This is a genomic window from Listeria sp. LM90SB2 (genome assembly GCF_028867355.1).
GTDB classification, from domain to species: Bacteria; Bacillota; Bacilli; order Lactobacillales; family Listeriaceae; genus Listeria; species Listeria monocytogenes_B.
This window is the reverse complement of the sequence record NZ_CP046449.1, coordinates 1,208,922-1,266,592: the sequence shown is the minus strand read 5'-3', so window position 1 is coordinate 1,266,592 and position 57,671 is coordinate 1,208,922. Positions and strand designations below refer to the sequence as shown.

Genomic DNA, 57,671 nt, shown 5'->3' with positions numbered 1-57,671 from the left:
TAATGAAATCGTGATTTTCTGTAATCCCTAAGTCATTCAATGCTTTAAAATTAGACACATTGGACACAGTTGGATAGAAAAATCGATATGCCTCAACAGCTCGATTTAAAAATCCTTCTTTTCTAATTGCCTCTACTTTACTCTCAGGTAGCATTTTTTTCATGTAAAAAACCTCCTTCAATTAGCTTTTTTTAGAACACTTAACTAATACCCTTGTTTTTGAATGTTCAAGCGTAAAGTAAAAAACTCTCCTTAGGATAAGGAGAGTTTTGTCAAGAAATGTTATCAGCAGTTATGAGATTTATCTTTTTTTCTTTTATCTCGATGTAGCCATTGGGTACTAAGAAACACCAGTAAAACTCCTAATCCAAAGATCAAATTTGCCGGCTGGCTACCTGTTTTAGGCAGGGATTTTGGAACCTCAATTGGTGGTTGGGCACCATTCATTGGTTGAATATCTCCATTGGGATTTCTCGCTGGTACATCTGGGTCTAGATTTACTTCATCTGTATTAGCACGATATACATATTTTATAGTTTGATCCTGATCTGTAAATTTACCAGTTGCATTAGCGGGCTTTTCCACTAGCGTGTAGCCTTTAATTTCCTTAGCTGTAGTTGCGTAGGAATCATTAATGTTTCCGTTTAATACCTCGCTTATGGCCAGCTCTTTCCCTGTTTCATCTACATATTTTACAGTAATATAAGATGATGTCTGTATACTGTTTTTTTTATAGTGATAAATCACCGTTTGTGCTTCTGTCGTGAATTTTCCGCTAGCATTAGTTGGTACTTTTACTAGCGAATAGTCTTTTATTTCTTTTGGATTAGTTGTATATGCTTCATCGACAATTCCACTTAGTACCTCACTCGGTGCTAGCTCATTGTTGTTTTCATCCAAGTGTTTAACAGTGATATTTGCTGTTATTGGGTTGTTTTGTAATTGATACACATAGGTAACCGTTTGAGGATTTTCGTTAAAAATCCCGCTAGCGTTAATAGGGCTCTTAATTAAGGTATAGCCATCTATTGTTTTAGCCACTGTTGTGTATGTTTCACCAATTTCACCAGTTAATACTTCCGTTTCACTAATTTTAGCTCCTAATTCGTCCTGGTAGTTCACCGTAACTTCTTTTGCTAAAATTGGATCTGCTTTAATCGCGCGATACACATAGGTCACTGTTTGTGCATTTTCGCTAAACTTTCCTTCTGCATTGCTCGGAGTTTCAATTAATTCGTATCTTGTAAAAGTCTTCGCTGTTGTAACATAATTTTCATCAACATTACCTGATAATGTTTCGGTTGGTGCTAGTTCTATTCCATCTTCATCGGTATATTGTACCGTGATGTCTTTAGCTGGAACGGGATTTTTCGAATAGATATATGTCACAGTCTGTTCTTCTAAACTAAATTCTCCTTGTGCATTTGTTGGAATTTCAGTTAGTGTATAACCTAAAATTTCTTTTTCACTTGAACTATATTCTTCACCGACATTTCCAGTTAATATGCTATTTTCTGCAAGTTTATTCCCTGATTTGTCTTCATATTTCACAGTTATATTTGCACCTTGTACAGCATCAATATAAACAGTCACTTCTTTTGGATTAGCTTTAATTCCATCCATATTCTCTACGTTTAATATTACTGTGTATTTTCCTACTTTCTTGAGATTCACCATTATTTCAAAATCGCTTTTAATGGATAAATCATCCGTTGTTTGCGCTTGAATATCCTTTAAAAACTCTGCTTCTGTTTTTTTTGTCCCTTGCGGATAATGAATTTCGGAATCTGCATTAATTACTGGTGTAGTTGATTTTTTAAATGGTTGTGTTACTTTTCCTGAAAAAGTTCCATCTATACCAGTCACATTAATTAGCTCAGAAAACTTAAAACTAACCTCTGTTAAATTTTTAATTCTTTCAGACGACCAAGTTATTTTTTCATTTGCGTAAGTTCCAAAATTTGATATTGGGCTTGGATCGGTTAACTTTCCAAAATTACTAATCTCATTATTAATAATTAAATCGGAATCATCCACTACAATTGCTTTATCTAAAGTAACTGTTTGATTTAATGCACTAATTCTCGATAGTTTTGGCATCTTTGTTTTAAGGTTACTTGGTAAAACACTGACGGAGTTTAAATCAATATTTAAAGTAGTCATTTGTGGGAAATCATCAAGCATATTTATATTGGTAATTTGGTTTTTGTTTAAATTTAAAGTTGCTAGTATAGGCATGCCTTTAAATTTCTCTATACTATCATTTGTTATTTTGTTAGTATTTAGATTCACGTCTTTTACTGAAACTAAATTATTTAGTTCAATCTGATTGATGCTATTACGTTCCAATCGAACTGCTCTTACTTTTGGAAGGTTAGCAAGTTCAACTTTCGTTAAACTTGCCACCTGGCTAAAGTAAACATTTTGCATAATGGGATAACCTAAATTAACTAATTCTGGATTATTTTTGGCAATTACTGTTGTTAACGCAGATAATTCTTTATAATCAGAAGTTTTTACATCTACCAATTGGGGTTGGTCTTGAACATTTATCAATTTTATAGCCAAATTTTGCTGTATATTTAGTGTCATCAAATTGGGTAGATTTTCTACATCCGTTTTGTCTAATACAACTTCTTCTAGTTGGTTTTTTGACAGGTCTAACGTTTTTAAATTAGGCAGATTTTGGATGTTATCGAATACAGTATCTGTTAATTCATTTTCTCCTAATGGCAGATCTTCAATGGCCAAATCAGTAACTTTTAGCTCATTAATACTGTTCCTCTCAAGGTTTACTTTTCTTACCTTAGGGAGATTGACTAATTCAACTTTCGTTAAACTTGCTACTTGGCTAAAGTAGACATTTCGGATAGTGTATTGGCCTAAATTGACTAATTCTGGATTGTTTTTGGCAATTACCGTTGTTAACTTGCGTAATCCTGTATAACCGGATGTCTTTACATCTACCAATTGGGGTTGATCTTGGATATCGATATTGTTTTTGGCAATTACCGTTGTTAACTTGCGTAATCCTGTATAACCGGATGTCTTTACATCTACCAATTGGGGTTGATCTTGGATATCGATAGTATTAAGATCAGGATTATTTTCAATATCAATGGTTGTTAGTTTCGGGAGTTGATTTTGCGCATTTAAGATAAGACTGCTAATTTGATTGTTTTTTACCGATAGGCTTACTAAATTAGGTAATTGATCTATTGGAGAAATGTCTGTTACTTGATTATTATTCAAGCTTATACTTGTCACATTGACTAGCAAATCGATTCCTGTTAATACGCTGATTCCTTTATTATAACCATTGAGAGATTTGATTTTATTCAGGTCTGCTTGTGTTACTAGCTGAGTTGTATTCTCTGACCCCGTTGCTTCTTTAGCAACTACTTTAGCTAAAGCACTGTCAGGAAATACACTATCATAGGTGTCCCCTGTTTCAAGAATTGTCTTAGTGTATTTTAGGGAATTAGTTAATCCCTTAGTTATTTTTGAGGGTTTATTTATTTCTTCTTTTTGTTCATTTTCTTTGGCTTCGGTGATAAATGGATACGTAGTTAATGATTGAAAGAACATTATCCCGACTACAATGATAGAACTTATCTTTCTTTTCATGATTAGTCTCCTTAGATGTAATTATTATCTTAAAGAATGAGTTTATTCTGTATTTAATGTATGTGGCATTATATCGCCTCAATAAGTACTAATTATAGCAGTCCCAAGCTTACAATTTGAATATAGTATAGAAATTTTTTCATTTCTTGGTATCATCGTTCACATATCGTTCATATCTTTTTAGGGATTAGTGCTAATTTTAGACTCTCTAATATATTTAAATTTATTGCTTGAAATTCTCAAAAAAACTACTCTCAAGTCATACAATAGAACACCTAATAAGGGATGAGTTTACATAAAAATTATTATTAAAGTAAAGGATCAATCATCTCAATAATCTGCTTGTCCTAATTTTTGACTATTTTATAAAGTAGTTCTTCGTTTTCAATGAGATTCGTAATTACTTGAACTAGTTTTAATAAAATTTGCCACAAAAACAACGGAATAAAAATGGGAAATGCAAGATAAAAAAATCTCTAAAACATTCACCTTTTAATTACAAAGGGTTTCAAATGTTTTAGAGATTTTTTATTTTACTGTTTAACGTTTTAAGAGCATCTGCCAATAGGATCTAATGCTTTAAAATATCGTCAATTATATTATACAGGTTCTTCACCTCTTGCTAATACTATACGAATAAATAGATAAGGATTTTTTAGAAAAAGGATTAATTATCCCAACTAATATTATTGCCTTCATTTTCAATTATTTGATAAAGTAGTTCTTCATTTTCGATGAGATTCGTAATTACTTGAACAAGTTTTTCTGCTCGTGCCTCAGTTTCAGGTGATAGCGTGTAATACGCCACATACATTCCCGCTTCCGGATCAGAGCCCATTCCTTCTAAGACATCTGGAGCATATTTAGGTAAATAGTAGTTGAAAAATGCTTCCCAATTGTAACCATGCATATAAGCTTCTTCGTTAATCTCATTCATTTTCTTAGCAATTGCTACTACTTTCTCCGAGCTGTTGTAAAAGCACACGGAAAGATTGTTTTCGATTTTTACTATTGACACGTAATTTTCCATCAAGTGTTAGCTCCTTTCGTTATAACTTAGTTGTTTTTTCATTTTAAACTCTAACAAAATTCAGCTCTATTGTAAAAGATATATCCGTTAAAAGTACATTTAACCTCATTCCATACCAATTTCATGTAATTCGCTTGTTCCTAGCTTCATAAGTAGAACTTCTAATGATTCTACTGGAAAAGGGTGTTCTTGTACAACTATGCTTATTTTCAAATGCTCATTATCAACAGGATCTAATTCTCCTAAAAACCAAAATCTATTTTCAGGTTCAAACCAGTATAACCACTCTTCAAATAGCCAATCTTCACTATGCAATATTTTTGATTTTGAAAAAGAATCCGTAAAATATTTTGGCAAAATAGAAAGCCATCTATCTACATTTGGCCATTCAGGAAATGTATTTTCATTGATTATCAATAATATATCAATTGCCTTTTTACTAATGCCAATAGCAGAATCCTTACTGCAAGTCACTATATAGTTTACAATGATTCCTTCTTGTTTTTTCATAAAAGCATCGGATAACATTCTCTTTTTTTCATTTTCCAAATTTAATTTTAAGGTGTTTAAAAAAGTCATAATTGCCTCCTATGATGTTAGAATTATTTTTTTATTTAATCTAGCTCTTTTTTCAGTAATATATGGTAGTCGATACCTATAATTGCTTCTATCGTTTTCAAAAGAACAACCTCTAAACGGAGATTCTCATTATAATCAAAACCTAAATTCACCACAAATGCACTAGACCCTAATTACATCATCTTTTGTTCCTTTTACCTATTTTCAGAAGTTGTCATTTACGGGGCAAGGTAATCCATTTTAATTGGACTTGCTTTTGATATTGACGTAAAGTATATAATTACTGTGCAATCAGCTACCACACTCCTATGGAGACTGGTGAAACATGTCTAACACTTAGGAGAGGTCAACCTGATATTAATAACATTAAAATATTATAATAATCTAAGCTCTAATTTGCATCAACATAATCAAACTAAAATAGATGCTTTTTTCACATTAAAAATGGATGGAAATAGCACAAATTTTGTCACAAATGTCATGAAAAATACGGAATAAAACAGATATTATAAGATATAAAAAAATCTCTAAAACATCCATCCAACCTTTAATATCAAGGTTTTTCAACGTTTTAGAGATTTCTTTAATATAGCTATTTACGTCCTGAGAGGGATTCGAACCCCCGACCGACGGCTTAGAAGGCCGTTGCTCTATCCAGCTGAGCTATCAGGACAAATGGCACTGTTTTTTCAACAGCCAAATACCATTTTATGTTTAAATCGCTTGTTTGTCAATGGTTTTCTTTAAGTTATTGCATTTTTTCTTTTTCGGGTGTCTTTTGACCTAGTTATGCTTCGTTAATGGGAAGGTTTGGGTTAGGTCCGTTAGTTCGTTGTCGTCCCGGTCCATGAATCGAACTTGAATGCCTTCTGGTGTTGAATCGATAAGAGCGTATGTTTTGACACGGATGCGTCCTCTTGGTAAGGAAATGCTTCCTGGGTTTAAAATGATGGTGTCGTCTAGCATGTCTACTCCTAGTTCATGCGAGTGACCAAAAAAGGCAAAATCTGCGTTTAATTCACGTGCGCGATATCGTAAATTCATGAGTGTCATTTTGATGTTATAGAGATGTCCGTGTGTGGTGAAAATGCGGTAGCCGTCTACTTCTCCCACCCAATCATTTGGAAAACCGCCGCCAAAGTCACAGTTGCCTCGAACAGTATGAAATCCCTGAATCGCAGGATCGTCAGCTTCTAATTCAGAATCCCCACAATGGATCATCGCATCGACTGTATTTTCGTATTTTTCTTTAAGATGGATTAAGCAGTCACGTTCTGAGTGGCTGTCGCTAACTACTAATAATTTCATTTTGTTTCCTCCCCCGTGATACTGTTACTTATTTTCTCACTTTTTGGTTACTTTTTCTACTACTTCTGCTAAATCTTTTTCTAGTTGTTTAATGGCATTAGCACGGTGGCTGATTTCATTCTTTTTCTCCGCTGGAATTTCTGCCATTGTTAGACCGAATTCTGGTAAGAAAAATAGTGGATCATAGCCAAAGCCATTTGTGCCGCATAGTTGTTCTGCGATAACGCCCTCTACTTCACCGGTATAAAAAGATGTTTTCTCAGAAGGTGTGGCTACAGCAAGTGTACAGTGGAAACGAGCCGTTCTTTTGTCCGGTTCAACACCTTCTAAGTTTTTAAGTAGTTTTTCGTTATTTTTGGCATCATCGTGAGCGATACCTGCATAACGTGCGGAATAGACGCCAGGAGCTCCGTCAAGCGCGTCTACGATTAAACCAGAATCATCAGCAATGACGGTTTGATTTAACACGCTAGCGACCGTTTCTGCTTTAAGAGCGGCATTTTCGGCAAAGGTTGTTCCAGTTTCTTCTATTTCACCAATTTCTGGAAAATCAGCAAGGGTTGCTACTTCGATATTAAATTTCGCAAAGATTTTTTCGAATTCTTTTGCTTTTCCTTTGTTTGCGGTAGCGATAATAATTTTACTCATTTTTTATTCTCCTTTAATCCGCGCTGTGACTTTGTCTCCGAGTGTTTCTTTTTGGATTTCGATTAATTCGCTAATTCCTTTTTTACCTAAGGCAATTAGTTCAGCCAGTTCTGTTTCCGAGAATGTAGCTTCTTCGCCAGTTCCTTGGAGTTCTACAAAGGCGCCGCTACCTGTCATGATAATATTCATATCTACTTGCGCTGCGCTGTCTTCTACGTAGTTAAGGTCAAGTACTGTTCCACCCTCTTCTAAAACACCTACGCTAGTTGCTGCTAGGAAATCTTTGACAGGAAATTTAGCAAATGGTACAGCTTCGTCTAGTTTGGCGATTGCCATGACCATCGCGATAAATGCGCCGGTGATAGAAGCCGTACGAGTACCTCCATCTGCTTGGATAACGTCGCAATCGAGCCAAATTGTTCTTTCACCAAGGGCATCTAAATCAACAACAGCACGGAGCGCACGTCCGATTAAACGCTGAATTTCCATTGTTCTGCCAGTAACTTTACCTTTTGAAGATTCACGGATATTTCGGGTGTTTGTTGCTCGTGGTAACATCGAGTATTCTGCAGAAATCCAGCCGCGGCCTTCTCCTCGCATAAATGGTGGCACTTTTGTTTCTACACTTGCAGAACAGATAACTTTTGTATTTCCTGATGCAATTAGCACAGAACCTTCTGGATGCATTAAATAATCTGGTGTTACTTCAATATTTCGTAATGCATTACTTTCTCTTCCATCAACTCTCATTATTGGCACCTCTTATTTTCCTAATTTAATATGTTCTACAGTCATATCTGGCATATTTAACCAGTCTTTTGCAATATCTTTGAAAATTTGTGTCGAGCCCGTAGTGAAAAAACGGTGCTCAATTTCTTCGTCTGTAGCATCTAATAAATTATGGTAATCCAGTAACGCGCTAACTTCACTAGCAGTTTCTTCTCCGGAGTTAATAACAGCAACGCCGTCTCCCATAAAATTCTCAATAATTGGTTTTAAAAGTGGGTAATGCGTACAACCCAAAATCACCGTATCAATCTTGGTACTCTTCAGTGGTAAGAGTGATTCGGCTACTACTTTTTTTGCAATGGCGCTTTTATACTCGCCAGATTCTACAACGGATACAAATTTCGGACATGCCAGTGAATCTACTTCTACTCGGCGGTTTAGTCCTTTGAGCGCTGTTGGGTAAGCCATGCTTTCGACTGTACCAAGTGTTCCTAATACGCCAATTTTGTTGTTTCTTGTTGCTTTGAGAGCTGCTCTTGAACCTGGTTGGATTACACCAATCACAGGAATATCCAATTTTTCACGAATATCATATAATGCTGCTGCTGTTGCGGTATTACATGCAATAACGAGCATTTTGATGCCACGGTCTACTAGAAAATTGGTCATTTCCCAAGTAAACTTAGCTACTTCTTCTTTATCGCGTGGTCCATAAGGGCAACGTGCGGTATCACCTAAATAATATACTTGTTCATGGGGTAGCTGTTTTAGCACTTCTCGCACTACTGTCAAACCGCCTACTCCCGAATCAATAAAGCCAATAGCTTGTTTCACAGTCTCGCCTCAATTTCTTTATTAATTTCCAATTTTTTTATCTATACCTTCCATTTTCTTATTTTTTGAGCTTTTTCGCAAGTCTTTTTTGAGAAAAAAGCTTTTTTGTGGAAATTTATTTATTGTGCTTTCCATTTTAGGGTGATTTTGGTTATAATGGTGTATGAAAGTGGGGTATCCGAAATGACAGAAAATGAACAGAATAAAAACGAGGAAAAAGCTCTCGTTCCAAGTTTTGGTTTAGATTTACTACGCGATTATTTAATTCCTGAACTACTTGGAGATGAAGCACCTCACATTATGTACTGGGCGGGGAAAGACTTGGCACGTAAATTCCCACTAGCGTCTCTAGAAGAAGTAGCAGAATTTTTTGAAGAAGCCTCTTGGGGTAATTTTAGCATTTTGAAAGAAAAGAAAGATGAAATGCGTTTACTTTTAGAAGGTGAAACAGTTGCTGCTCGTTTCCGTACACAAGAAGAGCCTACATTTAAACTAGAAGCTGGCTTTATTGCAGAACAATTGCAATCACAGAAGAAGCTGTATACAGAAAGCTACGATGAAATTGATAAACGTAAAAAACAAGTAACCATTATCGTTAAATGGGATCGTAAAGAAACGATTGATAACGAAGAACGCTATTAAAACAATAAGCTTGTAGTAACAAAGAGAAATCCTCTTTGATGCTACAAGCTTATTTTTATTTATCGAGTTCAAATTGGTCATGTAAAACTTGGGCTGCTTCGACCATTTTGCGCGCTGGTACGACAGTGGAAACTTTGATTTCTGATGTGCTAATCATTTTTATTGGAATATTATTTTCTGTTAAAGCTTCAAACATCTGTGCAGCTACACCTGGATTACTTACCATTCCAGAGCCAACAATGGACACCTTCGCTAAATCTTGTTCGGATTCTAGTTTTTCAATTTGAAGTAATTCTTTGCTTTCTTCTAAAACTGCTAGTGTGGCTAAGAGTGCGCTTGTTTTGATAGTGAAGGATAGATTACCGTGACCTAGTCCAGTAATTCCTTGGATAATAATATCTACATCAATATTATTTTCTGCTAATTTTGTAAAGACTTTAGAAACTCGCATTGCTTCTTTTTGTTTCCAGTGGATAGTTACACGGGTGATTTGGTCTTCAAAAGCAATTCCACGGACTACTTTGGTATTTTCCATTGTTAAATCCTCCTCAATCATTGTTCCTGGTACTTGTTCGTGGCTCGCTCTGACTTCAAGCGGAATTCGGAAATTTTTGGCATATTCAACGGAGCGTGGATGTAAAACACCGGCACCGAGATTAGCTAATTCTAACATTTCATCATAGGTGATTTGTTCTAACTTTTGGGCTTTTTTCACGTAGCGTGGATCTGTCGTAAATACACCGACTACATCCGTACAAATCGCGCATTTTACGGCATTTAGAGCAGAAGCGATGGCGACGGCGGTTGTGTCTGATCCACCTCGTCCTAATGTAGTAATTTCACCATCTGTCGTGAAACCTTGAAAACCTGCTACAACAACAATTTGTCCCGCATCAAGCGCAGATTCAATACGAGCGCTATCAATATCGGCAATTCTAGCATTACTATGTACGGCTTCTGTTTCAATTCCCGCTTGCCATCCTGTATAGGATATAGCATCGTGCCCTTTTTCTTTTAATGTCATCGCAAGTAAAGCAATTGTGATTTGCTCACCAGTAGAAAGAAGCATATCCATTTCGCGTTTATCTGGTGCCTCGCTAATTTCTTCTGCCATCGCGACTAATTTGTCGGTTGATTTCCCCATTGCGGAAACGACGACGATGACTTTATTTCCTTGTTTTTTTTCATAAATGGCTTGATCTGCTGTTTTCCCGATTTTATCCACCGTGCTCACTGATGTTCCGCCAAATTTTAATACGACTAGTCCCAATCTCGTTCCCTCCTGCCTTGTTAGTTCTTTTTTATCAATGTTTATATTTTAGCGCATTTATGTGTTGAAGGGAAGTTTATTATATGTAAAAGCTATTTAATCTGACATGTTAGTAACAATTTTTATGCAATAAAACGCCAATAACATCAAAGTTATTGGCGTTTAAAATCGTGTTTAAAATCATTTTTGCTCGGTATTTTTTGCTTTTTCATTGAATGCTGTGATGTGTTTATGCACTTCTTCTGCAACATTCAAAGGGACACCGGCTTCTTTAATTTCTTCTACCGATGCTTCTTTTAATTTTTTCATGGAGCCGAAGTGTTTAAGTAATTTTTTCTTGCGACCGGGTCCTACTCCTGGGATGCCGTCAAGAATGGATTGGAAGCCTGTTTTGCTGCGTAGTTGGCGGTGGAATGTAATAGCGAAACGGTGGACTTCATCTTGCATTCGTTGTAATAGGTAGAATTCTTGGCTGTTTCGTTCGAGTGGGACTATTTCAAGTGGGTCACCGAATAATAGTTGGCTAGTACGGTGTTTGTCGTCTTTTGCAAGTCCTGCTACTGGAATATCTAAGCCTAGCTCATTCGTTAGGACATCTTTGGCACTATCAATTTGCCCTTTACCACCATCAATTAAGATTAAATCCGGCATTGGTAGTTCTTCTTTAAGTACTCTCCAGTAACGACGTCGAATAACTTCGCGCATTGTTGCGTAATCATCAGGTCCTTCTACGGTTTTGATTTTGTATTTACGGTAATCATTTTTACTTGGTTTGCCATCGAGGAATGTGACCATCGCGGAAACTGGGTCTGTACCGTGAATATTCGAGTTATCGAAAGCTTCGACGCGTGACGGTGTTGGGATTCCCATTGCTTCTCCAAGCCGTTCAACTGCTCCGACTGTGCGTTCTTCATTACGTTCAAGTAGCATAAATTTTTCGTTTAAGGCAATTTTCGCATTTTTGTATGCAAGTTTTACGAGATCTTTCTTATTTCCGCGTTGTGGTACGATGATTTTTGTGTCGGGAACGACCGCTTGAACAGCTTCGCTATCGACATCATCTGGTAAATAAATTTCTTTAGGCGGAATATGATTGGCTTTTTGGTAAAATTGACCAATAAATGTGAGGAAATCTTCATCTGCATCATTATAAAATGGAAACTGGGAGACATCGCGCTCAATTAGTTTCCCTTGACGAATGAAGAATACTTGGACGCACATCCAGCCTTTATCAATGGCATAACCAAAGACATCACGGTCAACGAAATCGTTCATCGTCATTTTTTGTTTTTCCATTGTTGTTTCGATTGCGTTGATTTGGTCGCGGAATTCACCCGCTTTTTCGAATTCCATATTTTCAGCTGCTTCTTGCATTTTCTTCATTAAATCATTTTTGACAGTTTTATAGCCGCCATTTAGGAATGTGACTATCTCGTCTTGCATTTCTTTATACTTACTTGCTTCCACGTCAAATACACACGGGGCAAGGCATTGTCCGAGGTGATAGTACAAACACACTTTATTTGGTAGCGTACTGCATTTACGTAATGGATACAGTCGATCTAAAATACGTTTTACTTCATTAGCAGCATACACATTTGGATATGGACCAAAATATTTCCCTTTGTCTTTTTTTACTTGACGGGTAATAATTAGGCGTGGATGTCGTTCGTTCGTGATTTTAATAAACGGATAAGTTTTATCATCTTTTAGGCGAATATTAAAACGAGGATCATGTTTTTTGATCAAATTGATTTCTAGTAGCAAGGCTTCTACGTTGGATGATGTTACGATATATTCAAAGTCCACAATTTCTTGAACTAAGCGTTGCGTTTTACTATCGTGTGTTCCTGAAAAATAGGATCGAACACGATTTTTTAAAATTTTTGCTTTCCCAACATAAATAATGGTTCCTTGTCTATCTTTCATCAAATAACAACCAGGTTGGTCCGGCAGAAGCGCTAGTTTATTTTGGATATGTTCAGAAGACATTTTATCAACTCCAGTTACACATTTAAAAAGAAGCTTAGAATGTTTGTTCTAAGCTTCTTTCATTTTAGCATAATTTTAAACGTATTTGTTGATGACTTCATCCAGTTCTTCTTTTGGACGGTAGCCGATAATTGTTTCTACTACTTCGCCGTCTTTTTTGATAAGAAGTGTTGGAATACTCATCACACCAAAGCTTCCTGGTGTTTCTGGGTTTTCATCTACGTCCATTTTGACGATTTTAAGTGCTTCGCCGCGTTCTTCTTGTATTTCTTCTAAAACTGGAGCCACCATGCGGCAAGGACCACACCATGTTGCCCAGAAATCTGTTAATACTAAGCCTTCGCTAGTTTCTTGTTCAAATGTTGCATCTGTAATTTCTTTTACCATGATTTAATTCACTCCTTATGACTTTCGTACACACAGTATAGCACCTAGACCTATTTGGAGCCATGTTTTTGCTCAGTTGTTTACTTGAACTCAACAATCGTTACGCCATTTCCGCCTTCTGCTGCTGCGCCAAAACGGATTGATTTGACCATGCGGTGGTTTTTCAGATATTCTGTGACCCCGGTTCTAAGGGCACCAGTTCCTTTACCGTGTATAATGGCAACTTGAGGATATCCTGCGAGTAGTGCTTCATCTAGATATTTGTCGACTTTTTGTAGCGCGTCTTCATATCGTTCGCCGCGTAAATCGAGTTCGCTTTTAGCTGGAGAACCACTACTATGAACAGATGTGATGATACGTTGTTTTTTTGGTTTTTCTGGTTGAATGTATTCTAAGTCGACAGTTTTGATTTTCATTTTGATGATGCCGATTTGGACGTTCCATTCTTTATCGCTAATTTTATTTAAAAGTGTGCCTTTTTGGCCAAGGGAGAGGACACGAACATTGTCGCCTTCTTGGAATACATGTGGTTTTTGTTTTGGCGCTTGTGGGATGGTTTTGTTTATTGTTTTTGGTTTAGCATTCCCAAGTCTTGTTTTGGCATCGATAAGTTCATGTTCTTTGATTCCTGCTGCTCCGTTTAATTGCATGGTGCGCAATTCGTGGATGATTTCTTCGGCCTCGGCTTCGGCTTTTTCCACAATAGTTGCTGCTTTTTCACTCGCTTGTTCGATTAATTTATCTTTTTGTTGATAGTAGTTGCTGATTTCTTTTTGTAAATCTTTTAAAAGGTTACCAGCCCCGCGAGCTAATTCACGTGCTTCCTCATACTCGGTTTCCGCTAAGTTCCGTTTTTCTTCTAGACTAGAAATCATATCATTTAAATCGGCGCTTTCAGTATCAACAAGACTCCTTGCTTCAGTGATAATATTTTCGCTTAATCCTAAGCGGCGTGAAATATCAAAAGCATTACTTCGACCGGGTACACCGATTAATAATTTATAAGTTGGGCTAAGTGTTTCGACATTGAACTCAACAGATGCATTGGTTGCGTGAACGCGATTATATCCATATGCTTTTAGTTCCGGATAATGGGTCGTCGCAACAACACTTGCACCTTTTGCATGGCTTGCATCAAGAATGGCGATTGCTAAAGCCGCACCTTCTTGTGGGTCTGTTCCCGCTCCGAGTTCATCGTACAAAATAAGCGATTTCTGATTAACATTTCCCAAAATGGAAACAATATTCGTCATGTGAGATGAGAACGTACTTAAACTTTGTTCGATGGATTGTTCGTCACCAATATCGGCAAATACATGCTCAAAAACAGCGATAGTAGAATCTTCTTGCGCGGGAATTTGAAGTCCAGATTGTGCCATGAGTGTTAGTAATCCCAATGTTTTCAGGGTAATTGTTTTACCACCTGTATTTGGACCGGTGATAACGATGGTAGTGAAATCTTCGCCTAAATAAATATCATTCGCTACAACTTTCGCAGCGTCTAAAAGCGGGTGGCGTGCGGCGATTAAATGGACGACACCAGCATCACTCAAATGCGGTGTTACAGCTTTCATCGCTTTTCCGAAACGTGCTTTGGCGAAAATAAAATCAAAGCGCCCGAGGATGAAAGTATTATGATGAATTTCATTAATCCAAGCAGCTAGTGAAGCAGAAATTTCAGCAAGAATGCGTTCTATTTCTTGTTTTTCCTTTGCTTGAAGTGCTTTTCGTTCGTTGTTTAAATCCACTACACTTTGTGGCTCGATGAAAAGCGTTTGACCGGAAGCAGACTGGTCATGAACGATACCACCATAATGACCTTTGTATTCTTGTTTAACTGGGATAACATAACGATCATTTCGAATCGTAATAACCGCATCGCTTAACATTTTAGAGGCATTACGATCGCGCAAATAAGATTCTAGTTTTTCACGTACGCGGTCTTCGGTACGGCGGAGTGTTCGGCGAATCGTACTAAGCGCTTCACTCGCAGTATCTAACACTTTCCCGCTTTCATCTACTGAAATCGCAATATCCTCTTCTACTTCTTTTAGTACTAAAAGTTCATCCGAAAGGGCGCCGAGTAAAGGCAATTCGACACCGATTTCCAGTAAATCGTTCATAAAATTCTTCATTTGACGGCTAACACGCAAGTTACTACCTATTTGGTAAATTTCTAGCCCGTTTAAATCGCCACCAATCTCTAAACGTTTCAAATGTGCAAAAACATCTGTTAGACCAGTAATTGGCGCACTTCCCCGTAAACGAATAATCTTGGCTCCTTCTTCTGTTTCAAGTTGCGTTTTTTGAACTACTTGAAAATCAGTTGCTGGAGCGAGTTCCAAAATCGCTTGCTCCCCCAGTGACGAAGAAGCAAATTCGGTGAGTTGTTTTTTTATTTTATCAAATTCTAAAATGGCTTCTACTTTTTTTTCCATTAGTCATCCTTCTTTTTAAAAGTTATTTATTCTGTAAAAAATGTTTAAATTCAGCTGCTGTTTTCGTATTTAGAATGGCCGATTTGTCGAGCCAGGCTTTTGTAGCAGCTCGAACGCCAATAGACATGAAATCAAGGTGCTTCGTGTCGTGCGCATCTGTGTTAATCGCAATCGGTACCCCGGCAGCGTGTGCCATTTCTAAATGCTCACGGTTTAAATCAAGACGTTGCGGATTGGCATTTAATTCTAGGGCAGTTCCTGTATTTTTCGCTAACTGGATTAGTTCTTTCATATTAACATGATATGGCTTTCTTTTCACGACAATTCTACCTGTCGGATGCGCAATCAGACGCACATATGGATTTTCACAGGCCGTTTTTAATCGCTTCATAATTTCTTCTTCTGATTGTTGGAAACTGGAATGGATGGATGCGATAACAAAATCCAACTGCTTCAAAGTCTCATCATCAAAATCAAGCGACCCATCTGCCAGAATATCCATTTCAACGCCGGAATAAACATCAATTTCCGGATAATTAGCTGCTATTTTTTTAATTTCTGCTTGCTGCTCCAATAATCTTTTTTCGTCCAGACCATTAGCTACTCGCAAAAATTTCCCGTGATCTGTAATAACCATGTATTCATATCCTTTTGCGATACATGCTTCAATCATTTCTGGAATCGCGTAGGCTCCGTCCGACCAAGTTGTATGCATGTGCAAGTCCCCGCGAATATCGCTTAACTCAAGGAATTTTGTATCTTTCGTCACGCGCTCAATTTCTGTACCATCTCGGCGAACTTCAGGTGGGAGAAACGGAATCTTAAAATGCTCGAAAAATGCTTTTTCCGATTCAAAGTGACGAACACTTCCATCTTCTTGCTCGACTCCATACTCACTTATTTTTTCATTGGATTGTTTAGCTAATTGGCGCATTTTGATGTTGTGATCTTTAGAACCCGTAAAATGGTGTAGTGTCGTTGCAAAAGCTTTCTTTTCTACTAAACGGAAATCCACGGAAATGGTAATATTATCTTCTAATACAGCTGATACTTTTGTTTCACCAGCTCCAATAACGTCCGTAATTAATGGAAATGCCAGTAATGCTTTTTGAACTTCTTCTGGTTTTTCCGTCGCAATAACATAATCTAAATCTTTCACCGTTTCCCGCAATCTGCGTAGACTTCCAGCTTGAGCAAAAGTTTCGATTGGAGCAATATCCGCAAGATAAGCTTCTACTTTTTGAATGATTGGTAAAACATCATTTAGCGGATATCTATCAGGGCGCTCACCCATTTCGCGCACTGCTTCGGCCATTTTTTCAGCAGACTTTTTACCAAAACCTTTCAATGCTTCGATATGACCATTTTCTGCTTCTTGGAGTAATGTATCTTTATCCACCACACCAAGCTCATGATAAAGACGCGATAATTTCTTGCCTCCTAGCCCTGGCACATCTAAAAGTGGAACAAGACCAGCTGGTACTTCTTTTTTAAGCGCCTCAAGTTCTGGACATTCTCCGCTATCTAAATAACGTTGGATAATTTCGCCCGTTGTTTTTCCGATGCCACTAATCTTCGTAAAATCATCAATTTCAGATAAACTTCTACTATCTAATTCAATTGCTTGTGCAGCTTTGCGGAAAGCAGATATTTTAAAGCTATTTTCTCCTTTTAATTCCATATAAGTGGCAATTTCTTCGAGTAAACGAATAATTTCTTTTTTATTAGTAGCCATCTTTATTCCTCCCTGTAAAATCATTAAAAAATACCAGAGAAATCCTATCCAAAATTGGCTAAGAGTATACATCTGGTATCGAATGTTTCTTTTATTTTGGCAGAATGTCTGTCATCCAGTCATAAAATTGTTCGGATAAAATTGGCGTGTTTTCAAGCATCCACTGGGCAACCGTTGAGCTATCAATAAGGTTTTCAGACCAATTCGCCGGGTAAATTGCCATGATGAACAAGACAACAAAAATAATTAAGTAGGACTTAACAACACCAAAAACAGCTGCTAACAATCCATTAATTTGGCGCAGGACTGGAATCTTAGTCAAGCCGCCAACAAGTGATGCAAGCATATGAACGACAATGATTGCGACAATAAAAATAATCGCAAATCCAAGTACGTTATAATAGGCCGTTTCTGTTCGTAATTCTTGTAAAATAATGGATAATCCATCTGCAGTATCACTACCTGGATAAGGTATAAACGTTAAATGTGGCGCTAAATCTTCGTAATACGTATACGAGATAAAAAATGCCAAAATATAACCTAATAATAAGATAAGTTGTTTGATAAGGCCTGTTCTAAATCCTGCGAAAAAGCCGCAAACAAGTAAAATTAAAATAATCGCATTTAAAATCATTAATCTCTTCCTTTAATTCGAGCCAGTTCTTGCTCTAACTCTAGATATTTTTGTTCTAGTTTTAAGTAATCGTGTGTCGCATTCACAGCTGTCAGTACAGCAAGCCTACCACTATCTAGTGCATGATTTTGGGAGCCGATTTCGTGCATTTTTTCATCGACCTCGCGAGCTACTTTACGTAAGTGGTCTGTTGTTTCTACGCCAACAATCGTATATTCTCTACCGTAAATTGTTGTCACTACTTTATTTCTCTCATTTGCCACGTATATTCCTCCTCGCCCAAATTCATTTAGGCCGCTACTTGTCATAATCTTATCACGAAAAAGCAGGAAAGAAAAGAGTCAACCACCCGTTTAGCCGATATTCAGTCTTTCGTCGTAGTATGTTACAATAGAACTTTGAAAGGATGATGCCTTATCGCAAATACAGTTATCTTAGTCGATCAACCAACACTTGAAAAAATGAAACAAACATATCTCCCATTTTCTAATCCAAAGCTACCACCAGGAGCTGTTTTCGCTGCAAAAAAACCCGGTGTTTCCATCACTGGCTACAAGTCGCGCAAAGTGATGTTCCAAGGAGTAAACGGAGAAGTAGAAGCAAAAAAATGGGTGGCGACTCTTCCAGAATCAAAAACAAAAGCACCTTCCGTCTCTAAAGGAATTCTTCCGGCAAACTTCGCATCAAAAAATGTCATTGGTTCAGATGAAGTTGGCACTGGTGATTTTTTTGGACCGATTACGGTTTGTGCCGCATATGTGGACGCCGAAATGATGCCCCTGTTAAAAGAGCTAGGTGTAAAGGACTCGAAAGCAATGAAAGATCCAGAAATTTGTCGTATTGCTGAGAAAATCATGCCACTTGTTCCGCACAGTGTGCTGCTTTGCCCTAATCCTAAATACAACGAACTCCAAAAAAGAGGCATGAACCAAGGACAAATGAAAGCTTTACTACATAACCGCGCGATTGAAAACGTCTTGAAAAAGCTCGCACCTGTCAAACCAGAAGCGATTTTAATTGATCAATTTGCTGAAAAAAATACGTATTATCGCTATTTAGCAAAAGAACCAAGCATTATTCGAGAAGATGTGTTTTTTGCGACAAAAGCAGAAGGATTACATCTTTCCGTCGCTGCTGCTTCGATTATTGCTCGTTATAAATTTGTGCAAGCTTTTGATGCGATGTCAAAAGAAGTTGGCATCCCACTTCCAAAAGGCGCAGGACCTCATGTGGATGCTGTTGCAGCGGAAATCATCGAACGATTTGGTCTGGAAACATTAACGAAATATACAAAACAGCATTTCGCTAATACAGAGAAAGCATTAAAAATGGTTAAAAAGTAAAAAAACATCTCGTCAATAAATGGCGAGATGTTTTTATTTATATAGAAGGAATTTGCCAATCAATTGGTTTTACACCATTTTGTTCTAAAAATTGATTCGTCTTAGAAAAATGTTTGCATCCCATAAAACCGCGCGATGCTGAGAGTGGACTGGGATGTACGGATGTAAACGCAGTATGTTTCGGATTTGTTAACAATTGCAACTTTTCTTTCGCATTGTTTCCCCATAGTAAAAAGACTACGGGCTCTTCTTTTTGGTTAATGATTTCAATAATGCGGTTTGTTAGTATTTCCCAGCCTTGTCCTCGGTGTGAGTTGGCTTGACCGGCGCGAACAGTTAGAACCGTATTTAATAGTAGCACTCCTTGATCTGCCCACCGTATCAAATAACCATTGTTTGGAATCTCACAATTCAAGTCGTTATGTAATTCCAAATAAATATTCTGCAGTGATGGTGGAATCTGCACTCCTTGTTGAACGGAAAATGAGAGCCCGTGTGCTTGACCTGGTCCATGATATGGGTCTTGACCGAGTATTACCACTTTGACATCCTTACAAGCGGTATATTTTAACGCATTGAAAATGTCGTACATATCCGGAAATACTTTTTTCGTTTGGTATTCTTTTTTTAGGAACTGGCGAAGGGTTAAATAATACGGTTGGTTAAACTCATCTTTTAGTAACTCATCCCAGTCATTTCCGAGTTTTATCATGATTTTTTCCTCCTTCATTCATCTAACTATATCTTAGCAAAATAGTCTTTGGAAGCAAACTAAAAACCGCATCCCCTTTTTTAAAGGAATGCGGTTTATTATGTTATTTTTTCGGTGGTACGTTTTCTTGATGGTCGCCTTTTCTTGTAATAAATGGCCACCAGTTGCCACGTCCGAATAGTTTAACCATTACTGGAACGAAGAGTGGTAAAATAACGACGGCATAGAGTACTAAGCCGATTAAAACGACCGTCGCAATTTCGAGTAAGGAAAGCACGCCAGCTGGCATCATTGCGGCGAATGTTCCACCGAGGATAATGACCGCTGAGAAGATAACGCCACCCATATTTTTCATGGCTTTTATCATTCTATCGCGTACAGAAAGTCCGTTGTATTCGTTAAATCTTGACATCAAGAAGATCGAATAATCGATACCGAGCGCGACGAGTACTACAAATCCGAAGAACGGTGTTGCCCACGTTAGACCACTGTATCCAAGAATTCGCATGAAGATAATTTCTGCGAATCCAAGTGCAGCAAAGTACGTTAATACGAGTGATGCAATCAGATAAATTGGCATTACTAGAGAACGCAAGACGATAACAAGTGTCACGAAAACACTCGCTAGAACGATTACAAGAACCAAATGATAGTCAGCTGTTGACATATCTCTCGTATCGTAATTGGCGCTCGTCATTCCACCTATACCAATTTTCGCATTTTCCAGTTTTGTTCCTTTCATGCTAGCTGAGAGTTGTTCATTAATGTCATCAATTGAATCCATCGCTTCATTGGAATATGGATTTTTCGTCAAAATTACATTAATCGTTGCCAGTTTTCCATCAGAAGAGATGTATTGATCTAATACTTTTTGGAAATCAGCATTTTTTAGTAGGGCATCCGGTACATAAATTCCGGAACTTGCGTAAGGAACTTTTGACCAATCATCGATAAGTCCATTCGCTGTGTTTAGCCCACTTTCTACTTTACCTAGGCCGTCTGCGCCAGAAGTTAAGCCATCTGTTAATTGCCCCATTTGACCGCTAATGCCTGCAAAGCCATCTTTTAGGGCACCTTGTCCAGCAGCGATTTGCGTTAGTGCATTAGAGATTTCCGGCATTTTGGAAACAACTTGTCCTTGACCATCTGCGGCTTGATTGAGACCTTTTTCTAATTGATCAAGTCCTGTTTCGATTTGACCAAGTCCTGTACTAAAAGCGCTAAGTCCATCAGAGACTTGTTTGGACTGCTCGTTTAATTGATTCATCGCTGTTGCGAGTTGTTGAATACCTTGATTTAGTTCTTTCATTTTTGCTTGAAGTGCTGCCATTTGTTGTCCAGCAGAGGTTTTCAGTTCGTTACCAGCTGTTTCTAAGCCTTGAATATCTGCGGCTAGTTTTTGGAAACGAGGGTCATTTCTCACTTCTGGATGCGCTGCTGCGAACGCTTGGAAAGAAGCACCAATTTTTTTGAATTGCTCTTCAAGTTTGGAAGTATCAATTGCTTGAGAGCTAGGGTCTTCAAAGCCTTTTAGTTGGTCAGCTACGTTTTGTAGGTTTTTCTGAATTTCTACGTATCCTGCTTGGATTTGCGCTTCTCCATTTTGTAACGTAGCTAGTTGTGATTTGGCTTCTGCTACGCCTTGTTTTAAATCACCAGCACCAGTTGCTCCGCTTTCAATGCCTGTTTGGATTTGTGCGAGTGCTGTTTGTAGTTGGTTAATTCCTTCTTGTGTTGCGACAGTGCCTTTTTGTAAATCGCTCACTCCTGCAACAGCTTTATCCAAGGCGGGCTCGGATTTTTTGAGTTCTGAACTTGCTGAATCTAGTCCTTTTTTCACTTCCCCTACGCCATCAGTTGCTTGACCAACACCGTCATTTACTTGTCCGGCTTGGTTTTTAATGTAAATGTCATCTACCCGTTTTCCGGCTGGACGTGAGGCACTCATAACCATATCGATGCCTTTTAAATGAGATAAATCATCGGAAATTTTTTCAATTTGCGCGATGTAATCTGTAGTTCGCATATTATCGTCATTTTCGATAAAAATTTGTGTTGGCGCTACTTGGCCTGCTCCGAAACTGTCCGATACGATTTCAAAACCTTTTTTGGAAGGATATTTGTCACTAATTTCGTCTAATGAGTTAAATGATTCTGTTCCTGTATGCAATAAGATTGGCGGCAACGTGATAGCTGCAACGATTAATAAAGCAATCCACGGTCTTGCAAAAGTGAATTTACCAGCAGCGCCCCAAATTTTATTTTCTTTATGGCTAATATTTTTATTTAACGGCCAGAATAAATGGGTTCCGAGTGTGCTCATAAAGAATGGTACGAGCGTGTACAGCGCGGCAAGTAAAACGACAATCCCAACGCCGACTGCTACTGCGGAACGATATAAATCAAATTGTACAAAATATAGCGAAGTAAATGCTACGAGAACAGCTACACCACTATAAATGACTGTTTTTCCTGCTGTACGATACGTTGCATGAACAGCTTCTCGTGGATTGAGACCGGCACCCATTTCTTCTTTAAATCGACTCATTAAGAGAATACAATAGTCTGTCCCAATTCCGAACATAATACAAACCATAAAGATTTGCGTGTATGTAGAGACTGGGAAATTAAAGATATCAATTAAGAATGCTACCGTGCTTTGCGCAACGAGGTAACTAATTCCCACTGTTACAAGTGGAATAAACGGTGCCACTGCTGAGCGGAATACAAGGAATAATACAACTAAAATAAAGACAACGGTGATGCCTTCTGTTTTATGTAAACCGTCTTCAGATCCTTGAACTACATCTTCTTGAATTAGTTTATTACCTGTTAAATACGTATCAACACCTTTTACATCCATTTTCTTATCTAATGCGTTACGTATGCTTTTAACCGAGGCATCCGTATCATCTACGGTTAAACTTGCTACCATTGTTTTACCATCTTTTGATAAGAACTTATCTTTAAGTTCTGGTTGGTTAAAACTAGATAACACGTTTGTTACATGAAGTTCGTCTTTATCTTTTTCGATAGAGTTGAGTGAATCCTGAATATCGTTTAATTCTGTTCCAGTTAACTTATGGTCGGCAGTATAAACAGCGATGTAAGCTGAACCCTTGTCATCTGGATTATGTTTCTTTTGCATTTCCGTTGCTAGTGATGACGGATAGCCATCAGGCAGCTTTAATTCGCCTTTTTCGCGTACAAGATCTGCCATGGGTGGTGCAATAATCATTAGTACGACTGCTGCTGCAAGCCAAAATACTAAAATGGCCCAGCGGAGTTTCATAATCCATTTCATGCCAAATCTCTCCTTTTATTGTCTAGGCTCAACAACCGACTTGGTAATCTTTTGAAATAATTCAAAAAATTGTTCGCTGTCCTTTTCCCCTAGTATTTCGAGCCATTCATTCACGAGTAACTCTAATTGTTTTTCGCATTCTTCGTAAACGTTATTCCCTTTTTCTGAGATAGTTAAAACTACGGCGCGTTTATCTTGTTGGTTTCGTTCTCGTCTAATGTAGCCTTTTTCTTCTAATTTTTTCAGTTTAGGTGTAATAGCGCTCTTATTTACTGCTAAAGTGGCTGCTAGTTCTGTTGCGCTAATACCATCATAGGTAGCAATCTCACGCAAAACAAAAAACTGCTCAATGGAAAGGTCTACAGTACTTGCTGAAATTTCTGAAATAGCTTGATGTATTTGATTCATCGCAAATATGTATGTTTGTTGGTAACTTTTTATCAGTTGTTTTACTTTTTGTCTTTCCAAATAAAGTTCACCCCCTTAACTATTTTTCAGTTTAAGCTTTATTTATTTTTAAGTCAAATGAAAAGAACTTGCCGATAAAAACAAGTTCTTTTCATCATCACTCAACTGATTTCAGTGCTTCAATCATGTCGATTCGTTTTAGTTTAATGTGCATGACAACCATTACAACAGTTGCAAAAACGAGGGTGAGTATGCCGGAAAATAGGTAGCTTGTCCAACTAATTGCCGGACTGAACATCATTTGATCTACCTCTGCTGTGGTGATGATAAACCGGTGCAAGAAGAATCCAAGGACAAATCCAGCCGCAATGCCCATTAAGGTTAAAATAATATTTTCCCGGTAGACATACATAGTCACTTCTTTTGGATAAAACCCGAGTACTTTGATAGTAGAAAGTTCTCGTATCCGTTCTGAAACATTAATATTTGTCAGGTTGTAAAGCACGACAAACGCAAGTAATGCCGCAGACGTAATGAGTACCACGATAACAATATTCAGACTATCCAAAGTTTCATTTAACAATGAACTAACATTATTGGAAAAAGTAACGTTTAAAATGGCTTTACTATCTGTTAATTTTTCCGCAAAATTGCTCTCTACTTTTTCAGAGGTATCTTTTAACATTAATAAGTCTAAATTGTAGGTAGGTTTTTCTTTAAATACTTGTTGATAATATGATTTTGTCATATAAATGTAGTGCATTGCATAGTTTTCAGTAATGGCACTGACTTTTATTTGGAATTTGTCATTCTCAGCGTTTTTGACGGTAATTGTATCGCCTGGTTTTACGTCGAATAATTTAGCTAGTTTTTCCGTAATAATCGCACCATCATCGGTGAGTTTTTCGGTTGTATGACTGGCACGGTCGCGAAGCACAATGTAATCTGGTAATTCATTCAAATTTTTAGGGACAATAATGGATGTAGTTTGAGCTGATTGTCCTGATTTTACGGTCTCAAAATTTGTTTGAGACATAGCTAACTTGCTTTTGATATTGGAGTCATTCATTATTTCATCAAAGGTTTCTTTGGCAGCTGGTGGTGCGCTCATGTCTTGATAAATAGCTGCATCATATTTCATAATTTGGCCATATTGCATTTTGGCGATATCACTAATTGAATTCCGTAATCCAAAACCAGTAAGAATTAATGCGGTACATCCAGCAACTCCTAGAACCGTCATGAGCATTCTTTGTTTGTAACGGAATAAATTTCTCGCAGTCACTTTGCTTGTGAAGTTCATTCGTTTCCAAATAAAACTAATTCGTTCTAAGAAAATCCGTTTGCCAATTTTTGGTGCTTTGGGACGCATTAATGTTGCTGCATTGGCGCGAAGTTCGGCACGACAAGCTACATAAGCAGTAAATGTTGTACAGAATAACGCAACAAATAAGGATAGCAAACTGTAGCTCCAGTAAAAGCCAATATCCACTGGTGGCATTTCATACATCGATTTATAGGCGTTAAAAATGATATTCGGGAAAAACTGGAATCCAATTAATATTCCAAGAACGCTCCCGATTATACTCGCGGTAGAACCATATACGAGGTATTTCAAAATAATGCTACCATTAGAATAACCAAATGCTTTCAACGTTCCAATTTGTGTTCTTTGTTCCTCTACCATCCGCGTCATCGTCGTCAAACAAACGAGCGCAGCGATTAGGAAGAAGAAAATTGGGAATGCGGTTGATAACGAGGTTAAACGATCTGCATTTTCTTTATATTCGCTGTAGCCTGGATTGTCGTTTCGATCAAGGACATAATATTTTGGAAGTTTGAGCGCATCTAGTTTTTCTTGACCGATTTTAACCTCTTTTTCGGCGCTAGCTAGCTTGCCTTCTGCTTTCGCTTTCTCTTTTTCAAACAAAGCGAGATTTTTTTCGTATTCCGCTTGACCTACGTTTAATTTAGCAAGTGCGCTTTGTAGTTCTGTGGAACCTGTTTCTTTTCCATCAGCGAGTTGTTGTTTTGCTTGCGAAATTTTTTCTAAACCTGCTTGATATTTAGCAAGACCTTCTTGGTAGGCAGTTTTTGCTTGTTGAAGTTCTTGTTTTTTTGCAGCTAAAGTTTGTTCGCCTTGTTCTATTTTTTGTTTTTCAGCGTCTAAAGTGGCTCTGGCGGATTGGTATTCATTTTCAGCGTTACCAACTTGCGCAAGTGCCGCGTTTAAGGCTTCCCTAATTTCCGCATCACTAATATTGCCATTTTCATAATCATCTAGTAACTGATTCATCGCATTTTCATATTCAGCGCGCTCTGCACTTGATAAATCAAGTTCTGATGCAAGCATTTGAAATGAATTTGTTAAGCTGTTCCGGTCTAGCTCAAAATCAGTTAAATCTGGTTGTTTTAAAGCATTTTCTAATGTCGACTTAGCACTTCGCAAATAACCATTTGCTGTATTAAGAAGATTATTGGCATCTTCCCAAGCCGCTCTACCTTCTTCTAATTCCATCTCAGCTTGTGAAAGAGCTGTTTCGCCTTGGTCAATCTGTGTTTTTGCGGTATCAAGTTGTTTTTTTGCGCTTCTTAGTTCTGCTTCACCGTTTGCAATCTCTGCTTCGCCATGCTTGATTTTGGCGTCATAGCTTGCTTTGGCAGCATTATATTCAGAAAATCCTTCTTCTAATTGTGCTTTGGCATTTGCAAGTTTAGCTTCATTTTCCTGTAGTTCTGCTTTTCCTTTGTTAATTTCTGCTGTTGCATCGTCTAATTTCTTTTGTTCCTTCGTCTTGATTTTATTTAATCTTTTTTCTGGTTGGTCTGCTAAAGCTTTTTCGACGCTTTTCTTATCTTTTTCTTCGGTGGATACATATTCGTCACTAAAAGCTTGTTTTGCTGCTAAATTGTTAAAAGTAAGATTAGCAATAGTGTATTCTGGTAAATCAAAATCCTGTTCTGGAATCACACCAAAGGCATCTGTTTTTCCTTTTCCAACCGTGCTCGAGCCACGTTCAGATTTCTGGATGTAAGCTGGTGAGCTAACGAAGCCAACTACTTTATAAGTTGATTTTTTTAGCGTGTTAGTTAACTTATTTCCATCACTTTTAACAAAAGTTACTTCGTCGCCGATTTTGACATTTTTATGAACAAGGTCATTGTCATCCAGTGCAATTTCCCCTGATTTTTCTGGTAAACGGCCACTAGCTATCTTGTATTGATTTAAATTATCGCTTTTAGATGTAGAAAATAGTTTCGTTACGATATTTTTATCTTTCATTAAAGTATCTGCTGTATATCCGAGTTCCACTTGTGCGACACCAGATATATCTTCAAGTGCTTCCTTGTCCGTCTCATCTAGTCCATAAGTAGATTGCACGTTAAAATTAGCTAATTCATACTTATTAAAATAATTGTCGGCTGTTAGAAGCATATCGGGTCCAGTTGCTTTAAGTCCGGAGAAAAAAGCAACACCCAACATAATCAGCATAAAAATGGAAATAAAGCGGCTCTTAGAACGCCATATTTCGCGGTAGATATCTTTCCATAAAGCTGAACGTTTCACTGGTTGCTCCTTCCTACCATTCTAAATCATCAATCGACATTGGTTCTGGATTTTCTTTGATGCTGCGAACTTTTGCATTATTAATTTCAATAATTCGATCTGCAATTGGCGTAATCGCTGTGTTATGGGTAATAACAATAACGGTTGTTCCCGTGTTACGGCAAGTTTCTTGTAATAATTTTAAGACTGATTTTCCAGTATCGTAATCAAGTGCCCCGGTTGGCTCATCGCATAAAAGCAGTTTCGGTGCTTTAGCAAGCGCACGTGCTATGGCGACACGCTGTTGTTCCCCGCCAGATAGTTGTGCTGGAAAATTGTCTAATCTGTGACTTAATCCAACTTGAGTTAAAACAGTTTCTGCGTCTAATGCATTTGGCGCAATTTGTGCAGCTAATTCTACGTTCTCTTTAGCAGTCAAATTGGGTACCAAATTGTAAAATTGAAATACAAAGCCGACATCTGTTCGCCGATATTTGGTTAATTGTTTTGCATTATATTGAGCAATATCCTGCCCATCTACCATAATTTTGCCTTCACTTGCACTATCCATTCCACCAAGTATATTAAGTACAGTGGATTTTCCGGCTCCAGAAGGTCCGACTATTACAACAAATTCACCCTTTTTTATCCCGAAAGTGATTTTATCATTTGCCGTGACAACGTTCTCGCCCATTTGATAGTATTTAGATACATCTTTCATTTCTACATAGGTCATTTTTCTCGTCCTTTTTTCTCTGGCATGTGCCATCATTATAACATGTGTTATTTAAGTAAGTGAAGTACTAAAAAAGGAAAGACTTCCACTATTTTATAAAAAACAAAAAAAGAACCAAACTAGTTGAAAATGTTTTCCAGCTAGCCTAGTTCTTCTTCATTTAACGAATAATCGCATGTAGTTTTTCTTGTAATGCTTCTATTACTTTATTGGTTGCTTTTTGTACATCTTCTTCGACTAGTGTTCTTTCGCTATCTAGGAAAGTCAATGTGTATGCGAGCGATTTTTTATTTTCGCCAATACTCTCCCCTTCGAAAATATCAAATAGCTCGATATCGACAAGTAACTTTCCGCCGTGCTCTTGGATTACTTGAGAAATTGTTGCATGGTCGGTATTTTTATCCACAAGCAATGCTAAGTCGCGAGTCATTTCTGGGTAACGTGGGATTGGATGGTACACAACTTTTTCTTTGGTTGCATCTAGTAAAGCAGCTACATTGATTTCAAAGACATATGTTTCTTTTAAATCATAGTTAGCTTCTACCGCTGGGTGAAGTGCTCCAAGATAACCAATTTCTTGTCCTTCTAAAATAAGGCTGGCGGTTCTTCCCGGATGCAGTTCTTCTTTTTCTGTTTGTTTCCAGTGAAGTTCGGATTTGATACCTAATTTGTTCACTAAACCTTCGACAATTCCTTTTAAAACGAAGAAATCTACTGGTTTTGGTGTTTTTTGCCAATCAATCGTATGCCAGTTCCCAGTAATTAGACCTGCCAAATGCTCTTGTTCAATTGGTAAATTGTCCCCTTCTGTTGCGTAGAACACGGTACCCATTTCGTAAAGTGCCACGTCCATATTTTTACGAGCGATGTTATAACTTGCGCTACGAATTAATTGTGGAACGATACTTGTTCTTAAATGGCTATGTTCTTCACTCATTGGCATCGATAATGCAACTGTTTTTTCATCAGAAAGCGCTAGACGAGTTGCATCTTTTTTAGATGTTAAAGAGTAAGTTAATGCTTGGTTAAGTCCTGCTCCTTCTAAATAAGCGCGCATGACACGACGAGCTTTTTGGCTGTCTGATAAGCCGCCTGTTGTGCTTGTCGCAGGAAGTGTTACCGGAATTTCATCGTAACCGTAAATACGAGCTACTTCTTCTAAAATATCTGCTTCAATAGTGATGTCCCAACGTCTTGTCGGCACTTCAATGATTAGAGCATCATTTTTCACTTCTAATACAAAACCTAAACGATCAAAAATTGTTTCGATTTCCGCAAGCGTAATTGCTGTTCCTAAAATGCGGTTAATGCGTGTTAGGCTTGTTTCGATTTTATTTACAGCTTTTTCACGGTTATCTACTTCTACGACACCGCCTACTAGTGTTCCGCCACTTAGTTCAGCGATTAACGCTCCGCCATGTGCAAGTGCTTTTTCTACTTTCCAAGCGTCAGAACCTTTGTCGTAACGGATGCTTGCTTCTGTACGTAGGTATAATTCGCGAGATGCTTTACCGATGGAAGAGCTGCTGAAAATAGCACCTTCTAGCGCTACTGTCGTTGTGTTCTCTGTTACTTCGGAAAATTCTCCACCCATAACGCCAGCGATAGCAATTGGTTCTACGCCATTTGTAATAACTGTATGTCCAGCCTGTAAAGTTCTTTTCTCGCCATCAAGCGTGGTAATCTCTTCTTGTTCTTTTGCAGAACGTACAACGATTTTCTTGCTACCAATTTTATCATAGTCAAAGGAATGCAAAGGTTGTCCGTATAATAAATTGATGTAGTTGGTAACATCGACCACGTTATTATGTGGACGAATGCCAGCTTTCATTAGTTTTGTTTGCAGCCATAGTGGCGATTCTTTGATTTCAATGTTTTCTACCATTTTAATAGCATAGTAAGGTGTTTCGGCTGGATTTTCAACTTCTACAGAAATGAAATCGTCTGCTTTTCCTTTTTCAGATACGTCAGGCTCGGTTGGTTGTGCTGGTTTTTGATGAATAATCGCACCAACCTCGTGAGCTACACCATTCATGCTCAATGCATCTGCGCGGTTTGGTGTGATTGCCATATCCAAAATCGCATCATCTAGTCCAAGTAAAGTGATTGCACTTACACCCGTTTCCACGTGCGCAGGTAATACATAAATTCCTTCTGCGTATGCTTTTGGTACAACTTTGCTTTCAAAGCCAAGTTCAGCCAGGGAGCAAATCATTCCCTCTGACACTTCGCCGCGTAGTTTTGCGCGTTTGATTTTAAGTCCACCTGGAAGTCTTGCGCCAACTTTGGCTACGATTACTTTTTGACCAGCGGCAACGTTTGGAGCTCCGCAAATGATTTGAACAGGTTCTGTTTCGTCTGTTTGAACGAGACATTTATTCAATTTCTCTGCATCGGGGTGGCGTTCGCATGATAAAACTTCGCCGACTACGACATTTTTCAAACTAGCGCTTAATTCTTCTACGCCTTCGATTTCAATACCTGTTCTTGTAATTGCTTCTCCTAGCTCTTCCGCCGTTAACGGGAAGTCTTGGAAAAATTCTTTGACCCAATTATATGAAACTAACATTAGATTTCCCCCGTTTCTGTACTTTGGAATTGCTTCGTAAAGCGTAAATCATTTGTATAAAGGTGGCGAATATCATCCACCGCATATTTCAACATCGCAACCCGTTCAGGTCCTAAGCCGAAAGCAAAACCGCTGTAACGCGTGGAATCAATTCCCGACATTTCAAGCACGTTTGGATGTACCATTCCGCTTCCTAAAATTTCAATCCAACCTGTTCCTTTACAAACGCGGCACCCTTTACCGCCACATTTGAAACAAGAGATATCCATTTCAACGGATGGTTCTGTGAATGGGAAGAAGGATGGACGAAGACGAATTTCACGTTCTTCACCGAACATTGTTTTTGCGAGAACAGTTAATGTTCCTTTTAAGTCAGCAAACGTGATGTTTTCGCCAACAACCAGCCCTTCAATTTGCGTAAATTGGTGGGAGTGAGTTGCATCATCATTGTCGCGGCGGTACACTTTCCCTGGACAGATAACTTTGATTGGTCCTTTAGAGAAGTCATGTTTTTCCATTGTTCTTGCTTGTACAGGTGAAGTTTGGGTACGTAGTAAAGTATTTTCTGTAATATAGAAGCTATCTTGCATATCACGAGCTGGGTGATCTTTTGGTAAATTTAACGCTTCGAAGTTGTAGTAATCTAGTTCTACTTCTGGCCCTTCTGCAATTTCGTAACCCATCCCAATGAACATATCTTCCATTTCTTCAATTACTTGTGTTAGCAAGTGTTTTGTTCCAATACTCGGAGCAGTACCTGGTAATGTAACGTCAATGGTTTCTGATTTTAGTTTTTCATTGATTGCTTCTGTTTCTAAAATTTGTTGTTTGCTTGAAATTGCTTCTGTTAATGCGGTTCTTACTTCATTCGCAAGTGAACCCATTTTTGGTCGTTCTTCTGCGGAAAGTTTCCCCATTTGTTTCATGATTTCGGTCATCGGGCCTTTTTTACCAAGGTATTTTACCCGTAAGTCGTTTAATGTTTTTAAGTCTGATGCTTCGTTAATTTGCGTTTCTGCTTCATTTTTCAGCGTCTGTAACTGTTCTAACATACCGTTCACTCCTTCTTTTTAGACAAAATAAAAAAGCTCTATCCACAAAGGGACGAGACTTCTCGCGGTACCACCCTAATAAGAACAAAAAATTGTTCCCACTCAAAATTCGATAACGGCTTAGTAACCGGACCACCTTCACACATAAAGTGCTTCTCGGGGGGCGACTCCAGAGGTGAAATGTTCACAAATTCGTTTGTAAAGTGGCTTTCAGTCTATGACCACTTCTCCCTATACAGACTCACTATGCTACTTGGCTCTTTCATTGTCTTTAGTTATTTAGATAGTTTCTATTATAGTATGGTTCTAGGAAAGATTCAAGCTAAAAAATAATCTCTCCATATTGGTTGGAGAGATTATTTCTTTTTTAATTAGGTACTTCCACCCATTTATCCGCCCAGCACTGGACTTCAAGCATTACTTCTTGGAGTGCTTTCCCTTTTTCGGTTAATTCATATTCAATGCGTACAGGAGTTTCTGGATAAACTTGTCTTAAGCAAATATCCATTTCCTCAAGTTCCTTCAAACGTTCTGCAAGCACCCGATCACTCATTTGCGGGATCTCAGCGGCGACTTGTTTAAACCTTTTTGGACCAGTCAGTAAGACATTGATGATAAGTCCAGTCCAGCGTTTACCTAGTAATTGGAACGCCGATTCAAACTTCGGACATACTGTATGTGCATCAGTCATAATTCTCACCTCTAACGTTATTGTACCATATCTATCATCAGAAAGTAACTAATAAATATTATGTTGCTTATATTTAGTAAGTTGTGGCCCGATTGACCAAATTCTTCTTCTGTCTTAAACTATATATAAGATAGTTTTATAGAAGGAGGTACTGATATGCCATCCATTCGCTATATTGTTAAAACGGACGTTGCAGAAACTTTCGAAATAATTAAAGCTGGTCAAGTGGGATCGAATATCGTGTTTTCTGAAGTTAGAACTTTTGATTTTGGAGAGCTTGCAACACTTGCTTGCGAAAAGTTTTATTTCCGCTCGTCGAATCGTGCAGCACTTTTTGTTACGATTAATAATTTTCACGGAGAAACAGAAGTAACGATTATCTCCACTGGTAGTTCAAATGGCTTTTTTACTGGAATTGACTGGGGTGCGGCATTTGATTATATGCACAGTGTTGTAGCCGATTTAAAACGCGTTGCTATTCGGGAAGTAGCTATTGAAAAACAAGAAGAAATCTAAAAAAGTGGTGACTAAGTCAAAACAACTTAGCCACCACTTTTTCTTTATTTTCTTAAGCCGTAAAGTAGAATTCCAGCAGCAACTGCGACATTCAATGATTCACTGTCACCATAAATTGGAATATATACTTTTTCAGAAAGACGATCTTGTAATTCAGGAGAAATGCCATTACCTTCATTTCCGACCATCAACGCTAAAGTGTCGCGTTTTGTCATGTCGTTTAATGATTTCGCTTGGTCATCAAGAACTGCGCCAATAACTGGAACGCCCTCTTCTTCTAAATTCGCAATCCAATCAAATAAATCTGCTTGAATAACGGGAATATGGAAATGACTACCTTGCGTACTACGAATTACTTTAGGATTATAAAGATCTGCACTTCCCTTGCCAAGTACGACACAATCATATCCAGCAGCATCAGCCGTACGAATTAACGTACCTACGTTGCCTGGATCTTGCACTGCATCTACTAGCAATAATTTTTTCCCATATAAAAGCATCATATCTGGTTCAGATGTTGCGACTACTGCAAAAACACCTTGCTCTGTCATTGTTTCGCTAATTAAGTGGCTGATTTCTGTACTAATTTCAAATACATCGTAATCGCCTTTTAACCACTCTTCCGGAACAGAAACACCACTTGAAACAAGCAGCTCCAGTACTAAACCATCTTGACGCAATGCTTCTTCCACTAAATGAAAGCCTTCCACCAAATAAGTCCCGGTTTTATCGCGGCCTTTTCTCGTTTGTAGTTTTTTCCATGTTTTGACACGGTCGTTTTTTACTGATTGAATCTGTTCCATAAAAGTTGTCCTCTTTTCTCGAAACTCAACCTAAGCGAATTTCTGTTACTTTTTCTTTATCTAAACGTTTGACTACTTCGGTAATTAGTTTTACTGCATTTTCAAAATCATCACGGTGTAGCATCGAGGAATGAGAATGAATGTAGCGTGTTGCAATGGTAATGGATAGAGACGGGATTCCGTTTCCAGTTAAGTGGATGGAACCTGAGTCTGTACCGCCCATTGGGATTGCTTCAAATTGGTAAGGGATAGATAGTTCATCCGCTACATCTGTGACAAAATCACGAAGTCCGGCATGCGCTACCATAGATGCATCGTAAATGACGATTTGTGGACCCTCACCCATTTTGCTCATTGCTTCTTTGTCTGTAACGCCTGGTGTATCTCCTGCGATACCAACGTCAACGGCAAAACCAATATCTGGTTGAACGAAATGCGCAGCTGTTTTGGCACCACGTAAACCAACTTCTTCTTGAACAGTTCCTACACCGTAAACGATATTTGGATGTTGTTCTTTTTGTAAGTTTTTAAGTACTTCAATCGCAATTGCAAGGCCAATACGGTTATCCCATGCTTTTGCAAGTAAGAATTTTTCGTTTTTCATTACGGTAAAGTCAAAAGCAGGTACAATCATGTCGCCTGGACGAATGCCATAGCTCTCCACTTCAGCTTTATCTACTGCACCGACATCAATAAACATGTCTTTAATATCGAATGATTTTTGGCGTTCTGCTGCTGTCATCACATGTGGTGGTTTAGAACCGATAACACCTGTGATTTCTTCGCCAGAGCGCGTCACGATAGTTACTTTTTGTGCGAGCATTACTTGGGAAACCCAGCCGCCCACAGTTTGAAATTTGATAAAACCTTTATCGTCAATTTGCGTTACCATAAAGCCAACTTCATCTAAATGGCCAGCAATCATAATTTTAGGTCCATCTTCTGCTCCGACTTTTTTTGCAACAGCACTTCCTAAGCCATCTGTTTCAAAACTATCCGCTAGCGGTTCGATGTATTCGCGGAACACATTTCTCACTGCACGTTCGTTACCGGGAATACCTTTTGCATCTGTTAATGCTTTTAACATCTTTAATTGTTCATCCATATAAATAACCCTCCTTATAAACTCCATTTTCATTATAACAGTTTCTTTCTAAAAATCCTTTGAAAACGCAAAAAAAGCCGAGTAATCTATTCAGCTTTTTTTGCAAGGTTATTACCAGATGATGGATTGAACGTTCAGTAAAGGTAAATTAAAGGCAGTTTTCTCTTTGGTATCTGCCTTTGCTAGTTTTGTTTTGTGTAGCTCAGATGTATCGATATCCATATTGATTACTAAACGATTGTTGTCATCTGTTTTTAGTAATGCATCTACTGTTGGCGCATAGTCTTCTAATTGATAGAAGTCTTTAATCGATGTACTTTCAATCCAACCGATGGATTCTCCATTTTGATGGATATGGTACCAAGAAATATTGGAATCTGTTACTTTTACTTCTTGATTAATAGAAACTTGACGGCCAAAGTATTTGGTAGTGCTGACGATAGGTTTCGCACCTTTTGTGCCACCCGGAGCAGACCAAACATAGCAATTATCTTTGACAGCTACTTCTCCAGCAGCCTTAATTGCTTTGTCTGATACACGTTCGCTATAAACGGTATCGTATTTATTTAAATTTGCTTTTTTGATCAGTTCAATTAATTTCGCTGCATACTCTGGATCAGATGAATAGCCTGTTTTTCCAAGGGCAATAGCTGCCTTTTCAAAGTCATATTCTTTGATTAGTCCTCCGTATAAATGAGGGTTCCAAGACGGTCCATTGACAAATAAAAGTGCGTGGTCATTCATTGATTCATACCAACCTGGGTACGCACGGAAAACAGCATCTGTTCCAACCCAAACAACGCCATTATGTTCTTTGGTAGGTAATTTAATAGAAGCTCCTTGATAGGAACCTTTAATTCCGAATAAATTATTGCCATCTTTTGCTAATTTACTTTCGCCCCAATTGGACTCTAGGATTGCTTGCGAAATCGTAATACTAGCTAAAATACCATGTTCTTTTTGCACTTTTTGAGCATGCGGCGCAATCTCATTAATAAACTTCTCTTGCTTGGAAGTCAAGCCGTCCTCTAGACCAGCAGCTTGGGAGTGGATTGGTACTGCAAATAATGTAATTGTAATTCCAAGTCCAATTGTCACCAAATGCTTCTTTGCGAGCTGTAACATAATGATTTATTGCACATCCTTCTTTGATTTATCCTTCCAGCTTTTGAAAAACTGGAAACTAGTGTTCTTTAAAACAACCACTTCATTCTATCAAAACATTCTTGTAATACACATTACTTTTACATTACTTATGTTACAATATACGCTCGTAGCTTTGATATAGCCCTTTCTCAAAGTTCGTATTGATGAAAATAAAAAAGAAAAAGAGCTTAAAAAGGACTTTATGCCTATAAATAAGACAAGTCATTTTGCTCTTTTTCGGTTATTTTTTACTTTTTATCGATTAATTCTTGTTTCACCCAACCAATCGGCTCGGTATCTATTGCAATTTGATACCAAACACCGCTATCGGTCTTTGCTTCACGTAAAAGTTTCAAATCTTCACGTTTATAGTAGTTAATTTCTTCTACTTTTAGCGCGCCGGAAAGTCCATATGGTTTCGTCCAAATTGCGCCAGATACATCTTTTTTCACATTGCCGAAGCCAGTTGATTTTGTATCATAATAGATTTTATCTTCAATTCGGTCGTATAATGCTAAATCATATTTTTCGATAATATTGATTAATTTCTCCGCATAATCTGGGTCAGTTGCATAGCCAGCTGATTGTAATTCTTGCGCGGCTTTTTTATAATCATCTGCAGCAATTACTCCATTATATTTATCTTTATTCCAAGAAGTGCCCTTCAAAAAAAGTTCAGCGTGCGAATCGAGTGACTCATTCCAGTCTTTATATTTTCGGAAATTAGCATTAATTTCAATCCATTTACCATCAACAAATTCTTTCGTTGTCATCGTCACCATTGGTTGTGGCGATTTTCCTTTGACACCAAATAGATTGTTACCTTTTTGCGCTAAACCGCTTTGGCCCCAGTCTGATTCGAGAATGGCTTGAGCGAGTGTAATACTCGTTAAGATACCGTGCTTTTCTTGAATTTCTTGTGCACGTGGCGAAAGTTCATTTAAAAAGTTTTGTTCTTTGGAATGAAATGCTGGATCCGGTTCTGGTGCAGTCATAATTAGGTATTGCTGTCTAACAACTGATGCAATGACACCTACTAGAATTACTAGAAGTAAAATTCCCGCTATTCCAATTAGCCTCTTTTGTTTCTTCTTTTTAGATAATTTCCTATATTTCAGATGTCGTCACGCCTTTCTGTCTACGAATCCCTTGATGGTACTAGAATACGTTACTTTCATTACAATTGCAATCCATCTAGGGGTCTATTTTAGTGAATTTAAGAAATCTTTAACATTTATATGATTCAGCAAAAATATTGATTTATAGCCAATGAATCCGCAAATGATATTAATAATTCTTCGTTTTGTAACATTTGCCATCATTTAGTCATATAAAAATAAAATGATTTATGAAAAATATCATTTACTAAGAAAAAAAGCGTTTTTCTTCTATATATAATAGTAAATCTTATCAAAAAAAGATTACGCAAACTAAGTCGTAATCTTTTTTTGATTATATTAGATAGTTTTTCTTGTAACTAAATGATTTATTTTCCGGGTTAAGTTGAAAAACATTTTACCATATAGTGCAACAAGAATAAGAAAAATAATAAAGATGAATGTAGTAATTCCAATATTGTTTTCCATTTGAAACACGATTAACAATTCAATAAGTAAAAACAAACTCACTATCGCACCAAAAATCGTCCAACGTTTGCGGATATTTTTGTAAAGTTGAATTAGGGAAGTCTCGTCAGTGAAAATAGCTTCCTCTGTTTCTCCAGGAGCTACGGCTTTGCGGAAATACATCCAATTGCCATTTAATACTGGATAGCTAAAAACAGTCTCCCAGCCAGCATCTTCGAAAAGTGTTTTGTAGGCATCTTCGTCTCCTTCATTTTCTTTGAAATCAATCGCATAGCTGTATTTCGCAGGCTCTCCCTGTTTGAAATGATATCTAAAAGATTTATATTTTTGAAAGAACCAACCATTTTGTGCCATTTCATTTAAATAGGCTTCTTCTTTCTCCATATTGTCCACGGTAAAAAACTTAACGACTTTTTTCTCCATTATTAGACCTCCCTTGAGTTTCTATACAATTCTTCGATGCGCGCTTTTTCTAATTGCAAAATATCTGTGCCAATTTCAGTAATTTGATAGATTTTCCGATTACTCTCTTCTTGAATAATTTGGATCAAATTATCTTTGTTCATTTTGGATAAGCTTCCGTAAATAGTCCCGGGACCAAGCTTGATTCGATCATCTGTCATCTTTGCGACGTTTTCGATAATCGCGTAACCGTGCCTTGGTTTGACGAGCGATAGTAATATGTAAAAAGCGGTTTCGGTCATTGGAAGATAGGCTTTCCGTAATTTTTCATTCATAACTATATCGCACCTCGATGTATTTGATGCTTATAATATATCACGGCTCGATATAATTTGCAATACCCCATTTTTTATTTCTTGAAATACCGTTTTTTCTTTGATAATTAGCCATTTTGTTGGATTTTGGGCCATTTTTCTAGCAATTAGTGGTTTTGTTCGTTGGTCAAATAAATCGTCCCAATAAAACATTTTCTTTAACATGTTGAACCGAATTGGGTAATGCGCTGCTTCTAATCGTAGTAATTGTTTAATTTGGCGCTTAATAATTTGGGAGCGGATTTGTTTTTTAGGTAAATCAAGAAAAATAACCACGTCCGCTTGGTTAATGCTCTCGTCCACCCATGCTTCCAAATGAACGCCTTCAATAATCCAGTTTTCTTGTTGAAGAATCTTATTTAATACAGCTATTTTTTCATTGTCGGTTCGTCTTACCTCTGTTTCTTCTCGTTTCCAGACAATGCGATCTGTTTCAAAATAATCGATTTGTTGCCACTCGGAAAGCTTTTTTGCTAGAGTGGTTTTGCCGCTTCCGACGGATCCGATAATACGAATTTTCATAAAAAAACCTCGCTTTAAATTAATTACTATCTTTTTACCCCGCTTTTATTTTATAATTATCTCATTGTGATAAAAGGGAGGGAAATTTTTGATTATATTATTTATTGTATCAGGTTTGTTAGCTGGGATGGTATTACCAGTTCAAACGGCCATCAATACGCGACTTAGTACATATACGAAATCACCGTTTTTAGCTTCGTGGGTTTCTTTTATGGTAGGGACAACTGTTTTACTTATCGTTTGTTTATTTACACAAAAATCATGGCCAATATCTTCAGAAATGATTGCCTCAAATCCTTGGTATATCTGGGTTGGTGGTGGAACATTAGGCGTTATTTTCTTAACGGCCAATATTTTACTTTTACCTCGACTTGGTTCGGCACTTCTTGTGATGATTACGGTTTGTGGACAAATGATTATGGCGATTATTATTGATAACTTTGGTTTATTTCAAGTACCAATGCATGAGATTAATATCGAACGTCTACTTGGCGTTATCTTAATGTTCGGCGGCATTTACTTGATGCAACGCTTTTAAAAGGAGGAGAAAACATGACAAAAAGATCATCCAAATCATTATTACTATTTATGGCAATGGGACTTGTTTCTGGACTACTTTCCCCGATTCAAACGTCGATTAATAGCCAACTTCGGCTCACTGTCGGTTCTCCTTTTGTGGCATCATTTATTTCCTTTTTAGTTGGGACAACGTTACTTACGCTTGTTTGTTTAATTGTCGAGCGTCGTTTGACTTTTCAACTGAAAGGTGTCGGCCGAATTCCTTGGTGGGTTTTCACTGGCGGTGCGCTTGGAGTGCTCTTCGTAACTTCTAACATTTTACTTTTACCATTACTCGGCTCAGCAATGACGGTTGTTTTAGCGCTTTGTGGGCAAATGATTATTGCACTTATTATTGATCATTTTGGTTTTTTCGGGGTTATTCCTCATCCAATTAACCGTTATCGTATGATTGGTGTTTTATTAATGCTTGTTGGTGTATTTTTAATTCAACGTTTTTAAAAAAGGAAAACCTCTCCGGCTTTGATGTCTGGAGAGGTTTTTTATTATTTCTTTTTATTGCGGAAAACGAGTTCGGAATTTTTGTAAAAAATGTCTGTTTCACCAGCGCGGTAATTGACGACTCTGGCAACGGCAAAAAAGTAATCCGATAAACGGTTGACGTATTTTAATACTTCTTCGTTACTTGAAGCAATTTTTAACATACCGACGATTTCGCGTTCAGCTCTTCTTGTTACGGTTCTAGCCATGTGCAGTAATGAGGCTGCTTGCGTTCCACCTGGTAGGATAAATTTTTCTATTTCTGGGGGTTCATCGGCGTAGATGTCAATTCGGTCTTCTAGCCACGCAACAGGCTCACTTGTTAATTTATACGCACGCTTGCCTTCTTCGGTTGCAAGATCCCCTCCTGCATCAAATAATTGCTGTTGAATTTGTTCGAGTTCGGCTTGAATTTCTGGTTCAGCCCCAAGTGTTGTTATCGTGTAGCCAATCAGCGAATTAAGTTCATCCAAAGTTCCATATGCATCGATACGGATATTATCTTTACTTACTTTGCTACCCCCGATAATTCTTGTCATTCCTTTATCGCCGGTTTTTGTGTAGATACGCATATTTTTTCTCCTTTCATGATTTTTTCTAGTTGGTCCATTTGAATATTTGCTTCTAAAAGGGCCGCTAGTTTGTCGTATTCTTGTTCTTTGTGTTCTTTCAGATTAATGATTTCATGCGGATAAACGGATTTGTTTTTACGTGTTAGTAGTTCGTCAAATAGATTTCCTAAGAAAACATCATTGTCGAAAATACCATGAATATATGTGCCGATGATATTTTTGTTGACAGAGATAGCGCCATCTTGGTGGGTTTCTTCGTTTCCGTTCACCGCTTTAATTTCGCAAAATGGACTAGTGCTCTCGCCTCGCTTCGTCTCACCCATATGGATTTCGTAACCTTCAACTGCTTCACCTGAATGCGTCACACCTGTAATTTGAGTAGTGCGTTTTTGGTCGAGAAAAATGGTCTCGGTATCTAGTAAACCAAGTCCGGCTATTTCTAATTGTTTACTCTCCACTTGATTCGGATCGAGCATTTTTTGACCGAGCATTTGGTAGCCACCACAAATCCCGATTACTTTTCCGGCATTTTCCGCAAAATTTTGAATAGCTTTTTTCAGTCCTGATTCTTCGAGAAATGCCATGTCTTCTAGCGTATTTTTACTGCCTGGAATGATGACTAAATCAGGTTTTCCAAAATCAGCTAGATTTCGTATGTAGCGCAAACTTATTTCCGGTTGGATTTCCAAACTATGAAAGTCTGTAAAGTTCGAAATACGTGGTAAACAAATAATCGCGATATCAAGCAGTGCGTTACTATCTGGCGCGTAATTTTTCCCACTTAGAGAAACGCTGTCCTCTTCTTCCAGTTGTAGATTGGCATAAGGAATCACACCGATAACCGGGACGTTTGTGAGTTCCTCAATCATATCAATTCCGGGTTGTAAAAGAGCTGCATCGCCACGGAATTTATTGATAATAACACCTTTGATTCGAGCCCGCTCTTCTTCATTTAACAGCATAATGGTGCCGTATATCGAAGCAAAAACGCCACCTTTGTCAATATCAGCAACTAAGACAACTGGGGCATCGACCATTTTTGCCATGCCCATATTCACGATATCTCGGTCGTTTAAGTTGATTTCGGCTGGGCTTCCAGCACCTTCTAGTACAATAATATCATTTTCATCTGCTAAACTCTGGTAAACTGCCTGGATTTTCGGGATAAGGGTTTGTTTGAAATCGTGGTACGTCACAGCATCCATATTATCTAAAATTGCACCCATAAAAATCACTTGCGACTGCCTGTCATTGGTCGGTTTAAGTAACACGGGATTCATCCGGACATCTGGAAAAACACCAGCTGCTTCTGCTTGAAAAACTTGTGCGCGTCCCATTTCATCTCCTGTCGCCGTTATGAAAGAATTGAGTGACATATTTTGAGATTTAAATGGAACAACTCGCTTTCCTTTATTTTTGAATAGGCGGCATAGGCCTGCAACCAGTACACTTTTCCCGGCATCAGAAGCGGTACCTTGAATCATTATTTGCTTTACCATTAATTAGTCACCTTCCCCGTATGCGCGAAAAAATCGGCTTCTTTTTTGAACAGTGGGTAGCCAGCTTGCTGATGCAATTTGATGAGCCAAGGCTGTACTAATCCCGCTTGTTCGACATTACTTTTCTCTAAGAAAACGTTGCTCGTTTCCCCGTCTGTCAAAACGCTTCCGTCCTTCAGCATATAGACATAATCACAAATTTCATAAATTAAATCGATATCATGACTGGAAATAAGTATTTTCTTTCCTTGGCTTGCAAGACGTTCGATGATTTCCATCATGATTTTTTTGCCAATCGGATCAAGACCAGCAGTTGGTTCATCTAAAAGTAACCAATCTGTATCAAGAACAAGGGCACCCGCAATTGCGACACGTTTTTTTTGACCGTAGCTTAAATACTGGACTGGTTTATGCTGAAAGTCCTTTGCCCCAACAATGTCTAATACTTTCGTCACTCGTGCCTCTACTTCCGTTTCGCTAACACCTAGGTTTCTAAGTGCAAAGGCTACATCATCACGAACATTCGAATAAAAAATTTGTTGGTCGGGATCTTGGAAAACGATGCTTACTTTTTTTCGTAAAGCAAATAATGCTTTTTTCGTATACGCGAGTGGTTTTCCTTCAAAATAAACGGTGCCATCGCTCGGTTTGTTAATTCCAAGTAACTGCATAAAAAGTGTCGATTTACCGGAGCCATTCGCACCAATAAGTCCGATAATATTGCCTTTTTCTAAATCAATTGAAACATCCGTTAAGGCTTGTTTGCCATCTTCGTATTGGAATGAAATATGTTCTGTTTTAAGCAAATTGGCTTCCTCCTAGATATGAAATTCTCCTTGATATAGCTTCACATCAAGTGTTATGACCATTTCATTATATCTTTTCATAACACGATTAAATAAAGTATTTACGAGCATGCCAAATGAACGATAACTATTTTTTATGCCGTGATAACCAAAACGCAGGCTCTGCGCTTTTCGAATTGCCGCCGCTTCCTCTAAGAAAATAAAGATAAAACGGTAAATCAAAATGGTCAGTTCAATCAGTACTTTTGGAATAAAAATTCGCTTCATCACTTTTGTTAATTGTACCACGGGAACGGTCAAGACGAAAAAGTAGGTTGCGGCTAAGCAAGCGATACTCCGGAAAAAGACTTGTGTTACCGTCGTAATAGTCACGTCTGATACACCGAGATACAAACTCCCAATCGAAATCGAAGCGAGAAAACTGCTTGGATCTTTAGAAATCGAAATGAGAATCGAAAGTAAACTAAAAAGTAGAAATGAAAATGGTAAAAGGAGCCATTTCAAATATTGTTTAAAGTGAATTTTAACGACATAGAGCGTCAATGGTACCATGCAGAAGAACAGTATTGCTTGGATGAGCACAGGACCAGTTAACGCGAGTATTAGAATCGCGACATAAAATAATGCTTTTAATGATGGCGAAAAAGCTATCCACCGGTTTTGATAAGCATATTTATCAATGGTTAACATCGTTCTCAGCTTTCCGCTTGCCACGACTTACACCAATGACATACGCGATAATTCCTGTTCCGATACAACCTTGAAGCGTAAATAATAAGCTTTCAATTTCACCACTTTTTGGTTCATAAAGAGGTTCAAACCACGGTTCATAGCTTGGATCGATTTTGGTGATTTCCGCCTCTGCTTCCCCGTCCGAGCCACCGTATTCTCCCGTTTTATTGAAGAAGAATGGACTAACCATTAACAATACAACTAATAGAATTAAAATGACATTGATATTTATTTTTTTCATCGTAATTGTGCCACCTTTTCTGGTAAATTTTTGCTAATAAGATTGTACATGACTACCGTTAGCAATCCTTCTGCAATCGCAATTGGAACTTGTGTCACACAGAAAATCGCCATGAACTTCAGAATGGATGCCATCATGCCGGATGCTGGATCTGGGAAAACGACTCCGAGCTGGACGCTGGTAGTTAAGTAGGTTGCTAAGTCAGCTGTCATCGCACATAAGAAAATCGAAACACTTTTATTACAGTTTAATTTACGAGCGAGTTTGTATACGACAAAACCAACCATTGGACCAATAACCGCCATCGACATTGCGTTTGCCCCAAGTGTTGTAATACCGCCGTGTGCAAGTAGTAACGCTTGGAAAAGCAAGACAATCACACCAAGTACACTGACAACGAGCGGTCCGAACATAACAGTTGCAAGACCTACTCCAGTCGGATGAGAACAAGATCCTGTAACGGACGGAATTTTAAGCGCTGAAAGAACAAAGATAAAGGCTGCGCATAGTGCTAACAGTAATTTGTTGTTTTTATCTAGGGCAATTAATTTACGAATACGAATTAAACCAAGTATAAGGAATGGGATAAAAACAATGAACCAAAAGACAGCCCATTTAACTGGTAAAAAGCCCTCCATAATATGCATTGCGTGTGCGGATTCTGGATTCGTTAAAGTAAAATAAATAACACCGATTAAAACAAATGGTAGAAACTTCCATAATTTTTTCATTTATATTGCTCCCTTCTTTTTTTCACGATAATCGTGGTAAAGTATGACATTTTTTCGTCTGGGTTTATCTCGTTCATGCCGTATGTGATTTTTTCAGTCGCCATGGCAACATCGCTTACTACTACTGCTGCATCAAGTAAATTCAGTTTTTTTAGTAATGTCGTAAGAAGGGGTAAATTGCTTGCAGCTTTCATTAAGACAACTGTGTCAAATAAAGTGAGCGCTTGTTCGATTTTTTCAGCACCTGCTGTTACAGGGATGACAGCGAAACTTTCCTCGTCCATTACGAGTGGTAATTCAATCTTGGAGGCGATATTGGAAAAGGACGAAATACCTGCGAGTGTCACTGTTTCAATCTCTCCTTTTAATAATTCGAGTAAATAGCTATAAGTGCTGTAAACCATTGGATCGCCAAGTGTGATGAAACCAACATCATGCCCGTTTTGAACATCTGCTTTGATTTCTTCGGCGATTTCTTTCCATGCAAGCATTTTTTCTTCTTTGTTGTAACTCATTGGAAAATGGCGTTCTTTAATGATTAATGTATCTTTTAAATAAGGGCTGACGATTTTCTTAGCTAAACTTTCGCCGCCTTTTTTGGGTTGTGGCGTGTAGAGAATTTCTAAATTTCCGAGTCTTTCTGCTGCTTCCATCGTGACTAACTTGCTATCTCCAGGACCTGTACCAATGCCGTAAAATTTAGCCACGTGCTTTCACCCTTTCTATTGCCGTGTGGATATGATCGATAAATTGGGCTTGAATAAGCGGATTTTCGCCTAGACCTTGCAAATGACATTCAGTTTGAATGCCAGCTTGTTCCAGCGTGCTTTTCCAAGAATCCTCGTCATCAGAAGCCATATCGTTCGTAGCGTGATCACCTGCTACAAGCATAAACGGCATTAGGTGCGCTTTTTTTATATTTGCTTGTTGTAATCGTTCAATTACTTGGTCAAGACCAGGGTAACTTTCTACCGCACAAAGGTAAATTGGTTCGTTTAACAACATATGGTCAAGGCATGCATAGGCGCTGAAAGCACGATGCTTCGAACCATGTCCCATGAGAATTAGCGCTTCTTGTTCTTTTAAAGGTGGCATTTGGTGGCGAATGGCTTCGATTGCTTTTTCGTAATCTTCCATCGAATCAAGTAACGGTTGGCTGACAATAATGGAATCGAAATCCGGCTTGAATTTTTCCACCTGTGCAGTGATTTTTTCAAATTCACCACCACTAATAATATGTAGCGACTGAATAATGACTTCTTTGTAGCCTAATTCCTTTAGTTGGTTTAATGCTTGGCTTGGTGTGTTAATATGCATATTGTCACGAGTTTTTAGTTTTTTGATGATTTTATTGGATGTGAATGCACGAAACACGTTGTAATCTGGGAACTCTTGGGCCACTTTTTTTTCACAGGCTTCAATCGTTTTTTCTCTTGTTTCAGGATAACTTGTGCCAAAACTAACGACTAAAATCGCTTTTTTCATTGTGGTACTCCTTCTAATTTTGTTTTTTGGATTAGTTCAATTAAGCTCTCTGGTGTGGCGCTTTCGGCTTCGATAAAATTGTTGATACCGAATGATGCTAACGTTGCGCTCGTGAACCTTCCAATGGAAAGAATTGTTTTCGTTTGTAAAATGGCTTTTTCTTCGGTTGTTAGTACGTCGAGTAAATTTTGAACGGAACGCGAACTTGAGAAACAAACTTGTTCAAAGCTTGCAAGGTCAAATGGTCGTTCTGTCACAGGACGCATATCATATAACGGCATCATTTCCATCGCTTCCACTTCTGCTAAAATTGCGTTAACTTCTGCCGTATCAACTATGCTTCCGATAATTAAGTTGCTCACATTTTTCTGTAACCGTGGTAAATGCTCCAAAATTAATTCCGTGCTCCGCCTTTTAATGAAACTATCTGGAATAATTCCTTTTTCACTAAAAGCTTCTTTTGTTTGTTTGCCAATAGCGGTAAGATGGGTATTTTTTAGAGAACGAATATCTAAATCAAGCTGGGCTAAATAATCAAAAAATCGTTCTACCGCTTCTTTGGATGTGAAAAGAAGTTCGCTTACTTCGCTTAGTTCTTCTTTTGTTTTCGTTGGCACAACATCTACTACTTGAATATTGGGATACATTGTTACTTCTCCGCCTAAATCGCGAATTTGTTCCGCGAGCATACTTTTTCCAGCTCGTGCTCTTGGAAGTAATACTTTTGTATGGAAAAGTGGCATTTCCTCAAAGAAGTTAAGCTGCGGTCGTAAGCTCACCACATCACCAACGACAATAAGTGCCGGCGAAGAAATACCAGATTCCGCTACTTTTTGTTCGATGTTTTGTAAGTTCCCGGTAACCGTTAATTGTTTGCCGCGAGATGCCCATTGTACAATCGCAACACCCGTTTCGGCTTTTCGACCATTTTCTAGTAAGTTCGCACAAATATTAGGCAAATTAGTCATTCCCATCAGGAAAACGAGCGTACCTTCCAGTCTAGCAAGGGCTTCCCAATCTAGTGGATCGCGTCCTTTTTTCAAATGTCCGGTAATCACGTGAAAACTCGAAGCAAAATCACGATGTGTTACTGGGATTCCAGCGTAGGCAAGCCCACCAATCGCGGATGTGATTCCAGGAATAACTTCAAATGGAATTCCCGCTTTATAGAGTGTCTCGCCTTCTTCCCCACCGCGACCAAACACATAAGGGTCTCCTGCTTTTAGACGAACAACCAGCTCATTTGTCGCAGCTTCTTTAACAAGAATTTGCTCGATTTCCTCTTGGGGAATTGGATGATGAAGTGGTTCTTTTCCGACATAAATGAGTTTACAACTAGCTTTTCGTTCTTGGAGCATCGCTGGTTCAACGAGGCGATCGTATACAATAACATCTGCCTTTTGCAGTGCAGCTAAACCTTTCACGGTTAGCAGCTGTGCATCTCCAGGACCTGCACCAATTAACATGACTTTTCCCATTAGTAGACCTCCAATTGAGTTAAAATTTCTGGTAGTTCGCTTAAATGATTTATTTCGATTGGATAATTTAATTTTTTGCGACGAATCACAATAACTGGAATATTTAATTCTGCGGCAGCTGCGAGTTTTTCTTGAAAGCCACCTTGTTTTCCACTCTCTTTAGTGATTAATACATCTGCCCCAGTCATTTCTAGTTGAGTTCGGTTCGCTTCTTTGGTGAACGGTCCTTTCATGCCAATGATCTGGTCGGCAACGAGACCTAGTTCTTCGGCTGAACAAATTACATCAGACACTGGTAAAATACGAGCGATGATATGTCGATTGTTTAAACCAGCTACGAATTCTGGTAAATTTTTACTACCAGTTGTAAGAAAGATTCGTTTCCCAAGTTTCATTGCAACTGCACAAGCTTCCTCAATATCTGCTACCAAATAAGTATTATCTGTTTGTTCACTAGTGCGTTCAAAACGAATATAAGGAATGTCCGCTTCTTTGCATGCCTCCATCGCTGTTTCAGAAACAATGGTCGCAAATGGATGAGTCGCATCAATAACGAGGTGAACTTTTGTAGCATGCCATTTTAGGAGCATTTCCTCTTTTGATAATCTGCCACAAAATACGTTTTCGGCATGTTGTTTCGCTAAAGTTTCTCCGTAATCGGTTGCGACAGAGAGTATAAAGGCTTGCTTTTTTTCCGTTAGCCAGTCGCTAATCGCCAAGCTATCCGAAGTTCCTCCTAGCACGAAAATCATAGTGTGTAACCTCGTGGTGTGATCATTTTGCCATTTTTCACGTAGGTTTCTTTGTTTCCTACAATCACCATCGTTGTCATATCCACTAACTCATAATCAATATCTCGCATCGTTGTAATGATTTTTCGCTCTTCTTTTCGACCAACATCTTTCACAATACCAACAACTGTGTCCCCTGATTTATGCTCCATCATCTTTTGAAAAGCATTGGCCAAATGATTGGCGCGGCCTTTACTTCTCGGATTGTAAAAACAGACAACAAAATCGGCCATTGCAGCGTGGGTTAGACGTTTTTCGATTACTTCCCATGGTGTCATTAAATCGCTTAAACTAATATGGCAAAAATCGTGCATAATTGGCGCGCCGAGAACAGCAGCGGCTCCAATACTTGCGGTAATTCCTGGAATCACTTTGACTTCTAAATCTGGGTTGCTTTTTTCTGCGAGTTCTAAAACTAGACCAGCCATACCGTAAATTCCTGCATCGCCACTTGAAACAACTGCTACTTTTTTTCCTGTTAGTGCAATATCAACGGCTTCTTGGCAACGATCGATTTCGCGGCGCATGCCTGTTTTCACTACTTCTTTATCTTTAATTAGCTCTTTGATGAGTTTGATGTACGTTACGTAACCAACAATCACCTCCGCGTCTTCTATTGCTTGCAGTGCTTCACCGGTCATTAATCGTTTATCTCCTGGGCCAATTCCGATTACATAAATCATTTTGCCACCTCACTATTTTTAGTTAATTTCCCTGCTGCGAAAGTCACGCCATTTTCAGCAAATCGGCTTGTAACAACGTTTCCGTTACTACCAATGTCTGCTGACGATAGGGCGACATTTCCTACTTGAACAGTTTTTTGAACAAAAGCGGATGTTGGATATTTTCCAGCAACTGTTTGTAATTCTTCTGCTGGATGGACAATAAATGGGACACGCCATTTCTCCGCTAAATGAAGAATTGCCGGTTCTTCCGCTTTTAAAGTAATACTATGAATCTCACGGAATGCCCGCGGGTGTATGTTTTCTTGTTCACAAAAATGTGTAAATGCTGCATCTATCGTTTCCGCTGAAACGCCTTTTCTGCAACCGACCCCGAGGATAAATTGCTTAGGTACCAGCTGGATGCATTCATGTGTCGCCACTTGTAGTTTATATTTAGTTGAAATGTAAACTTGCGGGCTAACTTCTTCCATTGTAAAACCGCGTGTATCTATATTTAATGGCTCATCGATGTACAATCCAACTTCTTTTCCTGCTGCAAGTAAACCATTGATGCGTTTTGTTGTCGCTTTAAAATCTGGTAAATAACCATTTAATTGTTTGGCGATATTATCAATGGCAGCTACATTTGCGCGGTCTGTTGCGGTTGTAATTACTGCCGCACCACCAGTTATCATAGCGATTTGTTCGGTTAGTTCATTTGCCCCGCCAACATGTCCTGAAAGCAAGCTGATAATAAATTTCCCATGTTCATCCATGACAAGTACTGCTGGATCAGACAGCTTGTCTTCTATCGCTGGAGCAAGCGTTCGAACCGCAATTCCAGTCGCCATAATACAAATCAATGCTTGATATTTTGTGAAAATTTCGCGCATCGCTGTTCCAAAATCCGGCGTTAAAGAATTTGTTTGCTCATTGCAATGCTTTCCTGGTACAAAAATCGTTGCTGCTACCGTTTTTGTTAACGTTATTGCTAAATCGCGACCACGTTCTGTGACAGCAATAATCGCCAGTTTATCTATATTCATGTTTGAAATCCTTGTCGTATAGCTTAGAATAATAAAACTCTTCTCCAAGGAAATCACCGACCATAATAAGCGCCGTTTTCGTAATTCCAGCTTCTGTTACTTTTTCTGCGATATCTTCTAACGTGCCGGTTACTTTCTTTTCTTCCGCCCAAGTCGCTTTGTAAATGACAGCTGCTGGGGTTTCTGGTTTATAACCGCCTTTGATTAATTCTGAAACGACTTTTCTAATACCTTGAACGGACAAGAAAATTACCATTGAAGTTTGGTGCGCCGCGTATGAACGGAGGGATTCACGCGATGGTACTGGAGTTCTGCCAGCCATTCGGGTAATAATTACACTCTGACTTACTTCTGGAACTGTATACTCCACCCCAAAACTGCTTGCCGCGCCAAGGAATGAACTCACACCCGGTGTACATGTGAAGGGAATCGAACGCTTTTTCATTTCCTCGACCTGTTCACGAATCGAACCATAAATAGAAAAGTCTCCGGTTTGCAAACGAACCACTTCTTTACCAGCAGTCACGCCCGCTTCCATGCAGTCGATGATTTCGATTAAATTCATGCTTGCACTATTATGGATTTCGCAGTCTGGTTTACAATATTCTAGCAACTCCGGGTTTACGAGCGACCCTGCATAAATAACGACATCCGCCTCTTTTAATAATTGATATCCTTTTAAGGTAATTAACTCTTTATCTCCTGGTCCTGCTCCGACGAAATGTACTTCTGCCATTTTCTTCACTCCTCTAGTTTTTTACAGCCAATAATGACGGTTGGATTTTGTGGTTCAAAATAATGACCTGCTCCAAGTTTATGCCAACTCGAAACTTGGATTTGTTTCATCGTTAATTCACTCACTGTTAATTTTTCCAAATGGTTCATTGCAGTTAACGCATTTTCAAGCAAAATAAAATTAAGTACCAAACCGCCTCCCGGGTTCAAATGTGCCAACGACCAGTCGATAATATCGGTTAAATTGCCACCACTTCCACCAATAAAAATAGCATCAAATGTTTCCTTTTCAGGCAATTCAATTGGCGCGTATGCTTCGATAACTGTTACATTTTCTAATCCAAATTTCGCTTGATTTTGTTTAATTAAATCCACTGCATCTGGGTTTCGTTCAATCGCAGTAACTTGGATTTTCGGGAAATTACAAGCAACTTGAAGACCAACGCTCCCAGTCCCCGCTCCAACATCTAGTAATTTCTTTGACGTATCATCTAAGTTAAGTAAATCAATGCTTGCCGCTCGCACTTCTGCTTTTGTCATCGGTACTTTACCACGAATAAAAACCTCATCCTTCATCTACAATCACCACTACATTCATATCGTATTTTTTTGCTACTTGTTCTGGTTTCAACTTATGAATTCGTTCCTCTTTTGAACTCAAATTTTCTCCAATAAACAGGATTTTTTTTAATCCACGTTGTAAAATTTCAGCAGCGATTTCATATGGACCAATGATTGTATCTGTTACCATCGCGACTTTTTCGTGTTGTAACAAGAAGTCGAAGTTTGGCGTTTTACCGTGGCTGCTCGTAATAAAACAGTCATTCATCGGTAATTGAATTCGATGAAACATCATTTGAATCGCACTAATTCCCGGAACAATCCGGACATCTTCTGAAAAATTTGCCAGCGCCCAGTTGCCAATCCCATATAATAGTGGATCTCCGGAAGCTAGAATAACCACGTTTTTGTTTTGATGCGGGATGTTTTTCAAATCTGCTAGTTTTTTTGGCAAAAGCATTGGCGTTGCTGTCGTTAGTTCTGTGATTTCTTGTAATTGTCTTGTTGATCCATACACTATTTCGGCGGTACTTAACACTTGTTTTGCTTCGTTTATTACCAAATTTGTATCTCCTGGTCCAATCCCAACTACTGTAATCATCGCCATTCCTCCCGGAGTACATCGATATCTTTCGTTGCAGCAAGCAACCCACGTTCGGTCGAAAAAGTAACTACATCGACTTCCACACTAGGTTTCGTGAATTTCAAAAATCGTTCTGATCTTGCTTTGATTTTTTGCACAATGACGTCATATACTTGGGTAAAGCCAGCTTCTTCAATTAATTCGCCTGCTGCCTCTGTCGTATTGCACTTCTCCACTGCTTGTAAAAGCGATAACGGGGCGCCGAGCAAAGCTAAATTAGCGACTAAAATTTCCGCCCGCGCATCTGCATCTTTACTGTACGTCGTAAAAATCCCTGCTGAAACCTTCACCAATTTGCCAAAATGACCAACCATTAGCACTTTTTTGAAAGCTAGACGCTGTGTTTCTTTTAACATATAACCAACGAAATTACTCATGGAAACAATATTTCCGCTTGAAAAACCAAGCGTATTCTGAACAAAATCATCCCCGTAATTACCGGGAACAAGAATAATTTGGTCGAGACCTTGATTCCGTTTCATTTCAAGCTCCATCGATAAGGATTTTTTCCAGCCTTCATCCGACATAGGGGTAACAATGCCAGTCGTTCCTAAAATAGAAATTCCACCGATAATCCCTAAGTTGCTATTCATGGTTCGTTTCGCGCGCTCTTCTCCTTCTGGTGCATAGACTAGTATCTTTGCACCACGATTTTCGCCAAGCGATTCGCGTACGGTTGCTAAAATATTTTTCCGCGGTGCCGGATTAATCGCCGCTTCTCCCACTGCAACAGAAATTCCTTTTTGTGTAGCGCGACCGATACCAACACCACCATCTAATACGACTTCCGCGTTATCGGTTAGATCAACATCTACAAAAATCCACATTCCGTGTGTCGCATCAATATCATCGCCACCATCTTTTTGAACCGCTGCTGTGGCTTTGTCTTTCGAAAACTTTTGATACGCCACGGGGATTTCCAGAATCGTTCCGCCAGTAGTTGTGACTTGTACTGCACTCACTTCTTCTTGCGTTAGAATCATTTCCACACAAGCTTTAGCAGCAGCAGCCGCACACGTACCAGTCGTATAGCCTTTACGGTATTTTTTGCCGTTATAATAAATAAAATCTTCCATTACTCGTCGCCTTCTTTACATCGTAATCAAGATTGCATTAATGATAGCTGCAGCAAGATTACTACCGCCTTTTCTACCGCGTGCGACAATGGCTGGGATATCTGTTTCTAAAATTTCCTCTTTACATTCAGCCGCTCCGACAAAACCAACCGGTACTGCCACTACTGCATCTGCTTGCAATTCCCCACTTTCTGTCATCTCGATAATTTTATACACCGCAGTTGGCGCATTTCCGAGGACAAATAGTTTCGGTCCATCTTTTAAAGAAGCGAGTTTAATTCCAGCCATAGAGCGTGTAATCCCATGCTGTTTGGCAATCTCCATCGTCTCTGGGTCACTCACATAACAATGATATTTACACCCAAGTTCATCTAAAAGTCGTTTATTAATTCCACTAAGTGCCATATTCGTATCCGTGAAAATAGTTCCTTTATTTTGAAGAACATGAATGATTTTCGCGATGGCATCTTGTTGAAAAACGAGGCTATCTAAGTAATCAAAATCTGCCGTCGTATGTATTGCACGCTTGATAATCGCTTCCTCTAACTTGTTTTGAAATGTGTAATCTGGACGAATATCATTAATAATTTGTTGAATAATTTCAAAGCTTTTCTCTTCAATTTTGGCTGGATTCTTAATATAGTTCATCTTGCCACTCCTTTAAAATAATAGTAGATAAATACTTGCAAAAATGATAAAAGCGATCGTTGAAGCCGTATATAGCAAATGAATCGTTTGGCTAATTTCTTTTTCTGAAACGGGTTTATTTCCACTTCCAATGGTTGGTTTAATGACTGTTTCACCGAAGTACTCATGCGTTCCACCAAGTGTGATTCCAAGCGCTCCTGCTACTGCACCTTCAGGATAAGCGCAATTAGGACTCGTATGGTTTTTCCGATCTCGAAGCCCGATTTGCCAAGAAGCACGCCCGTCATACCTTAAAATAAAACTTGCAATGACAAGGAAAAACCAAGCTAATCTCGCTGGGATAAAATTGGCAATGTCATCCATTTTCGCGGAAACAAAACCAATTGCGCGGTATTTTTCGTTTTTATAACCGACCATCGAATCCAGTGTATTAACCGCTTTATACATCAAAGCAAGTACCGGCCCACCAATGAATAAGTAAAAAAGTGGTGCGATAACGCCATCCGCTGTATTTTCCGCCACAGTCTCTATCGTCGCTTTACTAATTTCTTCTGCGGTTAACTTATCCGTATCCCGACCAACAATCATTCCCACTTGCACTCTTGCAGCAGCCAAATCCCCGTCCGCCAAGGTCCGCTGTATTTTCCGAGCCTCTTTCGCAAGGCAAGTCATCGCAAGCGTCGTATAGCCTAAGTAAACAAAAACAGCTACGTAAAGCCAGTAAGCAATTTTGGCACTAAGAAATAGAATGAACCAGGATACAACTCCAGTCATACCAACCGTGAGAACAAATAGCAATCCACCGGCAAAATACAGTGATTTACCATGAAAGATTTTTCGTAAAATAATAGTCAACCACTTAATCAAGTTGCCGATCGCTTTAATAGGATGCGGCCAGCTATATGGATCACCTAATAAGCAATCTAAAATGAATGATGACGTATAAAATAACAATATCATCGCTCTATCGCTCCAAACATATGCGTTATTATCAATAGATTTTGATAGAAATGGATATGCAGGTAACTAGCGAACGTATTACCTTTTTGATAACCGCCGTGCCATTCTTTGACAATTTTGCCATCCCGCTTTTTCGTTAATTTCATACGTGTTGGTTCGGTCGTTTCAAAAACAGAATGATGAAATTCATGACCGCGAATAGCTGTCCCTTTTTTACCAAGTAGTGTGTCTTCTAAAGGTTCGGCGATACAGTAGCCAAACTTCCGAAGCCGCGTTGTCATCTTACTAACTCCATCAAAAACCCCTACCATTTCATAGGATTCAGCTTCCATTTCTAAACTCGAACCAAGATACATCAATCCGCCACACTCGGCATATATTGGCTTGCCTTGTTCATGCGCCGCCAAAATCGATTCGCGCATTGACTTGTTCTTCGCTAGCTGTTCCGCAAAAACCTCCGGAAATCCACCACCGATATAAATAAAATCAGCGTCCGGAACTTCCCTTTCTTCTAGCGGACTAAACGGAATCAGTGTGGCTCCAGTTGAGCGAATAAAATCCAAGTTATCTTGATAGTAAAAATGAAATGCGGCGTCGAGCGCATAAGCAACGCGCACTCCCGAAAAGTCCGGTACTTGTATTTCTGGTGGGTGTACGGTCAATTTCGCACCAGTCTTACTAATTGCTAACAACCTATCTAAATCAACATGTTCCGCAATCAAATCACCAAGTAACTCCCATTTCGTTTCTAATTCCGTCATTTCCTCTTTTGGCACTAATCCGAGATGACGTTCTGGAAGTGCCACCGCCGCATTTTTCGGCAAATACCCTAAAACAGGTACATCCGTATAGCGTTCAATCGCCCCTTTTATCAATGAAAAATGGTTTTCTGAAGCAACGCGATTAATAATCACCCCAGCAATGGTTAATTCCGGATCAAAACGATTAAATCCATCCACAATTGCCGCCGCAGAAGTGGATATCGCTTTACCATCCACGACTAAAATTACAGGCGTTTTCGTGCATTTAGCAATAAAAGATGTACTCGAATTATCACGATCAATACCAAGTCCATCAAAAAGACCCATTACACCTTCAATGACGGAAATATCCGCCGACTCTCCGTGCTTTTGAAAAAGAGTAGCTAGCATCGCATCATCATCTATCAGAAAACTGTCTAAATTGATAGAAGCAACGCCTGTTATCGCTTGATGATAATTTGTATCAATATAATCTGGACCTACTTTAAATGGTTGAACCCGCAGACCTCTTTTTTTTAGCGCGTGCATAATTCCAAGTGTGATCGTTGTTTTACCTGTACCACTTGATGCAGCTGCAATTAAGATTTTGTTCATCTTTTTTCACCTTTCACTTTAGCCATAAAAAAAGACGCCAAACAGAACATTGGCGTCTTTTTGAGATTTACGCAAATAAGCTATTTCCTTGTAGCACAAAGAAACTTCCCCATCGTGAAAATCTACTTAATCAAGACAACTCGCTCCCTTAGAAGTTGTTTTTGGATATCGAATATAAAAGCGGTCTCCTGACTTAACATCATCCTACTCACCAGTCTTCCCGGAATTGCTTCCAGTGACATATGTTTGGTTTTCGTCCGTATTACAGTAGCTAGGGCCTGTAGAGGATTTTCACCTCTTTCCCGGATTAATATATTCACCTATTTAGTTGTTTAGTACCCGGCAATTCGTCTTTTCCAGCGTTCTGGCAATACTTGGTAAACGACTTCTGCGACAAAAATGTTGCAAATCGAACCAATAGCAAGCACTGGGAACAAAACAAACACCGCTTGATGCATTAATGGATAAAGTGCAAGTAATGATAATGGACAATTAAAAACAAAAGCAACAATACTAGAAACACTAACCGCAACTAATTGATTCTTTTCTGCTAGTTTTTGGCGCGTAAAGCCATATGCAATCATCGTTACGCCCATCATTCCAGCAACAATCAAATGAATTGGTAGTGTGAGCGGAAAACCCGCTAGTAATGCTGATGTTAAATGACCGAAAATCCCAAGCACTGCTCCGTACATCGGACCAAGCAGCAAAGTCCCAATAAAAGCTGGGGCTGCGTCAAATGCAACTGAACCCATTAATTTTATGTTTGCGCCAATTACACACATTGCAATCAACATCGCACATAAGACTAATTTTTGAATTTTCAATTGAAAAGATCACCCTCTCATGAAAGCGTTATTTCCATTTCATTATATCCCTGTTAAACCACTGGTACAAGGTCACTTAGAGCACTGAAAACAAAATAGTGCAAGCTTTTAAAATCCCTTTTTTTCTGTTTTATATGGCAAAAATAGCCACCAGTGTGAACTTTTTCTCAATTTCTATTTTTGAGATTTAAAAAATGACAATATTTTGTTATAAAAAAGAATTTATTGTTCTATTTAAAATGCAGGATTAAACGTTATTTAAAGCGATTTTATGGTATAATTAGTGCAGAAATAAAACAGGGAGGGAAGGACTTTGGAGAAAGAAAAAGTTGTAAATATTCAACCTTTGATGGATAGTCAAGTAGAGAGCCAATTCACCCAACAAATTCAAGAAGATTTCAACAAAAAAAATCCAGATCACTCTGCCCTACTTCATTCACTTGAAACCGTTGAAGTGCTTGATGTTTTAAGCGATTATTACTCTGCACATGAAAAACAAAAACAACCAAGAAAAGAAACCACTAGCGTAAACAAAACTGGTAAAGAGCATAAAGAAATCAAGCAAGCTATTCGTTACATTAAAAAAAACATTCACCGCTCCATCACATTAGAAGAAGTTGCTAATTATGTCTATCTAAGCCCGTTTTATTTAAGTAAATTATTTAAAAACGAATTAAATATTAATTTTATTAATTACGTCAACGAACAAAAAATGCTCTATGCGAAAGAACAACTAGAAAAAAGTGACTGGGCGGTCCATACAATTGCTAAAAATTTAGGTTTTTCAAGGGCAAGTTATTTTTGCAAAGTCTTTAAAAAAGAATTCGATATGACACCAAAAGAATATCGCGACTCCTTAAAATAAAAAACGATTTCAGCCAAAGCCGAAATCGTTTTTTATTATTATTATGACTGCCAATCAGCCGGATAAGTAACATAAATAAATCTTGCTTCACCAGTTACGGAAAACTTGATTTGGCTACCTTTTGGAATGAAAATAATTTCTCCTGGACCTGCTGAAACAGTTCGACCATCAATGACAACATCTAGTCTGCCTTCGATAATGTAGTCTACTTCATCATAATCCAAGAA

General features: G+C 38.4%; 57 protein-coding genes, 1 tRNA gene, 1 riboswitch and 1 other annotated feature (2 of these 60 cut by a window edge). Of the genes, 6 read left to right on the top strand and 52 right to left on the bottom strand.

What is annotated here, in order from left to right; genetic code table 11:
* The 9 genes from GL301_RS06310 to racE all read right to left on the bottom strand — a co-directional run.
* On the bottom strand, window positions 1–163 hold the 5' portion of the coding sequence (locus GL301_RS06310; protein WP_117383300.1) for a DUF1254 domain-containing protein. It extends 1,196 nt beyond the left edge of the window; the window shows 163 of its 1,359 coding nt (coding positions 1–163); its start codon is at window positions 161–163; the stop codon falls past the left edge of the window.
* Between the two features lie 122 nt (window positions 164–285).
* A complete protein-coding gene (locus GL301_RS06305; protein WP_274758855.1) occupies window positions 286–3,627 on the bottom strand; it encodes a MucBP domain-containing protein in 3,342 nt (1,113 codons plus the stop codon).
* 667 nt (window positions 3,628–4,294) lie between these two features.
* Window positions 4,295–4,657, bottom strand: a complete 363-nt coding sequence (locus tag GL301_RS06300; RefSeq protein ID WP_003726038.1) for an Imm51 family immunity protein — start codon at window positions 4,655–4,657, stop codon at window positions 4,295–4,297.
* 105 nt (window positions 4,658–4,762) lie between these two features.
* Window positions 4,763–5,236 (bottom strand): hypothetical protein, encoded by a 474-nt coding sequence (locus GL301_RS06295; protein WP_003726037.1) that lies wholly within the window; start codon window positions 5,234–5,236, stop codon window positions 4,763–4,765.
* 599 nt (window positions 5,237–5,835) lie between these two features.
* Window positions 5,836–5,909 (bottom strand) — tRNA-Arg (locus GL301_RS06290).
* Between the two features lie 110 nt (window positions 5,910–6,019).
* Window positions 6,020–6,544 carry a metallophosphoesterase gene (locus GL301_RS06285; RefSeq protein ID WP_003726034.1) on the bottom strand — a complete coding sequence of 175 codons (525 nt, stop codon included), beginning with the start codon at window positions 6,542–6,544 and terminating at the stop codon, window positions 6,020–6,022.
* A 36-nt stretch (window positions 6,545–6,580) separates the two neighbouring features.
* The gene (locus tag GL301_RS06280) at window positions 6,581–7,192 is read right to left on the bottom strand and encodes an XTP/dITP diphosphatase (RefSeq protein ID WP_003726033.1); all 612 of its coding nucleotides are present in this window, start codon (window positions 7,190–7,192) and stop codon (window positions 6,581–6,583) included.
* A 3-nt stretch (window positions 7,193–7,195) separates the two neighbouring features.
* Entirely contained in the window at window positions 7,196–7,942 is a 747-nt protein-coding gene (gene rph / locus GL301_RS06275; RefSeq protein ID WP_003726032.1) for a ribonuclease PH, read from the bottom strand.
* Between the two features lie 12 nt (window positions 7,943–7,954).
* A complete protein-coding gene (racE, locus tag GL301_RS06270; RefSeq protein ID WP_003723856.1) occupies window positions 7,955–8,755 on the bottom strand; it encodes a glutamate racemase in 801 nt (266 codons plus the stop codon).
* Window positions 8,756–8,902: 147 nt separating this feature from the next.
* On the opposite strand from racE, the gene GL301_RS06265 reads away from it, so the two are divergent.
* Window positions 8,903–9,397: a YslB family protein gene (locus tag GL301_RS06265; RefSeq protein WP_012681265.1), complete on the top strand. Its 495-nt coding sequence runs from the start codon at window positions 8,903–8,905 to the stop codon at window positions 9,395–9,397.
* A gap of 55 nt (window positions 9,398–9,452) precedes the next feature.
* Here GL301_RS06265 and GL301_RS06260 read toward each other — a convergent pair whose 3' ends face one another.
* The 7 genes from GL301_RS06260 to zapA form a co-directional block, all read right to left on the bottom strand.
* Window positions 9,453–10,667, bottom strand: coding sequence for an aspartate kinase (locus GL301_RS06260; protein ID WP_003726934.1), 1,215 nt, complete (start codon window positions 10,665–10,667; stop codon window positions 9,453–9,455).
* A gap of 180 nt (window positions 10,668–10,847) precedes the next feature.
* Window positions 10,848–12,659 (bottom strand): excinuclease ABC subunit UvrC, encoded by a 1,812-nt coding sequence (gene uvrC / locus GL301_RS06255; protein ID WP_010958872.1) that lies wholly within the window; start codon window positions 12,657–12,659, stop codon window positions 10,848–10,850.
* 75 nt (window positions 12,660–12,734) lie between these two features.
* The gene (gene trxA, locus GL301_RS06250) at window positions 12,735–13,046 is read right to left on the bottom strand and encodes a thioredoxin (protein ID WP_003723853.1); all 312 of its coding nucleotides are present in this window, start codon (window positions 13,044–13,046) and stop codon (window positions 12,735–12,737) included.
* Window positions 13,047–13,126: 80 nt separating this feature from the next.
* Window positions 13,127–15,484, bottom strand: a complete 2,358-nt coding sequence (locus GL301_RS06245) for an endonuclease MutS2 (protein WP_010958871.1) — start codon at window positions 15,482–15,484, stop codon at window positions 13,127–13,129.
* A 22-nt stretch (window positions 15,485–15,506) separates the two neighbouring features.
* Window positions 15,507–17,219, bottom strand: coding sequence for a DNA polymerase/3'-5' exonuclease PolX (polX, locus tag GL301_RS06240; protein ID WP_003726936.1), 1,713 nt, complete (start codon window positions 17,217–17,219; stop codon window positions 15,507–15,509).
* A gap of 91 nt (window positions 17,220–17,310) precedes the next feature.
* Window positions 17,311–17,853: a CvpA family protein gene (locus GL301_RS06235; RefSeq protein WP_003726937.1), complete on the bottom strand. Its 543-nt coding sequence runs from the start codon at window positions 17,851–17,853 to the stop codon at window positions 17,311–17,313.
* Complete coding sequence (gene zapA / locus GL301_RS06230) at window positions 17,853–18,116, bottom strand: cell division protein ZapA (protein ID WP_003740576.1); 264 nt, start codon at window positions 18,114–18,116, stop codon at window positions 17,853–17,855. Before zapA ends, GL301_RS06235 begins: the two co-directional genes overlap by 1 nt.
* A 153-nt stretch (window positions 18,117–18,269) precedes the next feature.
* Between zapA and rnhC the strand changes: the two genes are divergently transcribed.
* On the top strand, window positions 18,270–19,196 hold the full coding sequence (rnhC, locus tag GL301_RS06225) for a ribonuclease HIII (protein ID WP_015084716.1): 927 nt from the start codon (window positions 18,270–18,272) through the stop codon (window positions 19,194–19,196).
* Window positions 19,197–19,233: 37 nt separating this feature from the next.
* Here the strand turns inward: rnhC and GL301_RS06220 are convergent, their stop codons facing one another.
* The 8 genes from GL301_RS06220 to GL301_RS06185 form a co-directional block, all read right to left on the bottom strand.
* Window positions 19,234–19,908, bottom strand: coding sequence for a uracil-DNA glycosylase (locus GL301_RS06220; protein ID WP_003724752.1), 675 nt, complete (start codon window positions 19,906–19,908; stop codon window positions 19,234–19,236).
* Window positions 19,909–20,011: 103 nt separating this feature from the next.
* Complete coding sequence (locus tag GL301_RS06215; protein ID WP_010958868.1) at window positions 20,012–23,212, bottom strand: MMPL family transporter; 3,201 nt, start codon at window positions 23,210–23,212, stop codon at window positions 20,012–20,014.
* A 15-nt stretch (window positions 23,213–23,227) separates the two neighbouring features.
* Entirely contained in the window at window positions 23,228–23,680 is a 453-nt protein-coding gene (locus tag GL301_RS06210) for a MarR family winged helix-turn-helix transcriptional regulator (protein ID WP_003724750.1), read from the bottom strand.
* Between the two features lie 97 nt (window positions 23,681–23,777).
* Window positions 23,778–27,188: an ABC transporter permease gene (locus GL301_RS06205; protein ID WP_010958867.1), complete on the bottom strand. Its 3,411-nt coding sequence runs from the start codon at window positions 27,186–27,188 to the stop codon at window positions 23,778–23,780.
* Window positions 27,189–27,201: 13 nt separating this feature from the next.
* Window positions 27,202–27,903 carry an ABC transporter ATP-binding protein gene (locus tag GL301_RS06200; protein ID WP_003721621.1) on the bottom strand — a complete coding sequence of 234 codons (702 nt, stop codon included), beginning with the start codon at window positions 27,901–27,903 and terminating at the stop codon, window positions 27,202–27,204.
* A 160-nt stretch (window positions 27,904–28,063) separates the two neighbouring features.
* On the bottom strand, window positions 28,064–30,472 hold the full coding sequence (gene pheT / locus GL301_RS06195) for a phenylalanine--tRNA ligase subunit beta (protein ID WP_010958866.1): 2,409 nt from the start codon (window positions 30,470–30,472) through the stop codon (window positions 28,064–28,066).
* Window positions 30,472–31,524, bottom strand: coding sequence for a phenylalanine--tRNA ligase subunit alpha (gene pheS / locus GL301_RS06190; protein WP_003721619.1), 1,053 nt, complete (start codon window positions 31,522–31,524; stop codon window positions 30,472–30,474). The genes pheT and pheS overlap by 1 nt, the downstream gene beginning before the upstream one ends.
* Window positions 31,525–31,569: 45 nt before the next feature.
* Window positions 31,570–31,799, bottom strand: a binding site (T-box leader).
* 92 nt (window positions 31,800–31,891) lie between these two features.
* Window positions 31,892–32,215: a winged helix-turn-helix transcriptional regulator gene (locus GL301_RS06185; protein WP_003721618.1), complete on the bottom strand. Its 324-nt coding sequence runs from the start codon at window positions 32,213–32,215 to the stop codon at window positions 31,892–31,894.
* Between the two features lie 156 nt (window positions 32,216–32,371).
* Here GL301_RS06185 and GL301_RS06180 point away from each other — a divergent pair, with 156 nt between their 5' ends.
* Window positions 32,372–32,731: a DUF6054 family protein gene (locus GL301_RS06180; protein ID WP_003721617.1), complete on the top strand. Its 360-nt coding sequence runs from the start codon at window positions 32,372–32,374 to the stop codon at window positions 32,729–32,731.
* Window positions 32,732–32,775: 44 nt separating this feature from the next.
* Here GL301_RS06180 and GL301_RS06175 read toward each other — a convergent pair whose 3' ends face one another.
* The 7 genes from GL301_RS06175 to GL301_RS06145 form a co-directional block, all read right to left on the bottom strand.
* Window positions 32,776–33,534 (bottom strand): TrmH family RNA methyltransferase, encoded by a 759-nt coding sequence (locus tag GL301_RS06175; protein WP_003721616.1) that lies wholly within the window; start codon window positions 33,532–33,534, stop codon window positions 32,776–32,778.
* A gap of 25 nt (window positions 33,535–33,559) precedes the next feature.
* Complete coding sequence (locus GL301_RS06170) at window positions 33,560–34,639, bottom strand: M42 family metallopeptidase (RefSeq protein WP_003724747.1); 1,080 nt, start codon at window positions 34,637–34,639, stop codon at window positions 33,560–33,562.
* A 111-nt stretch (window positions 34,640–34,750) separates the two neighbouring features.
* A complete protein-coding gene (locus GL301_RS06165; RefSeq protein WP_003724746.1) occupies window positions 34,751–35,764 on the bottom strand; it encodes a glucosaminidase domain-containing protein in 1,014 nt (337 codons plus the stop codon).
* A 269-nt stretch (window positions 35,765–36,033) separates the two neighbouring features.
* Window positions 36,034–36,903 carry a glucosaminidase domain-containing protein gene (locus GL301_RS06160; RefSeq protein ID WP_012681260.1) on the bottom strand — a complete coding sequence of 290 codons (870 nt, stop codon included), beginning with the start codon at window positions 36,901–36,903 and terminating at the stop codon, window positions 36,034–36,036.
* 339 nt (window positions 36,904–37,242) lie between these two features.
* Window positions 37,243–37,794, bottom strand: coding sequence for a DUF2812 domain-containing protein (locus GL301_RS06155; RefSeq protein WP_003724744.1), 552 nt, complete (start codon window positions 37,792–37,794; stop codon window positions 37,243–37,245).
* A gap of 2 nt (window positions 37,795–37,796) precedes the next feature.
* Complete coding sequence (locus tag GL301_RS06150) at window positions 37,797–38,108, bottom strand: PadR family transcriptional regulator (RefSeq protein WP_003724743.1); 312 nt, start codon at window positions 38,106–38,108, stop codon at window positions 37,797–37,799.
* A 30-nt stretch (window positions 38,109–38,138) separates the two neighbouring features.
* Window positions 38,139–38,669, bottom strand: a complete 531-nt coding sequence (locus tag GL301_RS06145; RefSeq protein ID WP_003726945.1) for an AAA family ATPase — start codon at window positions 38,667–38,669, stop codon at window positions 38,139–38,141.
* An 88-nt stretch (window positions 38,670–38,757) separates the two neighbouring features.
* Between GL301_RS06145 and GL301_RS06140 the strand changes: the two genes are divergently transcribed.
* Both GL301_RS06140 and GL301_RS06135 read left to right on the top strand, forming a co-directional pair.
* Window positions 38,758–39,207 carry a DMT family transporter gene (locus GL301_RS06140; protein WP_003721609.1) on the top strand — a complete coding sequence of 150 codons (450 nt, stop codon included), beginning with the start codon at window positions 38,758–38,760 and terminating at the stop codon, window positions 39,205–39,207.
* A 14-nt stretch (window positions 39,208–39,221) separates the two neighbouring features.
* Window positions 39,222–39,689, top strand: coding sequence for a DMT family transporter (locus GL301_RS06135; protein WP_003721608.1), 468 nt, complete (start codon window positions 39,222–39,224; stop codon window positions 39,687–39,689).
* Window positions 39,690–39,733: 44 nt separating this feature from the next.
* On the opposite strand, the gene GL301_RS06130 is transcribed toward GL301_RS06135, so the two are convergent.
* From GL301_RS06130 to GL301_RS06035, 20 genes are all read right to left on the bottom strand, one after another.
* On the bottom strand, window positions 39,734–40,300 hold the full coding sequence (locus tag GL301_RS06130; RefSeq protein ID WP_003724741.1) for a cob(I)yrinic acid a,c-diamide adenosyltransferase: 567 nt from the start codon (window positions 40,298–40,300) through the stop codon (window positions 39,734–39,736).
* Complete coding sequence (locus GL301_RS06125; protein ID WP_070213775.1) at window positions 40,264–41,799, bottom strand: cobyric acid synthase; 1,536 nt, start codon at window positions 41,797–41,799, stop codon at window positions 40,264–40,266. The genes GL301_RS06130 and GL301_RS06125 overlap by 37 nt, the downstream gene beginning before the upstream one ends.
* The gene (locus tag GL301_RS06120) at window positions 41,799–42,605 is read right to left on the bottom strand and encodes an ATP-binding cassette domain-containing protein (RefSeq protein WP_003724739.1); all 807 of its coding nucleotides are present in this window, start codon (window positions 42,603–42,605) and stop codon (window positions 41,799–41,801) included. The genes GL301_RS06125 and GL301_RS06120 overlap by 1 nt, the downstream gene beginning before the upstream one ends.
* Before the next feature lie 12 nt (window positions 42,606–42,617).
* Window positions 42,618–43,295, bottom strand: a complete 678-nt coding sequence (locus tag GL301_RS06115; protein ID WP_274758854.1) for an energy-coupling factor ABC transporter transmembrane protein — start codon at window positions 43,293–43,295, stop codon at window positions 42,618–42,620.
* The gene (locus GL301_RS06110) at window positions 43,282–43,578 is read right to left on the bottom strand and encodes an energy-coupling factor ABC transporter substrate-binding protein (RefSeq protein WP_003721603.1); all 297 of its coding nucleotides are present in this window, start codon (window positions 43,576–43,578) and stop codon (window positions 43,282–43,284) included. Before GL301_RS06110 ends, GL301_RS06115 begins: the two co-directional genes overlap by 14 nt.
* A complete protein-coding gene (locus tag GL301_RS06105) occupies window positions 43,575–44,225 on the bottom strand; it encodes an energy-coupling factor ABC transporter permease (protein ID WP_074046969.1) in 651 nt (216 codons plus the stop codon). Before GL301_RS06105 ends, GL301_RS06110 begins: the two co-directional genes overlap by 4 nt.
* An 80-nt stretch (window positions 44,226–44,305) precedes the next feature.
* A complete protein-coding gene (locus GL301_RS06100) occupies window positions 44,306–45,016 on the bottom strand; it encodes a cobalt-factor II C(20)-methyltransferase (protein WP_003726947.1) in 711 nt (236 codons plus the stop codon).
* Complete coding sequence (locus GL301_RS06095) at window positions 45,009–45,794, bottom strand: sirohydrochlorin cobaltochelatase (protein ID WP_003724736.1); 786 nt, start codon at window positions 45,792–45,794, stop codon at window positions 45,009–45,011. The genes GL301_RS06100 and GL301_RS06095 overlap by 8 nt, the downstream gene beginning before the upstream one ends.
* Window positions 45,791–47,272 carry a uroporphyrinogen-III C-methyltransferase gene (gene cobA / locus GL301_RS06090; protein ID WP_010958864.1) on the bottom strand — a complete coding sequence of 494 codons (1,482 nt, stop codon included), beginning with the start codon at window positions 47,270–47,272 and terminating at the stop codon, window positions 45,791–45,793. The genes GL301_RS06095 and cobA overlap by 4 nt, the downstream gene beginning before the upstream one ends.
* Window positions 47,272–48,024 (bottom strand): precorrin-6A reductase, encoded by a 753-nt coding sequence (cobK, locus tag GL301_RS06085; protein WP_003730978.1) that lies wholly within the window; start codon window positions 48,022–48,024, stop codon window positions 47,272–47,274. Before cobK ends, cobA begins: the two co-directional genes overlap by 1 nt.
* Complete coding sequence (cobJ, locus tag GL301_RS06080) at window positions 48,021–48,746, bottom strand: precorrin-3B C(17)-methyltransferase (RefSeq protein WP_003726949.1); 726 nt, start codon at window positions 48,744–48,746, stop codon at window positions 48,021–48,023. The genes cobK and cobJ overlap by 4 nt, the downstream gene beginning before the upstream one ends.
* Complete coding sequence (cbiG, locus tag GL301_RS06075; protein ID WP_274758853.1) at window positions 48,743–49,774, bottom strand: cobalt-precorrin 5A hydrolase; 1,032 nt, start codon at window positions 49,772–49,774, stop codon at window positions 48,743–48,745. Before cbiG ends, cobJ begins: the two co-directional genes overlap by 4 nt.
* Entirely contained in the window at window positions 49,761–50,510 is a 750-nt protein-coding gene (locus GL301_RS06070; protein ID WP_003724731.1) for a cobalt-precorrin-4 methyltransferase, read from the bottom strand. The genes cbiG and GL301_RS06070 overlap by 14 nt, the downstream gene beginning before the upstream one ends.
* Before the next feature lie 5 nt (window positions 50,511–50,515).
* Entirely contained in the window at window positions 50,516–51,085 is a 570-nt protein-coding gene (locus GL301_RS06065) for a decarboxylating cobalt-precorrin-6B (C(15))-methyltransferase (RefSeq protein ID WP_003724730.1), read from the bottom strand.
* On the bottom strand, window positions 51,075–51,671 hold the full coding sequence (locus GL301_RS06060; RefSeq protein WP_003724729.1) for a cobalt-precorrin-7 (C(5))-methyltransferase: 597 nt from the start codon (window positions 51,669–51,671) through the stop codon (window positions 51,075–51,077). The genes GL301_RS06065 and GL301_RS06060 overlap by 11 nt, the downstream gene beginning before the upstream one ends.
* Window positions 51,668–52,789: a cobalt-precorrin-5B (C(1))-methyltransferase CbiD gene (gene cbiD / locus GL301_RS06055; RefSeq protein WP_003724728.1), complete on the bottom strand. Its 1,122-nt coding sequence runs from the start codon at window positions 52,787–52,789 to the stop codon at window positions 51,668–51,670. Before cbiD ends, GL301_RS06060 begins: the two co-directional genes overlap by 4 nt.
* 15 nt (window positions 52,790–52,804) lie before the next feature.
* Window positions 52,805–53,437 carry a cobalt-precorrin-8 methylmutase gene (locus tag GL301_RS06050; protein WP_003724727.1) on the bottom strand — a complete coding sequence of 211 codons (633 nt, stop codon included), beginning with the start codon at window positions 53,435–53,437 and terminating at the stop codon, window positions 52,805–52,807.
* A gap of 12 nt (window positions 53,438–53,449) precedes the next feature.
* Window positions 53,450–54,397 (bottom strand): adenosylcobinamide-phosphate synthase CbiB, encoded by a 948-nt coding sequence (cbiB, locus tag GL301_RS06045; protein WP_003734689.1) that lies wholly within the window; start codon window positions 54,395–54,397, stop codon window positions 53,450–53,452.
* On the bottom strand, window positions 54,394–55,752 hold the full coding sequence (locus GL301_RS06040; RefSeq protein WP_003724725.1) for a cobyrinic acid a,c-diamide synthase CobB: 1,359 nt from the start codon (window positions 55,750–55,752) through the stop codon (window positions 54,394–54,396). Before GL301_RS06040 ends, cbiB begins: the two co-directional genes overlap by 4 nt.
* A gap of 161 nt (window positions 55,753–55,913) precedes the next feature.
* A riboswitch (cobalamin riboswitch) is annotated at window positions 55,914–56,103 on the bottom strand.
* Window positions 56,085–56,579, bottom strand: coding sequence for an alpha-ribazole transporter (locus GL301_RS06035; RefSeq protein WP_003724724.1), 495 nt, complete (start codon window positions 56,577–56,579; stop codon window positions 56,085–56,087). (Overlaps the previous riboswitch by 19 nt.)
* A 313-nt stretch (window positions 56,580–56,892) precedes the next feature.
* On the opposite strand from GL301_RS06035, the gene GL301_RS06030 reads away from it, so the two are divergent.
* Window positions 56,893–57,444, top strand: coding sequence for a helix-turn-helix transcriptional regulator (locus GL301_RS06030; RefSeq protein WP_003734691.1), 552 nt, complete (start codon window positions 56,893–56,895; stop codon window positions 57,442–57,444).
* Window positions 57,445–57,485: 41 nt separating this feature from the next.
* Here GL301_RS06030 and GL301_RS06025 read toward each other — a convergent pair whose 3' ends face one another.
* Window positions 57,486–57,671, bottom strand: the 3' portion of a protein-coding gene (locus tag GL301_RS06025; RefSeq protein ID WP_003724722.1) for a cupin domain-containing protein. Its footprint extends 258 nt past the window's final position; 186 of the gene's 444 nt are visible here — the last part of the coding sequence; its start codon lies off the right edge, out of view; its stop codon occupies window positions 57,486–57,488.

What these genes read in the sequence shown, in the direction of transcription:
- GL301_RS06300 (WP_003726038.1), bottom strand. Translation starts at nt 4,657, where the DNA reads ATGGAAAATTACGTGTCAATAGTAAAAATCGAAAACAATCTTTCCGTG.
- GL301_RS06185 (WP_003721618.1), bottom strand. Translation starts at nt 32,215, where the DNA reads ATGACTGATGCACATACAGTATGTCCGAAGTTTGAATCGGCGTTCCAA.
- rph (WP_003726032.1), bottom strand. Translation starts at nt 7,942, where the DNA reads ATGAGAGTTGATGGAAGAGAAAGTAATGCATTACGAAATATTGAAGTA.
- GL301_RS06295 (WP_003726037.1), bottom strand. Translation starts at nt 5,236, where the DNA reads ATGACTTTTTTAAACACCTTAAAATTAAATTTGGAAAATGAAAAAAAG.
- pheS (WP_003721619.1), bottom strand. Translation starts at nt 31,524, where the DNA reads ATGTTAGAACAGTTACAGACGCTGAAAAATGAAGCAGAAACGCAAATT.
- GL301_RS06280 (WP_003726033.1), bottom strand. Translation starts at nt 7,192, where the DNA reads ATGAGTAAAATTATTATCGCTACCGCAAACAAAGGAAAAGCAAAAGAA.
- GL301_RS06215 (WP_010958868.1), bottom strand. Translation starts at nt 23,212, where the DNA reads ATGAAATGGATTATGAAACTCCGCTGGGCCATTTTAGTATTTTGGCTT.
- cbiG (WP_274758853.1), bottom strand. Translation starts at nt 49,774, where the DNA reads ATGAATATAGATAAACTGGCGATTATTGCTGTCACAGAACGTGGTCGC.
- cobK (WP_003730978.1), bottom strand. Translation starts at nt 48,024, where the DNA reads ATGATTTTCGTGCTAGGAGGAACTTCGGATAGCTTGGCGATTAGCGAC.
- GL301_RS06220 (WP_003724752.1), bottom strand. Translation starts at nt 19,908, where the DNA reads ATGATAAAACTCGGAAATGACTGGGATGAGTTACTAAAAGATGAGTTT.
- GL301_RS06130 (WP_003724741.1), bottom strand. Translation starts at nt 40,300, where the DNA reads ATGCGTATCTACACAAAAACCGGCGATAAAGGAATGACAAGAATTATC.
- GL301_RS06125 (WP_070213775.1), bottom strand. Translation starts at nt 41,799, where the DNA reads ATGGTAAAGCAAATAATGATTCAAGGTACCGCTTCTGATGCCGGGAAA.
- pheT (WP_010958866.1), bottom strand. Translation starts at nt 30,472, where the DNA reads ATGTTAGTTTCATATAATTGGGTCAAAGAATTTTTCCAAGACTTCCCG.
- GL301_RS06050 (WP_003724727.1), bottom strand. Translation starts at nt 53,437, where the DNA reads ATGAACTATATTAAGAATCCAGCCAAAATTGAAGAGAAAAGCTTTGAA.
- GL301_RS06070 (WP_003724731.1), bottom strand. Translation starts at nt 50,510, where the DNA reads ATGGCAGAAGTACATTTCGTCGGAGCAGGACCAGGAGATAAAGAGTTA.
- GL301_RS06135 (WP_003721608.1), top strand. Translation starts at nt 39,222, where the DNA reads ATGACAAAAAGATCATCCAAATCATTATTACTATTTATGGCAATGGGA.
- GL301_RS06110 (WP_003721603.1), bottom strand. Translation starts at nt 43,578, where the DNA reads ATGAAAAAAATAAATATCAATGTCATTTTAATTCTATTAGTTGTATTG.
- GL301_RS06105 (WP_074046969.1), bottom strand. Translation starts at nt 44,225, where the DNA reads ATGCATATTATGGAGGGCTTTTTACCAGTTAAATGGGCTGTCTTTTGG.
- GL301_RS06235 (WP_003726937.1), bottom strand. Translation starts at nt 17,853, where the DNA reads ATGATTTTAAATGCGATTATTTTAATTTTACTTGTTTGCGGCTTTTTC.
- GL301_RS06305 (WP_274758855.1), bottom strand. Translation starts at nt 3,627, where the DNA reads ATGAAAAGAAAGATAAGTTCTATCATTGTAGTCGGGATAATGTTCTTT.
- GL301_RS06040 (WP_003724725.1), bottom strand. Translation starts at nt 55,752, where the DNA reads ATGAACAAAATCTTAATTGCAGCTGCATCAAGTGGTACAGGTAAAACA.
- GL301_RS06095 (WP_003724736.1), bottom strand. Translation starts at nt 45,794, where the DNA reads ATGAAAAAAGCGATTTTAGTCGTTAGTTTTGGCACAAGTTATCCTGAA.
- GL301_RS06180 (WP_003721617.1), top strand. Translation starts at nt 32,372, where the DNA reads ATGCCATCCATTCGCTATATTGTTAAAACGGACGTTGCAGAAACTTTC.
- GL301_RS06170 (WP_003724747.1), bottom strand. Translation starts at nt 34,639, where the DNA reads ATGGATGAACAATTAAAGATGTTAAAAGCATTAACAGATGCAAAAGGT.
- GL301_RS06155 (WP_003724744.1), bottom strand. Translation starts at nt 37,794, where the DNA reads ATGGAGAAAAAAGTCGTTAAGTTTTTTACCGTGGACAATATGGAGAAA.
- polX (WP_003726936.1), bottom strand. Translation starts at nt 17,219, where the DNA reads ATGGCTACTAATAAAAAAGAAATTATTCGTTTACTCGAAGAAATTGCC.
- cobJ (WP_003726949.1), bottom strand. Translation starts at nt 48,746, where the DNA reads ATGATTTATGTAATCGGAATTGGCCCAGGAGATAAACGATTAATGACC.
- GL301_RS06115 (WP_274758854.1), bottom strand. Translation starts at nt 43,295, where the DNA reads ATGTTAACCATTGATAAATATGCTTATCAAAACCGGTGGATAGCTTTT.
- GL301_RS06175 (WP_003721616.1), bottom strand. Translation starts at nt 33,534, where the DNA reads ATGGAACAGATTCAATCAGTAAAAAACGACCGTGTCAAAACATGGAAA.
- GL301_RS06145 (WP_003726945.1), bottom strand. Translation starts at nt 38,669, where the DNA reads ATGAAAATTCGTATTATCGGATCCGTCGGAAGCGGCAAAACCACTCTA.
- GL301_RS06065 (WP_003724730.1), bottom strand. Translation starts at nt 51,085, where the DNA reads ATGAAGGATGAGGTTTTTATTCGTGGTAAAGTACCGATGACAAAAGCA.
- GL301_RS06200 (WP_003721621.1), bottom strand. Translation starts at nt 27,903, where the DNA reads ATGACCTATGTAGAAATGAAAGATGTATCTAAATACTATCAAATGGGC.
- GL301_RS06060 (WP_003724729.1), bottom strand. Translation starts at nt 51,671, where the DNA reads ATGATTACAGTAGTTGGGATTGGACCAGGAGATACAAATTTGGTAATA.
- uvrC (WP_010958872.1), bottom strand. Translation starts at nt 12,659, where the DNA reads ATGTCTTCTGAACATATCCAAAATAAACTAGCGCTTCTGCCGGACCAA.
- cbiB (WP_003734689.1), bottom strand. Translation starts at nt 54,397, where the DNA reads ATGATATTGTTATTTTATACGTCATCATTCATTTTAGATTGCTTATTA.
- trxA (WP_003723853.1), bottom strand. Translation starts at nt 13,046, where the DNA reads ATGGTAAAAGAAATTACAGATGCAACATTTGAACAAGAAACTAGCGAA.
- GL301_RS06150 (WP_003724743.1), bottom strand. Translation starts at nt 38,108, where the DNA reads ATGAATGAAAAATTACGGAAAGCCTATCTTCCAATGACCGAAACCGCT.
- GL301_RS06285 (WP_003726034.1), bottom strand. Translation starts at nt 6,544, where the DNA reads ATGAAATTATTAGTAGTTAGCGACAGCCACTCAGAACGTGACTGCTTA.
- cobA (WP_010958864.1), bottom strand. Translation starts at nt 47,272, where the DNA reads ATGGGAAAAGTCATGTTAATTGGTGCAGGTCCTGGAGATGCACAGCTG.
- GL301_RS06165 (WP_003724746.1), bottom strand. Translation starts at nt 35,764, where the DNA reads ATGTTACAGCTCGCAAAGAAGCATTTGGTGACAATTGGACTTGGAATT.
- cbiD (WP_003724728.1), bottom strand. Translation starts at nt 52,789, where the DNA reads ATGGAAGATTTTATTTATTATAACGGCAAAAAATACCGTAAAGGCTAT.
- GL301_RS06245 (WP_010958871.1), bottom strand. Translation starts at nt 15,484, where the DNA reads ATGGAAAAAAAAGTAGAAGCCATTTTAGAATTTGATAAAATAAAAAAA.